This window comes from Mesorhizobium sp. M0514, assembly GCF_040321145.1.
GTDB lineage: Bacteria > Pseudomonadota > Alphaproteobacteria > Rhizobiales > Rhizobiaceae > Mesorhizobium.
The window spans coordinates 1-55,383 of record NZ_JAMYQZ010000026.1 but is presented as its reverse complement, the minus strand read 5'-3'; the positions used below and the strand labels follow the sequence as shown (position 1 = coordinate 55,383).

Below are 55,383 nucleotides of genomic sequence, written 5' to 3'. Positions count from 1 at the left end.
GTTTCCCACGGCCGAGCCTGAACCAACAGAGAATACGAGGATAGAAGAATGGCTCAGGATTTGAGTGGAAAAGTCGCGGCGATCACCGGCGCCGCGTCGGGCATAGGCCTGGAATGCGCGAGAGCGCTGATTGCCGCCGGCGTCCGCGTTGTGCTCGTCGATCGCGCCGAAGACGCGCTGAAAAGCGTCTGCACCGAACTCGGTCCCAACGCGATCCCGCTGGTGATCGATCTGATGAAGCCGGCCAGCGTCGCGACGATGATGCCGCAAATCCTGGACAAGGCCGGCCAGCTCAATATCTTCCACGCCAATGCCGGCGCCTATGTCGGCGGCCCGGTGCTCGAAGGCGACCCGGATGCCTGGGACCGCATGCTGAACCTCAACATCAATGCGGTCTTTCGTTCCATCCACGCCGTGCTGCCGCATATGGTGGAACGAAAGACCGGCGACATCATCGTCACGTCCTCGATCGCCGGACTGGTGCCGGTGGTCTGGGAGCCGATCTATACGGCATCCAAGCATGCCGTGCAGGCCTTCGTCCACACGGTGCGCCGGCAGGTCGCCCCGCACGGCCTGCGCGTCGGCGCGGTGCAGCCGGGGCCGGTGGTGACAGCGCTGATCAGCGACTGGCCGAAGGACAAGCTTGAGGATGAATTGGCCAAGGGCGGCCTGATACAACCGGTCGAGGTCGCCGAAGCCGTGCTGTTCATGCTGACTAGGCCACGCAACGTCACCATCCGGGACCTGGTGATCCTGCCGCAGAGCAATGATTTGTGAGGCAATAGGCATTAGGCAGCAGGGAATGGGGAGAGGCTCTTGCAACTGACGGTTCACTGCTGACCATCTCGCCTACTGCCTACTGCCTACTGCCTACTGCCTACTGCCTACTGCCTACTGCCTAACTTCTGAGGTTCCCCATGTCCCACTTCCTCGGCATCGACGTCGGCACTGGCAGTGCCAGGGCGGGGGTGTTCGACAGCAAGGGCACCATGCTTGCCTCGGCGAAGCGCGACATTGCTTTGTTCATCGAGCCGGGTGAAATCGCCGAACAGTCGAGCGAGGACATCTGGCGTGCGGTTTGCGCCAGCGTGCGCGAGGCGGTGACGAAGTCGGGGCTCGCTGGGCGCGACATTGCCGGCATCGGCTTCGACGCCACCTGTTCGCTGGTCGTGGTCGGCAAGGACGGCGCGCCGTTGCCGGTCGGCAGTTCCGGCGACAGCCAGCGCAACATCATCGTCTGGATGGATCACCGCGCGCTCGACCAGGCGCAGCGCATCAATGCCGGCAAGCACGCCGTGCTCGACTATGTCGGCGGCACCATCTCGCCGGAGATGGAGACGCCGAAGCTGCTGTGGCTGCGGGAAAACCTGCCCGAAAGTTTTGCCGCGGCCGAGCATTTCTTCGACCTGACCGACTATCTGACCTGGCGCTCGACCGGCAGCCTGGCCCGCTCGATCTGCACGCTGACCTGCAAATGGACCTATCTCGGCCATGAGCGGCGCTGGGACGACGCCTATTTCCGTGCCGTCGGCCTCGGCGCGCTCGCCGATGAAGGCTTTGCCCGCATCGGCACCGAAATCGTCGAAGGCGGCACGGCACTTGCCCAAGGCCTGACTGAGGCCGCCGCGGCCGATCTCGGCCTGCTGCCGGGAACGCCGGTTGCGGCCGGCCTGATCGATGCCCATGCCGGCGGCGTCGGCACGGTTGGCGGGCAGGGCTCGGTCGGCACCTTGCAGTCGCGCATGGCCTATGTGTTCGGCACTTCGGCCTGCACCATGGCCAGCACCAGCGAGCCGGCCTTCGTGCCCGGCGTCTGGGGTCCGTATTTTTCCTCGATGGTGCCGGGGCTTTGGCTCAATGAAGGCGGGCAATCGGCGGCGGGTGCTGCAATCGACCACCTCGTCGCATTCCATCCGGCCACGGCTGAGGCATCCGCAAAAGCCAAGGCGGAAGGTCTCGGCCTGACCGCTTGGCTTGGTCAGCAGGCGGCGAAACAGTCCGCCGACCTGTCCGCAGTAGCGCACCTAGCCGATGGACTGCATGTCGTGCCGGAATTCCTCGGCAACCGCTCGCCCTTCGCCGATCCCGAGTCCAAGGCCCTGATCGCCGGGCTTGGCATGGACACGTCCCTCGACAGTCTGGTCGCGCTCTATGTCGCCGGCCTGCTGGGCATCGGCTACGGCGTTCGCCAGATCCTGGCGGCGATGGCCAAAAAAGGCATTGCCATCGACACTATCGTCGTCAGCGGCGGTGCGGCGCAAAGCGAGCTGGTACGTCAGCTTTTGGCCGACACCACAGGCCTGACCGTCGCCGGTTTGACCTCGCCCGAACCGGTGCTGCTCGGCTCAGCCATATTGGCTGCGGTGGCGGCGCAAAAATTTCCCGATGTGATCGCGGCGATGACCGGCATGTCGCGCATCGGCGACATCTATCGCCCGGCCGGCGGCGATCTGGTGCCTTGGCACGACAAGCGCTTCGCCGCCTTCGAACTGTTGCAGCAGGCGGGCCGCGCGATCCGCGATTGAGCGGCTTCGCTCACGTCCAGAAATAGCGGACGATGTGGAAGAACACCGGCGCGGCGAAGACCAAGCTGTCGGCGCGGTCCATCATGCCGCCATGGCCTTCGATGAGGTGGCCCCAGTCCTTGACCCCCTGGTCGCGCTTGATCGCCGACGCCACCAGCCCGCCGAGGAACCCCATCAGGCAGGCGATGAAGGCGACGCCTGCCGCCGCCAGCGGCGAGAACGGCGTCAGGAACGACAGCAGCGCGCCGAGAAGGCTCGATGCCACCAGCCCGCCGACCAGCCCTTCCCAGGTCTTCGAGGGCGAGACGGAGGGCGACAGAAGATGCCTGCCGAACAGCTTGCCGAAAATGTATTGCAGCACGTCGCTGCCTTGCACGGTGATGATCAGGAAGGCGATGAGCAGGAGGTTGCGGCCCTCGAAACCGGGCACGTTGAGGGTCAGCAGCGCCGGCACATGGCTGACGCAGTAGACCGAGATCATGACCGCCCATTGCTGCGCGGACACGCGCTCGAGGAAGCGCTCGGTGTCGCCGTTGAGCGCGGTGACCGCCGGCATCAAGAGGAAGCAGTAGACGGGGATGAAAATGGTGAAGAGCCCGTACCAGGCGGTCCACACCAGCCAGTACTGGAAGGGAATGATGATGCCGAACATGCCGAGCAGCACCCAGTGGTCGCTGCGCCGGCTGTGCGTCAGCGTCACGAACTCGCGCAGCGCGGCAAACGAGATCAGCGCAAACAGGATGGTCATGCCGGTGCGGCCGAAGAAGAAGGCGACGGTGATCGCCAGCACCATCACCCACCAGGCGTTGATGCGCTGGTTCAAGTTGACGAGCGTCGAGGGCAGCGGCTTCGGCGCCCGCCATGAGAGGATACCGGCAACGATGCTCGCCATGGTCAGCACGCAGATCAGGCCGGCCAGCAGGATGACGGTTTCATGCATTGGCGGCAGTGTCATACGAAGTCTCTTTGCCTGGTCATGCTAGTGGTCCCGATCGGGACGCGGGTTGAGCGACAGCAGCGTCTGGCGCGCGCGCTCGAGGAAGGTGCGGCGTTCTTCGCCGGGCGCGATCGCCACCGGCGGACCGAAGACGACGCGGCACAGAAGCGGCACCGGCAGGAACTGGCCCTTGGGCAGCACGCGCGACATGTTCTCGATCCAGCACGGGATGAGCTCGACATCGGGCCGCGCCATCGACAGATTGTAGAGGCCGGAGCGGAACGGCAGCAGATCCGCCTCCGTCGTGTTGCGAGTGCCTTCGGGAAACAGGATCAGCGAGTGGCCGTCGTCGAGCACCGACAGCATGATCGAGATCGGGTGTTGCGTTTCGTCGGTCCACTGCCGGTGGATGAGCACGGACGACAGCATGTCCTGCGCGATGAAGCGGCGCAGCCGCGACTTGCCCCAATATTCGGCCGCCGCGATCGCATGGGTCCGGGCGCGCACCTTCTCACTCAGACAGGCCGACAGCAGGATGAAATCACCATGGCTGGCATGGTTGGCGAAGTAGATGCGCTGCCGCTCCGACGGCTGGCTGCCGTTCCAGATTGGTCTGACGCCGGTTACCACCCAGGCCGCCGCCGACAGGCCGACCGACGTCACCGTCTGCAGCAAGGTGAAGGTGTTGGCGCGCAGGTGAAGTTTTGTCATGGCTCAAACAAATGCTGCGAAAAGGGATGCCGCAGCAAACATGGCGAGCGCCATGCGCTGCCTTGTCAGCAGGCGGCGCGTGCCTGCCATGCGATGGTTAAGCGAGCGGCCGCCGGCACCGGTGGATTTCAGGCGCATGCGCGTCAGCACATCGTCGACTGCGGCACCGCCGGCGGCCTCGCTGGCGTGGCTTGCCATCAGCCGGAACAGCAGCGCATCGAACAAAAGCACGGCCGAAAGAGCCAGCGTGGCCACGGCGCTCGCCGCCTCGACCAGCCAGGCCGCCGCGGGCAGCGCTGTCGTCTGCGGCCCGGCCACCAGGCCGATGACCGGCGTTGCCATCACAGCCGCCACCACCAGCAGGATCGGCCACACCGCCTGCACCATCAGTCCGGCGGCGAATATTTCGGCCTTCTCGGGAAAATTCTCGCCACTCATGCCGGCCAACTCATGTCGGTTCTTCCAGCCCGATCTGAAGGTGCACGGGCCTGCCCGACGCGGCGAGTTTCTTGCGCGCCTGTGCAGTTGTGTGCGAGCGCCCCGTCACCACCAGCCAGTCGGCGACGATGGCTGCACTGCGCTGAAAGCCGAGCGCGCAGCAGACCAGGACGGTGCCGCGCCGGCGCGCCAGCTCGATCGCCGCCACCGCTCGCTCCAGCCTGTCGTGAGGCGGCGCCACGAGGTCGAGCATCGCGTAGCTGATCCAGCGGCAGGTCACGCCGCGCGGCCGTTCCATCTCGCCGGCAAGGTCGATCACTGTGCCGAAGCGGTTGGCCTCGTCGTCACTCGGAAACCGGCCGAGGAAAACACCGTCGGTGATCTCCACTTGCGGCGCCAGTTGGCGGGTCCATACCCACACATTGATCCGGGCGCCAAGCCGGTAGGGCAGGAGCAGGATACGGTTGGCCAGTGAGACGCTACCATCGGCTGCCTTCTGGAACACTTTGGCGCCGGCCCCAGCATAGCCGAAGGCGACGATGGCCAGCGCCAATGCCGGCCACAACAGGATGAGAAAATCGGCGGAGACCAACGCGCCCTCGGCAGCGCCGGCCAGGGCAAGGGCCGCCCCCAGCCCGTAATAACCCGCCAGCCGCCGCGCCCTTGGGTCGGCGGTCAACCGAAAACCCCAGAATGGCAGCTCGCCCTTGGACGGAAACAGCCACAGCGCAAACAGGCCGAGCAGGGCGCCGGTCGGAATGTCGATGAAATGATGCTGCCAGGTCGTCAGCACCGAGGCGCCGATGAGAAAACACCAGACGTGCCAGACCGGGCGGAGAATGCCGCCGAGACGGTGACGTGCCAGAACGTGACGCCAATGGTCCCAGATGATCACCAGGAGTGCGATGTGCAGGGATGGCGCTTGGTTGAACGGCTTGTCGAAACCACCGAGCACCGCAAACAGGAAACCCGGCAGGCCGGTGGTTTCCGGCCGCACGAAGGTCGCCGTCAGCGGGAACGCTATGAAGTAGGCGACGGCAATGATCTGCGCCGAGAGATAGCGGCCGGCGAGCCGGTTGACACCGCGCCTGGTCGTGTTGAGCAGCAGCGATAGGCCGTAGAACAGATTGATCGACCAATAGGGCACGATCGTCCAGGCGACGAAAGGGATGGCGTGTTCCCAGGCAAACATGATGCTGCCGACATGGTCGCGCCGCGACGCCAGCCAGTTGGCAAAGCCATAGGTCGAATAGAAGAACGGCGCCAGCAGCGCCAGCCAAAGGGCGGCCCTCAGCACGATGCCCAAATAGGGTTCCCGCGCCGGGGCAGGGTCAGTGACAGGCAGGGCCATGGTCTCAGACGCGCCGTGCGACCGAGACGGTGAAGATGCCCCATTGGTCGATGCGCTGGTCGATCTTTTCGAAACCGGCAGCCGTCACCAACTGGTCCATCTCGCCCTGCGTGCGCCGCCGCATCACCCAGGCCTGGCCGCCGCGATGCGAGGTCAGGCTGCGCGCGATCATCTCCAGCTGCGGATGCCATGGCTGGTTGGTGTAGACGAGCAGGCTGCCGGACTGCATGGCGCTGGCCAGCCCGCCGAGCGAGCGGGAAATCATCGTGTTGTCGGCGAACAATTCGTAAAGCCCGGAGACGACGGCGAGGTCCGGCGCCGGCTTTTGCCCGGCCAGCATGTCGGCATCGAAGGCGTCGGCCTGGTGGAAGCTGACGCTGGTCGGCAGACGCCGCTCGGCGATCAGCTTCGAACCCAACCCGACATTGAGCTCGGAATAATCCTGCAGCCGCACGCTTGCTGGTGGTTCAGTGCATTTGGCGACGGCATCGAGCACATAGCGGCCGTGACCGGCGGCGATGTCGAGCATGTGGACGGGACGGCCGGCTGCCATCAGGCTGGCGGCGGCGTTGCCGATCAGCTCTTCCAGATGCAGCTTGCGCTGGCGGATGCCGCGCCAGCCGATCGCGTCGAGGAAGGTGCGGTCGATCATGCGGCCGATGAAGCCGGTGCCGCGCGCGTCGTTCTCGTAGACATAGTCGAGCGTCGAGCCGGAATCGAAGCCGGTGGCGATGCCAATCTTCATGCCCGAAGACAGCCAGGCGCCCATGCGGATCGAGGCGCGACTCATCGCCCAGAAAATTCCCTTGGGCGACAACAGCGTCAGCGGCGAGGCGAGCCTCTCGGCCTCGTCGCGGGTGTAGCCGGCGCGGTCGGCCTGAAGCAAGTCGATGGTTTTCTCCGGCGTGGCAAATTGCTTTTCGAGGAACGGCCGGATCAAGTCCAGCGCCTGCTTGCGATCGCGCTCGCCCAGCGTGTCGTGGAAGAAGCCGGGCAGCACATGCCGCTCCTTGGCGCTGCTGCCGAGATTGACGAAGAATTCGTGCTGCGGTCCATGCCGCACCACCCAATCGCTGCCGGAGATCAAGAGCTGCGTCGGCACGGTGATGGCGCGCGCGTCCGAGACGATGCGGGCAGCGTGGTCGTAAAGCTCGACCAGGATGTTGGAGGCGATCGGTCGCGTGATCAGCGGATCGGCGTCGAAGGAAGCGATGCGCTCGGCATCATGCGTCAGGAACTTCGCCTTGACGTAGGAATTGACGAAGAAGCGGCCCTTGAGCTTCTGCCACAGCGCAATGCCCTCTTTGGCGAAGGGCACGTAGAGCTTGACCGAAAAGGCCGGTGAAGCCACCACCAGCGCGCGGATGTCGGGCGCATAGTCATGCACCCAGGCAGCGGCCAGCACGGCGCCGAAGGACTGCGCGATCAGCGCGATGTCGCGCTGGCCAAAACCATCCCGGCCGATCTCGCGCACCAGGCAGTCGATGTCGCGCACCAGGGCGGCGAAGGAGGGCGCATAGCCGCGTTCGCCGGCCGAGCGGCCATTGCCACGTGCGTCCCAGGCGTAGAAGGCATGGTCGGGCATGGCGAGTTCGTCGACCAGATGCGCCATGCGGCCGCCATGCTCGTGACCGCGATGGAACAGAAGGATCGCACCCTTTGGCGTCGACCCGGCGGCCGGCCAGTAGCGGTAGAAGATCTCGGTGCCGTCATGGCTCTTGAAGGTGCGCTCCTGCGCGACGCGCTCGAGGCTTGCCGGTGCTACGGCGGCGATGGTCTGGTGGATCATGGTTTCCCTCTGGCGGTCGGGTGCCTGACGCTTTGGCATCAGGTGCCGCCCGCTCTAAGGCCGCTGCGTATCCGGTTGATGGCGGTTATCCCCGACAGTGTAGCCATGATCGGAAACACAAACGGCGCGATCCCCGCCACCCACAGGCCGCAAGCGAGGAGAAAGCCGATGACGCCGAGCACCAGGGCTCGGTCGCTCTTGCCGATCGGCCCGGCATAGTTGCGCCCGCTGCCTGCGGCAACGCCAAGCACGCCGGCGAACTCGACCAGCATGGCGGTAATAGCGAAGGCGACGACACCCCAGGCCGGGAACAAGGTGGCAAAGGCCAGGATCAGCGCCAAGTCCGAGACGACGTCGCAGAGTTCGTTGAGATACATGCCGAGTTTTGATGCTTGCCGATGTTCCCTGGCCAGCATCCCGTCAATGGCGTTGAGCGCCATGCGCACGAACAGCACCACCGGCATCAAGAGGAAAACCAGGGGATGGAAGGCAAAGGCCGCGACCACCAGGCCGGTGGCGATGGAGAGCGCGGCGGCGAGAAGCGTGATCTGGTTGGCGGTGACGCCGGCATCGGCCAGCCGGTCGGCCAGCGGCCGCAGCCTGGCCTGAAAGGCCGGTTTCAGTTGATAAAGCGTTGGCATGTGCGATCCCCCAACCGCGGCTCATGACAGTGTCGGCGAGATTGGTCAATCGGCAGGCAGGGCGCAAGGGCTCGCACCAGCATCCGCACCGTTGCGGGACTCGAAACTCCCGGCATGGATGCAGAGGCGCAGCCGAAGATCTCCGCCAAGCAGGATGTTGCGCGCTACAAACCGCCTCGGAAATGAGAACTTTACAAATATTCGTATTTATGTGAAGTAAACACTGAAAGGTTCATCATGACAAACAGTCGCTTCGCCACCCGCCTGAATTCCTTCGCCTCGCGGCCGCAAGCCGAATGGCCTGATCTCACCGGCAAGCCGTCCATGCTGCAGATGGCAGCCCGCGCGGCCAAGGTCGACGGGCTGACCGATCTTGATCTTAATTTCCCCGACCATGTCAGTGAAAAGCCGGCCGAAATCGCGCGAAAGCTCGGTGATCTCGGGCTTTCCATCAATGGCTTTGCCATGCGTTATTACTCCAATCCGGCCTTCAAGCTCGGCGCCTTCACCAATCCGGACCTGGCGGTGCGCCGCGAAGCCATCGACCTGACCAAGGCCGGTATCGATGCGGTGCGTGCGGCCGGCGCCAGTCTGATGACGCTGTGGCTGGGCCAGGATGGCTTCGATTATGCATTTCAAACTGACTATGCGACGCTCTGGCAGCACGAAATCGAGGGGATTCGTGAAGTTGCCGCGCATGATCCCGGCTGCCAGATCAGCCTGGAGTACAAGCCTAACGAACCGCGCTCCTACTCGCTGATGCCGGATGCCGCGACCACCTTGCTGGCGATCCGCGATGTCGGCCTACCCAATCTCGGCGTCACGCTCGATTTTGCCCATGTGCTCTATGCCGACGAACAGCCGGCCTTCGCCGCGGCGCTGATCGCTCGCCACAGCAAGCTGCTCGGTGTCCATCTCAACGATGGCTATGCCAAGCGCGACGACGGCCTGATGGTCGGCGCGGTGCACACGCTGCAGACCATCGAACTGCTGCGCCAGATCCGCCGCGACGGCTATGCCGGCGCCATCTACTTCGACACCTTCCCCGACATGACCGGGCTCGATCCGGTGCGCGAATGCGAAGTCAACATCGCCACCGTCAAGCGCCTGCTGTGCGTTGTCGACCGGCTGGAGAAGGATAACCGCCTGTCCGCCGCCATGGACAGCCAGGACGCTGTGACGTCGCAGGCTATCGTCCAGGAAGCCATGCTCGGGCCGGAGACGAGGGGACGTGGATGACGTTGAGCAATCTCGATCTGAAAGCCGTGGGGCCGCGCATCCGCATGATGATGCCGCATCTCACCCCGCTTGAGGCCAAGGTGGTGGAAACCGTCTTCGGCCGGCGCGGTTTCGACCAGACCATTCCGCTCAAGCAGATCGCCGAGGAGGCCGGCGTGTCCGAGGCGATGGTGGTCAAGATCGCCAAGAAACTCGGCTTCTCCGGCTACCGCGACTTCCGCACCGCCGTCTATGAATACAGCCGCCTCCCGACCGCCGAGATGCACCAGGAACTGTCGGTCGACGACAGCTCGGCCGAGATCGTGCAGAAAGTGTTCCGCACCTCGATCCAGGCGCTGGAGGAGACGCTCGCGATCCTCGACATGGACGATTTCGACCGTGCTGCCGATCTGCTCTACCGCGCCAGGAACCGCGATTTTTATGGCGTCGGCGGCTCCGCCCAGATCGCTCGCGACGTCTCGCACAAATTCCTGCGCATCGGCATCCGCGCATCGGTCTATGACGACTCGCACATGATGCTGATGTCGGCCTCGCTCCTCGGCGCCGACGACATCGCCGTCGGCTTCTCGCATTCCGGCAACACGTCGGCCGTCATCGACGCCATCCATCTTGCCCGCAAGAGCGGCGCCCGCACGCTGGCCATCACCAACTACGACAACTCGCCGCTGGCCCGGATTGCCGACATCGTGCTGTGCTCGACGGCGCAGGGATCGCCGCTGATGGGCGAGAACGCGGCGGCCCGCATCGCGCAGCTCAACATCCTCGACGCGCTGTTCGTGGCGGTGGCGCAGCGCGACTACCAGGCGGCGGAGCGCAATCTCGGCCGCACCATGTCGGCGGTCACCTCGAAGCGAAAAGACCGCGGCACATGACGGTTCCGCTGGTCACCGTCTTCGGCAGCCTGCACTACGACATTATGGTCGACGCGCCCGACCGTCCGCGCAAGGGCGAGACTGTGACCGGCCATGCCTGGCAGCCGAAATGCGGCGGCAAGGGCGGCAACCAGGCGGTCTCGGCGGCACGCGCCGGCGTGCGCGCGGCGATGATCGGCGCCGTCGGCGACGACGATTTCGGCACGGCGCTGCTGGCCAATCTCGATCGCGCCGGCGTCGATCGCCGCTTCGTGCGCGTGGCGGCAGGCGCAGGCTCCGGCATGAGCGTGGCGATCTTCGACAGCGATGGCGACTATGGTGCGGTGATCGTCTCCGGCAGCAATCTCATCCTGGGCGGTGATGACATCGCGGCTGCGGGCGAGGTGGTGGTACAGACGGCAGTGCTGTTGCTGCAGAACGAAGTGCCCGATGCCGCCAACATCGCTGCCGCGCGCGCGGTGAAGGCATCCGGCGGCCGCGTCGTGCTCAACGCCGCACCGGCGCGAACACTGTCGGCCGAATTGACCGCGCTGACAGACATCGTCATCGTCAACGCCATCGAAGCGGAATTTCTCGCCGGTGTTCCGGTCGTCGATACGCTCGCCGGCGCAGCCGAAGCCGCGCGGCGGCTGATCGATACCTACCCCTCGGCGATCGTCACCGCCGGCGGCGAAGGCGTCGCCTATTGCGACCGGACCGGCGCGGCCTTCGCGCTGGCGGCCGTCCCGGTCAAGGTCGTCAGCACCCATGGCGCCGGCGACGAATTCGTCGGCGCCTTCGCGGCAGGCCTCGCGCGTGGCCATCCGATGGAAGCGGCGATTGCCACCGCCAATGCCGCCGCCGCCTCGCTGGTGGCGACACCGGAGGGAGAGCGCAGCTCGCGTTGAAAACTCAGGCCGCATGTTGCGCCTCCAAAACCCGTGCCCCCGTCGATGAGCGAAACGGCAAACCGGGCGCGGCGAGAACCTGCTTGGCTTTGCCCTGACGGAGGCGCGGGACCAAGCTGCGTGGTCGAAAGTCGGGAGCCCTCAGTCCGCTTCGCCAGATGACCCTTTGCCGCACTGCGTCAGCACCTTGCCGATGGCCGCGCTCGAGCCGGTCAGCGGAAAGCTGTTCTCGCCATATTTGTCGGCCGTAACCGTGAGGTCGCCCTTGCCGCGCAACAGGCCGAGCAGTGGATCGTCTTTGCTCAGCTCAGCCGTGAAGTAATTATACATGGCCTCGAGGTCGAGCTTTTTGGTCACGCTCTTGTCACCGCCCTTGAAGGTGAAGGAAGCGCTGATGCCGGGCTCCAGCTGCTGGCCGGCCGCGCCCAGATCGTAGCTCAGCAGCGGCTTGTCGAAACAGACCAGCATCAGATGCGCATCGGCCTTCGGTCCGCCGCACACCGAAGCCGTCAGCACGCTGCCGCCTTCGTCTTCTTCCATCTTGGCGCTCCAGTTGCAGGACGCGGCAAAAGCCGGCTGCGCGGCTTGCAGCGCGGCCAGAACGGAACTTGCCATGATGAACTTCGCCAATGCACTTTGCATGATCCCCTCCCAACCTTCCTTCAACGAGATCATACAGGACAAAAGGCCTGTTGACAGCGGCATATGCCGTCTTAGCCCCCGGCGCGCCCCATTGATCAAGCCTTTGAGACCGGCCTCGACGTCCAGGGCGGCTCCGGCGCGAAGCGCTTGCCGATCCAGTCGGCGAAGGCGCGTGTCTTGGCGGCTTGTCCCTTGGCCGAGGGCATGACGACATAGACCGCGCCTTCGTCGGCCAGCGTCCAGTCCGCCAGCACCGGCACCAGCCGTCCGTCGGCGAGTTCGCGTCCGACCAGCCAGTCGGTGCTCATCATCAGGCCGAGGCCCTGCACCGCGGCTTCGACCAGCACCTCGGCGTCGTCGCAAACCATCGGCCCCGAGACTTCGACGTTGACGCGGCGTCCCGAACTGTCGGTCATCTCCCAGGTTGGAAAGGTCTGGAAGCCGGAGAAGCCGAGGCAGGCGTGTTCTGTGAGCGCTTCCGGCGCTTCCGGCGTGCCCCGGCGGGCGAGGTAGGAGGGAGCAGCGCACAGCAACCGCCGCCGTGTCGCGATCTTGCGCGCCACCAGGCGCGAGTCCTCCAGCGCGCCGAGACGGACGGCGACATCGAAGTTCTCTGCAACGAGATCGACGAACCGGTTGGAGAACTCGGCCTCGATGCGGACATCCGGGAACGTCGCTAGAAATTGCGGCAGCAGCGGCCCGATCCACATACGCCCAAAGGTTCCCGGCAGCGCCAGCCGCAGCAAGCCGCGCGGCGTCCCGCTGGCATGCGCGGAAGCAGCAGCCTCGGCTTCGTCTACCGAGGCCAGGATGGCGCGGACGCGTATCAGGAACTCCGCTCCCGCCTCCGTCAACGATACGCTTCGGGTGGTCCGGTGCAGCAGCCGCACGCCGAGCCGCTGCTCCAGCGATTGCAGGCGGCGTGACAGAACCGTCGAGTCGCGCCCGACGCGCAACGCTGCCTTGGTGAAGGAGCGCGCTTCGGTGATGGCCGCAAAGGCGGCCATTTCGGCAAGGCTGGCGGGGTCGTGTGATTGCTGCATAAAGCACAGGACTCAAATGTAAAAATTCCGGATTATCTGCTTGTAGCGCAGCAGATAGCTTCACTCAATCCTGACGATTGACCCCTTAAACAGGAATGCGTGAGCCATGAAAGCCATCGAACTGACCGCCGCCAAACTGGACGCCTTTCGCGCCACCACCATTGCCACGCCTGAACCGCAGCGCGGCGAAGTGCTGATCCGCCAGCGCGCCGCGAGCCTGAATTTCGTCGATGTGGCGGTGGCCAGCGGCAATTATCGCGTGCCCGGCTTTCCGCTCATTCCCGTCGCCGACGGCGCCGGCGAGATCGTCGCGCTGGGGGAGGGCGTTACGGATTTCGCCGTCGGCGATCGCGTCGTTGCCCATGCCAAGCCGCGCTGGATCGGCGGTCCGCCCCGGCCTAACGAGATGACACAGATGCGCGGAATTTCGCTGCCGGGGTCGCTCGCCGAATATGTCGCGCTGCCGGCCAACTCGCTCGTGCCGGTACCGGCTCGTCTCTCCTTCGAGGCGGCGTCGACACTGCCGATCGCCGCGACCACCGCCTGGAACGCGGTCTGCGCCGCCGATGTCGGGCCGGGCTCGGTCGTCGTGCTGCTCGGCACCGGCGGCGTCTCCATCTTCACCCTGCAGCTGGCGAAAGCCGCCGGCGCCACCGTCATCATCACTTCTTCGTCGGACGAGAAGCTGGGGCGGGCGAAGGCGCTCGGCGCCGATCATCTCATCAACTACCGCGCGACGCCCGACTGGGACGGCAAGGTGCTGGAACTGACCGGCGGCCTCGGCGCCGACCTCGTCGTCGAGACCGCCGGCACCGCCACCTTCGCCCGCGCCGTCAACGCCACCGCGCCTGGCGGCACGCTGTTCACCATCGGTTTCGTCACCGGCGCCGAGGCCACGGTCGACCTGCTGCCGATCATCATCAAGGCGCTGAAGGTGGTCGGCAACAACACCGGGTCGGTATCTGACCTTCGCGCCGCCGTCCGCGCCATCGCCGCCGCCCGCATCGACCCGGTCGTCGACAAGGTGTTCTGCCAGGAGCAGGCGGCCGAAGCCTACGCGCACATGGCGGCAGGCGGGCAGCATTTCGGCAAGCTTGCGTTCAAGCTCGACTGGTAGCCGAGGCGCGCGACCTGCCAATCTCCCCCCTTGAGGGGAGATGCCCGGCAGGGCAGAGGGGGCGGTCCGACCGGGCTCGACCTACTGCGGCGGAAGGAGGTTGGCGCTCTACGAGAGGCGACCCCCTCTGTCGCCTTCGGCGACATCTCCCCCTCAAGGGGGGAGATTACGCACGCCGCTTCCTAGATCAACTTCTCCAGCGTGATCGGCAAGTCCCGCACTCTTTTTCCCGTCGCATGGAACACCGCATTGGCGATCGCCGGCGCTACGCCGACGATGGCCAGTTCGCCGACACCCTTGCCGCCGAGCACAGAGGAGTGCAGGTCGGGAATGCCGACCGAGATGACCTCGATATCGGGGATGTCGGCATTGGTCGGCACCAGATAGTCGCCGAGATTGTTGTTGACGATGCGGCCATGCCTGCGGTCGACAATGCCTTCTTCGAGCAGCGCCTGGCCGATGCCCATGATGATGCCGCCCTTCCACTGGCTCTCGGCGAGTTTCGGGTTGTAGAGCCGGCCGGAATCCAGCGCCGATACCACGCGCGACACGCGCACCGTGCCGAAATCCTCGTCGACGCGCACCTCGATGAAATGCGCGCACCAGGAGTGGCGCGAATAGTCGCCCTCGGTGTGCGGCAGTGCCGCCGCGATGGTGGTGTAGTTCTTGTAGCGATCGGCGGCCGTCGAGTTCGCCGGCATGGTGTCGCCTGTGGCCTCGATGCGGTCGCGGCCGACGCTGGCCAGCAGGTCGGCGATCGAGACATCGGGACCATCGCCGCGCGGCGACCTGATGCGGCCATTGGCGACGACCAGCGTGTTGGCCTGCAGCGCGTGGAAGGGCGAGCGCGGATCGCTGATCGCCAGCCCGACAAGCTGGTCGAGCGCCGATGTCGCCGCCTTGTAGACCGCGCCCGTCATCACGCCGGCCAGCCGCGACCCGCCGGCGACGCCGGCGCGGGGATACCGGGAATCACCGAGCTTCACCACGACATGGTCGGCCGCCACGCCTACCGTTTCGGCCGCTGTCTGCGCCAGGATCGTGTAGGTGCCCTGGCCCATGTCGATCGAGGAGCTTTCGACCTCGACCGAGCCGTTGGCAAGGATACGCACGATGGCCTCGCCGTAAGCGCGCCGTACCGGATAGGTGCCGGCGGCGACGCCCCAGCCGATCAGCTGGTTGCCGTCGCGCATCGAACGCGGTTTGGGCGTGCGCTGGGCCCAGCCGAAGCGTTCGGCGCCAGCCGCGAAACCCTCGCGCAACTGCCGCGTCGACCAAGCCTTTTTTGCGTGCGGATCCTGCTCGGCGTAATTCCTCAGCCGGATCTCCAGCGGATCGATGCCGACCTCGTAGGCGAGCTCGTCAATGGCGCTTTCGATGCCGAAGGCGCTAGGGTTTTCGCCCGGCGCGCGCATCGCGCCAGGCACCACCGAATTCACCCGCACGACATTCTGCTTCGAGGAGAAGTTGGGCGTCGCATACATGATCGAGGTGACCACGCCCAAAGGCTCGACCCACATGCCGTCGATCGACGTTTCATTGACGCCGCGATGCACGATCGACTGGATCTTTCCGTCACGGTCGGCGCCGATCGTCACCGTCTGGCGGGTCGCGGCGCGGCCGCCATAGCCGGTAAAAGTCTGCGGCCGCGTCATCACGACCCGCACCGGACGTCCCAGCATCTTGGCTGCGGCAGCAGCCACCGCGCCATGGCCGAGCGCCAGCGCCTTGGAGCCGAAGCCGCCGCCAATATAGGGCGAGACCAGGCGCACATTCTCGAACGGCACGCCGAACCATTCGGCATAGGTGCGGGCCATGCCGTCGAGCCACTGGCTCGGTTCCCACACGGTGAGCTTGTCGCCCTCCCAGCGGGCGATGAGGCCATGCGGCTCCATCGGCGCCTGGTATTCGCGCGGCGTGTTATAGGCGCCGCAGACGCGCACCGGGGCAGCGGCGAAAGCGGCCTGCGCATCGCCCCATTCCTTGGTCATGGCGGCGATCGGAATGCCGTCGCCCGCCTTGGCGTCGCTGAGGTCGACGATGGCCGGCGTCTCGTCATAGCTGACCTTGACCAGGGCTGCGGCCGCAACGGCCTGCTCGAAGGTCTCCGCGATGACCGCGGCGACATGCTGGCCCGAAAAGGTGATATCGCGCGCCAGCGGGCAGTAGGGCTTGTCCGGCGGCGGTGTGCCGAACCAGTCCGATGCAGTCTTCAGCGGCATGATGGTGTCCGGCGTCAGCACCTTGAGCACACCAGGTGCCGCCTCGGCGGCTGACGTGTCGATCGAGCGCACCTTGCCTGACGCGATCGTGCTTTCGACCAGGACGCCGTAGGTTAGCCCGTCGAGCTGCTGCTCGACGGCATATTTTGCCGCACCGGTAATCTTGGCCGGGCCGTCGACGCGCGACAGCCGCCCGCCAACCTGATCGGCAGTGCCGTCCGAAGCGTCGCCGTGCCGTGTCCTCGGGTCGTGAATGGTCATGACATGGCTCCCGTCTTGAGGATGGCGCGGGCAACGACGCGCGGCGCCAGTTCGATCTTGTAGTGGTTGGCGCCGTGGTCGATGGCACCTTCTACGGCGAGCCGGCTGGCGGCCCGCACCGTGTCTTCGCTGAGCACCTTGCCCTTCAGCGCCGCCTCCACGGCCCGCGCCCGCCACGGCTTCGTCGCGACGCCGCCCAGCGCGACGCGCAGGTCGCGAATGGTGCGGCCATCGGCTTCGAAGTCGATGCCGACTGCGGCACTTGCAGCCGCGAACTCATACGACTGCCGGTCGCGGATCTTGAGATAGGTCGAACGCCGGGCCGTGCCGGAAGCCGGTATGCTGATGGCGGTGATCATCTCGCCCGGTTGGATGGCATGTTCCCTGTCGGGCGTGGCGCCGGGCAGGAGAAAGAAGTCGTCGACGGCAACCTGGCGTTCGCCAAGATGAACCACGGCGTCGAAGGCGACCAGCGCGGTGGCGAGGTCACCGGGATACATGGCGATGCAGGCGTCGCTGGTGCCGAGCACGGCATGGCCGCGGGTGACGCCGCCGATCGCCGAGCAGCCGCTGCCGGGCGAGCGCTTGTTGCAGGCGGAAAAATTCGCGGGATCGCGGAAATAGGGGCAGCGCGTGCGCTGCATCAGATTGCCGCCGATGGTCGCCATGTTGCGCAGTTGCGCGGAAGCCGCCTGCCACAGCGCTTCGGAGACCGCGGGAAAGCGGCTCTTGATCTCGGCATGGTCGGCGACGAGGCTCATCTTGGCCAGCGCGCCGATCATGGCACTGTCAGCGTCGACCTTGATGGCGTCGAGCCCTTTGAGATGGGTGACGTCGACAAGGCTGTCGGGTTCGGCAACGCCGCATTTGGCGAGATCGACCAGCGTCGTGCCGCCGGCAAGCAGCATGGCGCCGGGCAGGGCGGCAGCTTGGCGTGCGGCATCGAGTGTATCGGCGCGAATGTACGAAAAATCCCTCATGACGCGACCTCCAGTGCCGCCTGGCGCACGGCGGCAACGATGTGCGGATAGGCGCCGCAGCGGCAGAGATTGCCTGCCATGTATTCGCGGATTTCGTCATCCGAGCCGGCATGGCCCTCGCGGATGCAGGCCACCGCCGACATGATCTGTCCGGGCGTGCAGTAACCGCACTGGAAAGCATCCTGGTCGAGGAAAGCAGCCTGAACCGCGTTAAGCGTGCCGTCGTCGCCGGCCAATCCTTCGATGGTGGTGATCTCGCGGCCTTCGGCTTGTGCTGCAAGCGTCAGGCAGGCCAGCACGCGCTGTCCCTCGACATGCACCGTGCAGGCGCCGCACTGGCCCTGGTCGCAACCCTTCTTGGTGCCGGTCAGGTCGAGGCGATCACGCAAGGCGTCAAGCAGCGTGACGCGCGGCTCGACCTGCAGTTCATGGTCGTGCCCGTTGATGGTGAGGTGGATGGTCTGGCTGGTCATGGGCGTCTGGCTCCAGTTGCTTGACGCTAGGGGATTGAAATGGCGTCCGAGTGGGAGAGGAAAAGGGAAGAGACGACGGTGCGCCTAATCTCGCCCCTTGTGGGGGAGATGCCCAGCAGGGCAGAGGGGGGCGCGAAGGAATGCGACGTTCCCGATTTACATCCATCGAAATAGACCTTTTCCAAGCGGGTGTTGGTCAGGCCTTGATAGGCTGGCGGGACAGCGCCCCCCTCTGTCCTGCCGGGCATCTCCCCCACGAGGGGGGAGATTGGCAGCTCTGCCGCCCCGACTCTCCAGCGGACAGGGGATGCTTCAGTCTTCACAATCTCAACACGTGACATACCGGCTCCCCTGATTATATGATAAGGCTGCTCCACTAAAACGGAGGCGCCTCCGTTTATCCAGTTGGGGGCTTACCCCTCCGGGTTCAAGCCCCCATATATCGACAGTGGAGAAAAAATTGACCGACCAGTCGCAAGCAATTGCCGACGAGAAGCGCGAAGCCGCAGCGCCAAGGCCGCTGCGCGCCGATGCGCAGCGCAACCGCGACCGGCTGGTCGAGGTCGCGGCAGCGGCCTTTGCCGAGCACGGCGTCGATGCCTCGCTGGAGGAGATCGCGCGCCAGGCGGGCGTCGGTATCGGCACGCTCTACCGGCATTTTCCAACCCGCGAGCATCTGGTCGAAGTGGTCTATCGGCGTGAAGTCGAGGCGCTCTGCGCGGCTGCCGATGACCTCGCCAGCCACCATTCGGCCGATGTGGCGCTGGAGCAATGGATGCAGCGCTTCGTCGACTACATCGCCACCAAGCGCGGCCTGGCGGCCAGCCTGCGCATCCTGTTCAACACGAATTCCGCCGTGTTCTCCGACATGTCGGGCCGGGTGTCGCTGGCCTTGCGGCAACTGGTCGAGGCGGCAGTGGCCGAAGGATCGATCCGCAGCGACGTCGACGCCTCGGATGTGCTGCATGCACTCGGCGGAATCTACTCGGCCCCCGACACCAAGGACTGGCGCGACCGCTCGCGCCGTCTGGTGTCGCTGCTGATGGATGGGCTGCGATTTGGGGCTGCCAAGGCGAAGTGACGGGAGTCATCTCAATTTCAGGAAACCAGCTTTTCGCTCCGGCCCATTGTCATCCCCAACCGCCGCCGCCTCCTCCGCCGCTGCCGCCGAGAGAAGGAATCACGGGCGGCTTTTGCGGGGTCTCTTCCGCCGGCTTGATCACTTTGCCGGTGGTCGCCTTCTTGAATCTGACCACCTTTGGCTGAGGTGCTACGCGAACCACCTTGTGATGTTTCACCGGCGGTGCCGGCTCAAACATCGGCGACACCGAGGTGCAGCCCATGAGCCCGGCCAGAACGCCGGATAGAATTATCCCGATGAATGCCTGCCCGAATGTCTGCTTGAATGCCTTGCCCACCATGGCCTCCTTATTGTTCAGAACAAATCCCGACGCGGATTGGCTTCTTCCCAGACCCCCCGGGCCGCATTGACCAGTTGCGTGTCCAGCGAACCGGATGGGGGGATCTTCGACTTGAGCTCCTGACGCAGGGCGTCCAAAGCTGCCGTTTTCGGCTTGGTGCCGAACTGCGCCAGGCCCTTTTTGGCGTCCGGCAGCTCCTTGCGCAGATCGAGCGCGACGGCGAATGCCAGGAAGCGCACCGCGACAGCCTGATCGGCCTTGTCGCCTTTCGCCATTTCGAGCGCCGCGCGATCATAGGCGCTCGACGGATCGCCGCGCGTGGTCGCCAGTTCGAACAGCCTTTGCGCTTCCGCCGGGTCCTGGCGCACACCGGCGCCATCCCTGTACATGCGGGCGAGGCTGCCCGGAGCGTAGGGCTGGCCAAGATCGGTGGCCTGCTGGAACAGCGCCTGCGCCGTCTTCGGATCCTTGTCGATGCCCTGGCCGGCGAGGTAATTGCGGCCGAGCAGGTTCATCGAATACATGTCTTGGCGCTGCACCCCCGCTTGCAGGAAGGCGACGGCGCGGGCCGGATCGGCAGGCACGCCATTGCGGCCCTCGGTGAAGATGGCGGCAAGATCGTTCATGGCATAGGTGTGCCCCATGGCCGCCGCCTTGAGCAGCAGGTCGAGGCCCTTGGCCGTATCGCGGTTGACGCCATAGCCATTGAACAGCGCGCGTCCCCACGAGGTCATACCATAGGGATCGCCCTTGTCGGCGGCAGCCTTGTAGAGAGCGTTGGCCTGGGTGCGGTCTATGGCCGTTCCGGTTCCAGTTGCGTTGAGATAGCCGAGTTCGAAGACGGCGCGCACATGGCCTTTCTTAGCGGCCTCCTCGATGGCTGTCCTGGCCTCTCTAACCTGGCCTGCCGCAAGCAGGGCGCGGCCGAGCTCGTAGCGGAAGCGGGCGACATCGGGATAGGTTTTCACCGCGGCCTCGCAGACCGCCACCGCACCGGCGCCGATCTCGTTCGGCAGCAGGCCGGGCACCACACCTTGCAGGTCGAGAGGCTCGCCGGCGGCGGTATCGCAAGCATCGACCGTCGGCGACAGTTTCATCGTCGCGGGCTTAGCCGAGCTGCTGTCGGCACGGATTTCGAAGCCGACCTCGACGGGCGCGCCGGCGCCGATCTGCGGCTCGTAACGGAGATGGTCGACTTCACCGGCCAGAAGGCTGGATTGCGGCGACAAGGTTCGATCAGGCAACGACAGCGTTCCCGTTGCCGGATACCCCGAGACCTTCAGGCTGACTGCCGGATCGTCGGTGGGGAAATCCAGATTGAGCGCGACCGGGCCGACGCCGACGGGAACATCAAATTTGCGGTTCTCGATCGCTTCGGCAGCGCCGGTGATGTGGATGCCGCGATCCAGCACCTGCTGCTTCTGCTCGGCCTCGAGCGAAGCCATGATCTGCTGACCCGCCGCACCTTCGCCGCTCTTGACGCGGAACACGAGTATGCCCTGGCTCCCGCCGCCCCAATTGTCATGCGTGGCATAGGCCAGCATATCCACCTCGTCCTGCGTGGCGGCCCCTTTGGGGACATCCATCTGCAGGCGCGGCAGGTCCTTGCCGGCAATCGGTTCGCCCACCGCGACGTCTTTGCCGTCCAGCACCAGACGGCCCATTGCCGGCGGACGTTCGATGCTGACGCTGATAGCGCCGCCATCGACATCGACCGGCTCCGGCAGGCCGAGAGCGACAGGACCGACCCCCGACAGCACCACCTTCTCCAGCACTGGCGGCAGCGAAGGCCGATTGTTGCGGCGCACCAGCACCACGTCGTCGATCAGCGAGGAATTTTCCCATGGCACCTGCATGCCGTTGGTGGCCTGCACGACATCGCGGCGCACCGCCGACATGACCGTTCGGATCTCCTGGTTCGGCGCCAGCGCGCGCCGCGAAAAGGCCGATGAAAACGGGCTGAGGTCGCCGCTGCCGTCATAGGCGACCGCGCCTGGTTCGGTGGCGAAGGCAATCAGCGTGTTGAGCGAGCTTCGCACCTGCGCCAGCCCGGTATTGCCGGCGGTGACAAGCTGGTCGCGCAGCCAGTAATTGTTGCGCGGGAAGGGGTTGTTGCGGCAGGCATCGAGGATGATCACCTGGATCTTCGACTTCGAGCGCAGCTGCTCCAGCACGTCGTTGAGCTTGATGGCCTGGACCTCGATATCGGCCGCCTTCTTCAACGAGGCGTCGACCGGTATCAGGAAATTCTCGCCGCCGATCTGAAAGCCGTGCCCGGAATAGTAGACGACGGCGAGATCGGCGCCGTCGGCGGCGGCCAGATAGTCCCGGAACTGGCCTTCGAACTGCTGTTTGGTGAGATTCTCGGCGACGAAAACCTCGAAGCCCGCCAGCCGGAACGTGGCCGATACGTCCTGGGCATCCTTGGCCGGGTTCTTCAGCGCCGGGATGTCGCGATAATCGGAATTGCCGATGACGAGCGCGACCCTTCGATCGGCGCAGGCCTCAAAGCTTGTGAGGCCGGCAAGGATGAAGGCCGCGATGAATCCGCAAAGTCGGAGCATGACAAAACTCCTGGTCGCGGCCTGACGCCGACGAGAACACCGCTTGCGGCATCAAGGTCCGTTGAGAGTATGCAACCTGCCACAGCATAAAGTGAAAGGCCCGTCACCGCCAGACCATGGCAGGCGATTTCTTTCGGCGTCGACCGACCGCAGGGTGCAAGTAGCACGCGCTTCACGAGCAGGTATGTGACAAGTCTCACAGTTCGAAATGCCTGGTGCCGGCGGCTGCGCGCCTATTCCTTGAAGAGCAATTCCTTGTCGTTCGAATATTTCACCAGCAACGGAATGCTGGCGCCGCCGATAACGGGGCCGAGATGGCCAAACGTCCCCTCGATGATGGAGAACGGCTCGGGGCGATCGACAAGGATCCGTGCCAGCTTTCTGCGCATGGCCTTGGCGATCTCCTTGCGCACGCCATTCGGTATGGCGCCATCGATCACCACATTGTCGATGTCGAGCAAGGCAACGGCACTGCGGGCGGCATAGGCAAGCCCGTCCGAAACCTCATCGATCCACGCGGTGAGCGGCTCTCCAAGGTCTCCCCAATCGTCGGGCGACGACCAGATGCGGCCGGCATCCTTGTCCCCATTGTCCTGGTCGTTGAGCTTGCCGGCCAGCGAATGCAGCGAAGCGACGCGCAGCAACGGGGTCATCCGGTCGCCCTTGCGCCCCGGCGCGGGCACCGGCATGTCGCCCAGCGCCCCGGCCAGCTTGTTGCGGCCGGGGAACAAGTGATGATCGAGCACCAGGCCGCCGCCGATGAAGTGCCCGACATAGGCATAGAGAAAGTCGGCGCGCGATCCGCCGGCGCCAAACATCAGTTCGGCCGCGGCCGACACCGTGGCGTCGTTGTAGAGGAACACCGGCCAGTCGAACGCCCGGTCCAGTTCGGCGCGAATGTCGATTTCCCTCCAGGCATCCAGCCTGCTCGCCGGCACCGCGCCCTCTTCGCTCAGGTTCCACTGATGGAATGGCGAGGCGATGCCAAGACCCGCGATGCGGTCTTGCTCTATCGATCTGTGCTTGCGGCACATGCGCGCGATGGCGCCCTTGGCGAATTTCATCACCTCGACGGGCGTCGGATAGTCGAACAGTGTGCGTTCGAACGCCATCACGTCGCCGACGAAATTGACCAGGGCGACATCGGCGCTGCGATGGTCGACCTTGAGGCCGAAGGCGTACGCGGCTTTCGGGTTCAACGCATAGGGAACCGAGGGTTGCCCCAGCCGTCCGCGCAAAGGCTCCAGGCGCAGCAGCAGCTTGTTGTCGGCGGCGCGGTTGACGATGGTGGTGATGGTTTGCGCGGCCAGCCCGGTCAGCCGCGTCAAATCGGTCTTGGCCAGCTGGCCGTGCCGGCGGATCAGCGAGACGATCAGGCGTTCGTTGTAGACGCGGCTCTCGGCCTGCGTGGTTCCGCCGCTGCGGCCCTCGGCGATCTTTTCGAGACTGAAGAAGCTGGTGCCGGTCACGCTTTCCCCTGCGCAAGGAGGTTGGCCGCAAGGCGAGCCGATCAAAGCGCTGACGTAGCAATGCGGGCACGGCAAGGCAACACTTAAATCCACCCGATGGAAAAATGTAGTTGACGCCGGCCGGCCTGCTGTCGTTCAAAGTATGCAAGCCTGGAGGAGCAATGCCGTGACGCAGACCCGGACCATCATGTGCTTTGGCGATTCCAATACCTATGGCGCCATTCCCACCCTGGCCCGCGTCGGACGGCGCCGCTTCACGCCCGACCGGCGCTGGCCGGGCATCATGCGCCGCCAGCTCGGCAGCGGATGGGATGTGATCGAAGAAGGGCAGGGCGGGCGCACCACCGTGCACGACGATCCGATCGAAGGTCTCCACAAGAACGGGCTCAAATCGCTCCCGGTGTGCCTGGAAACGCATATGCCGCTCGACCTCGTCATCCTGATGCTCGGCACCAACGATCTCAAGCATAGGTTCTCGGTAACGCCGAATGACGTCGCTGATTCTATTGAGATTTTGGCCAGAATTGTCCTGCGCAGCGAAGCTGGCCCCGCGGGCGTGGCGCCCGCGGTCCTGATAGTAGCGCCGCCGCCGATGCTGGAGGTCGACTGGTTCGGCCAGATGTTTCTGGGCGGCGCCGCAAAGTCGATGCACTTTGCCGGCCTGTTCCGCGATGCGGCCCGGCGCGCCGGCGCTGCGTTCTTCAACGCCGGCGACGTCGTCGAATCGAGCGCGGTAGACGGCATTCACCTCGACAGCGACGCGCATCGCGTGCTCGGCACGGAATTGGCCAAAGCCGTCCAGTCGCTGATCGGCAAGGCGTGATCGCGTGGGCGAGTCACCCGGCTATCTCTGATTAATTAATTCCACTGGAAAAAGTTTTGACTTGCAAGCAGGAAGGTGGGTATCTGGGGAGACTGGGAAGAGTAGCGACCGCGAGGCTTGCGATGCGCGGCAACAATCAACGACAGGGAGGAAGTAAAATGCGATCTGACAGGAATATGATGCTGGCGACGCTGCTCGGCGTTGCCGGTGTGCTCGCGGGCGGTACCATTCTGGCAAGCGCGCAGGACGGCCCGGCCGGGCTCACCAAGCCGGCGGTATTTGCGCCGTTCGATCCGAAGGCGCCGGCCTGCAGCCCACCGCCCGGCCTGAACAAGGTGCTGGCCTTCGCGCAGGATAACGAGCGTGAATTCATGCAGGGCGTCGACCGCGGGCTGGCCGCCGCCGCCAAGGATCGCGGCCTGGAATACCGGCGCGCGCTTGCCAACAATGACGCCGCCAAGGGCGTCGAGCAGGTGCAATTGTTTCTCGCCTCCAAGATCGGCGGTCTGGTGGCGGCGCCCGTGGACCCGGCCTCCATGAGCCGCAGCCTGCAGGAGCTTATCTGGTCAGGCGCCTATGTCGGCACCATCGTGCCGCCGCCGGCCACCTCGCTGCTCAACGCGCCGCAATATGAGACCGGCAAGGTGCTGGCCGAAGCGGCCGCGGCCTACATAAAGGACAAGCTCGGTGGCAAGGCCAATGTCGTCATCCTGTCGCATGACAGCATGGAATTCCTGGCGCCGCGCTTTGCCGCCATGCGCGACATCTTCAAGGCTATGCCAGGCGTCACCATCGTCGCCGACATCTCACCCAATCCCGTCAACAAGGAAGGCGGCTTTGCCACGATGAGCACCATTCTCCAGGCCCATCCCGACGTCGATGTCGTGCTCGGCGCCGACACCGTCGTGCTCGGCGCGCTGGCTGCCCTGGAAGCGGCGGGCAAGGCGCGGCCGGACCAGTTCCTTGGCGGCATCGACGGCGAACCGGAGGCAGTCGCCGCGATCAAGAAAGGCGGCGGTCCCTACAAGGCAAGCATCAGCCTGGCGTCGCCGGTCTTCGCTTATGCCATGGGCCAGCACGCCGCCGACTGGCTGGAGGGCAAGAGCATCCCGCAGGCGATGGATATCCTCCCGGTGGCGCTGACCAGCGACTACATGGCCCAGTACGAGGCCGACGTGGCCGATCCGGCCGCGGTCTACAAGGACCCGAAGCGCCGCGACATCTATCTCAGGATGTACGGCAACATCTGCTACGATACGCGCGACCAGTATGTGAATTTCCCCTGGTCGTCCGAGGCAAAGTAGCGCCCGTTTTTCCCGCGAAACGGGCGGGTTCAGCCTGACCTGAAACCGCCCGCTTCAGCAGAGGCAAGCATGAGCACAGACAGCCTTCGAACGGGGACGACGCCGCTGCAAACGGGCCGGTTTTCATCCTTGCTGCCGGGCGTCAAGGCGCCGGGCGAAGCGTCTGGCCGCATCGGGCTGGCGCTGGTCGCGCTGGGCTTGATCGTCGCCTTCTCGCTGTTGAACAAATCGTTCTTCAGCCTCGACAATTTCGTCGTCATCGGCGTCAACTCGACTTCGATCCTGATTGCCGTGCTCGGCACCTCCGCGCTGCTGATCGCCGGCTATGTCGACCTCTCCATCGGCAGCATGGTCGCCTTGATCGGCATCATCACTGCCAAGGTTGCAGTGGCGACGCAGAGCGCGCTGCTGGCGATCTGCGTCGGCCTGGGTCTCGGCCTTTTGCTCGGTCTGCTCAACGGTCTGCTGGTGCGCAGGCTGAGCATCTCGCCGCTGATCGTCACGTTGGCGATGCTGGCGCTCTATGGCGGCCTTGCCTTCGTCGTCTCCAGCACCGCGGTCTATGGTTTTCCCGAGGCTCTGCTCGAATTGGGGCGGGGCAAGATCTTCGGCATCCAGTACACCGTGATCATCGCCGCCTCTGTCTTTGTCGCCGGAGCCTTTGTCCTGACCAGCACGATCACCGGCTTGAGGCTTTACGCCATAGGCGGAGATCCGCGCGCGGCCGAACTCTGCGGCATTCCTGTGGGACGCACGGTGGTTAGCCTCTACGCGGCCAATGGCTTGCTGATCGGCCTGGTCTCGGTTCTGATCGCCGGTCGTCTCGGCAGCATCACGCCGACCATCGGCGTTCGCTTCGAGCTCGACGTGCTCACCGCTGCAATTCTCGGCGGCGTTGCGTTTTCCGGCGGCTCCGGCAGGCCGCTCGGCATCGCCATCGGTGTTGCCACCATCGGCATCCTAAATGCAGGATTGATCTTCGTCGGCCTGCAATCATGGTGGCAATCCATTTCGGTGGGAAGCATGCTGTTGCTGGCGTTGGTGGCCGACCAGGCTGCGATCGGTTTTCGCGGCCGGCGCGCTCGGGCCGCCGCGACCAACTTCACGGTGGCGGACAATGGTGCCGTCGCCTCGGCCGGCCCTGCCGTGACGGCGGGCAATGCAGAAGCCCCGCAAGGTCCGGCATTCTCGATTGCCGGCGCCCGCAAATCCTACGGCGCGCTGACGGCATTGGAAGAGGCGAGTTTCACGGTCGGCAAAGGCGAGATCGTCTGTCTGCTCGGCGACAATGGCGCCGGCAAGTCGACGCTGGTGAAGATTATTTCGGGCGCCATCCAGCCCGATGCCGGCGCGATGACCCTCGAGGGCCAGCCGATTTCCTTCAGGAGCCCGCAGGATGCACGCGGCGCCGGCCTGGAGACCGTCTATCAGGATTTGGCGCTCTGCCCGAACCTCAGCGTCGCCCACAACATGATCCTCGGGCGTGAGGAAACGCGGCGTTGGCTCGGTGTCTTCCCGGTTCGCGACGACCGAAAGGCCGCCGAGCAGTGTCGTGCCCGGCTTGCCGCGCTGGGCGTCACGCTTCGCGACGAAAACGTTCTGGTGCGCTCGCTGTCGGGCGGCCAGCGGCAGTCCATCGCCATTGCCCGCGCGCTTGCCGATCACGTCAAGCTGATTTGCCTCGACGAGCCCACCGCCGCGCTTGGCGTCAAGCAGACCGCGCAGGTCGTCAAACTGATCCGTTCGATCGCCGTCAGCGGCACCGGCGTCATCCTGGTCACGCACGACCTGTCGACGGTCAGGGCGCTGGCCGACAGGATCGTGGTGCTCAGCCTCGGCCGGGTGGCCTACGACGGCTCGGCCAGACAGCTGACGGCCGATCAACTCTGGGGCCTGATGGCAAGCGGGACGCTGGCGCCGGCCGCTGGGTAGGAATGCCGATCGCAGGGTCTAAAGCTCGAGGCAGATCTTGCCGAAATGCCTTTGCGCTTCGTAATGCCTGAAGGCGGCGGCGATATCCTGCAGTGGAAAGCTGCTGTCGATGACGGGCTTCAGGCGGTTGACCTCTATGGCACGGATCATGTCCTGCTGGTCGGCTTTGCTGCCGATGGAAATTCCGCTGATGCGGATCTGGTTCGAAAACAGCGCCGGGATCGAAACTTCTGCAGCAAAGCCGGTCAGGACGCCGATGAGTGCGATATGCCCGCCTGTCCGGCAGGCCGCTATCGACTGCGCCAGCGTCGCCGGTCCGCCGACCTCGATCACATGATCGACGCCGCGTCCGTCCGTCAGTTCCCTGGCCCTGCCGCCCCACTGCGGCACCGCCTTGTAGTTGATGACGCTGTCGGCCCCGAGCCGTCTGAGCTTCTCCAGCTTCTCTTCATCGGACGAGGTGGCGATGACCCTTGCGCCGGCGGCCTTGGCAAATTGCAGCGCAAACAATGACACGCTGCCGGTGCCAAGGATCAGCACCGTGTCGCCGGGCTTTACCTTGCCGCATGTCACCAGGCCGCGCCAGGCCGTGACGCCCGTGCAGGTCAGCGTTGCCGCCTCGAGATGCGTATAGCCCGCCGGCGCCCTGGTGAAGGCGTGCGCCGGCATGCACACATACTCGCTGGCGAAGCCGTCGAAACTGTCTCCGGGAATGCCGCGGCTTGTATCGGATCTCATGTCGCCGGCCAGCCACCAGGGGTAGAAAACACTGACGACGCTGTCGCCCGGCTTGAACGTGTCGACGCCGTCGCCGATGGCGATCACCTCGCCGGCGCCATCCGACAGCGGCACGCGGCCGTCGGCGAGCGGCTCCTTGCCTTGTACGGCGAAATCGTCGCGCATATTCAGCGCGCAGGCGCGAATCCTGACCAGCATTTCTCCCGGCCCAGGCCGGGGCTGATCCTCCTCGACCAGGTCGAGCTTGTCCAACCCGCCCGGCGCTCTCAGCCTGACCAGCTTCATAGTCTCTCTCCGACGTAAAGAGCGTTTCCATGGCGGCGGCGGTCCAGCCTATCGCCGGACCGGCCGGCCGGAAATCACGCGCAGCCAAGGCGCCAGATGGACGGCGCTCATCAAGAGATACATCAGCGGCATGCCGGTGAGCGGGGAGGCATCGGCCCCCAGGCACGACATGACGCCGTCGCCAGCGTGAATGCAGGTAAGCAGCGCCATCACGGCGAAAACAGGGGCCGCGGCGAGGCACAGCCAGTCGGCGGTGCGGAGAGAAACTGCATCGGAGCGTTGAGGGACCTCACTGCCGGTGCCTGTGCCGATATCGCTCATGGTCGTAATCCCTTGATGATCAATGCCCGGGTTTCCTGTCCCGTGAGGGACAGGAAACCAAGCTGGATGGGCGCCGCTCCAGGTCCTTACTTGCCGTCCTTGTTGCGGAACGCGGCTTCGCCGGCCGCCGACACTTCCTCCCACGTCTTGTCGGGTGCGGCGTCGTAATTGTCGTGCCAGTTCCACCAGCTGTAGAGCTCGGTCTGCGGATAGCCTTCGGGCGAATCCTCCCAGATTTCCTGGCGGCCGAGCGGCGTTGCGTCGAGGTAGCTCCAGACCGTGCCCATCTGCTCGTCGCCGCGGTTGTTGATGAAGTAGGTGCGATACACTTTCTTGCCGTCCTGGATGAACACGTTGTGGCCGTGCCATTCGTCGACGCCGAAATCCTTGTCGAAACTGTCGGTGATTGTGTACCAGGGCATCTCCCAACCCATCCGCCGCTTCAAGCTGACAATGTCGGCCTGCGGCGCGCGCGAGGCATAGGCAAGCGTGGTGTTGCGGGCGTTGAGATGGGCGAGATGGCCGACCTGGTCGGCGCCGAGCGAACAGCCGCGGCAGGCATGTTCGGGCCAGCCGTGGACGCCGGGTTCGTAGAAGGCGCGGTAGACGATCAACTGCCGCCGGCCCTCGAACAAATCGAGCAGGCTCGCTTTGCCGTTGGGACCTTCAAACACATAGGCCTTGTCTACTTCCATCCATGGCATGCGCCGGCGCTCGGCCGACAGCGCGTCCCTGGCGCGCATCGTTGCCTTTTCCTTCACCAGCATCTTTTCGCGCTCGGCTTCCCATTCCTGCCTTGAAACGACCGGTGGGGTCTTCATTGCCACGTGCTTGGTCATTGCTTGTTTCCTTTGCCAGTTGTTGAGCCGTTGTGGCTTGTCGTTGCCTGTTGATCGTGAGGCAGGCTAGGGCCGCGAGGCGGCGAGGGCGGAGTTACAAATGTGACGGCATTTGCAGGCGGGCCACCGCAGCAGGGGTGGCGAGGCCGCACGGTGGGCTCGAAGTCCTCGGAAGCAGGCATGGTCGGTTTTTCCTTATTGAGAAGCTTAACACGACTGTCTGAGATGCTCAGGCTAGCGAATGCGAATATTGCCGTCAACGCAGGCCTGGGCGTCTTCAGCCAGTCCAGATGGCTAGGTCGCCGTCCGCGGCTTGCTGCTTGGCGGTGGTGACTTAAGTTAGGGCCGGTAAGGGGAGCGGTGGGAGTTACAAATGTGACGGGATTTGCATGGACTCGCTGATCACCGCGGCAGGGCTGGCGCTGGCGGCGGGCAACCCGCTCGCAGCACTCGACCGCGTCGCCTTGCGCGAGGATGCCCCGGCGCTGGCGTTGCGCGGCATTGCCATGGCGCAGCTCGGCGATTTCCATCGCGCCAAAGTACTGTTGCGTAGGGCCGGCCGTGCCTTCGGTCCAAAGGAGGCGGTGGCGCGCGCCAGATGCGTTGTCGCCGAAGCCGAGATCGCGCTTGTTTCGCGTGATCTCGGCTGGCCATCCAAGGCGCTCGACGCGGCGCGGTCGACATTGGAAAAGCATGGCGACCGGCTGAACGCGGCGCATGCCGGGCATCTCAAGGTGCGCCGCCTGCTTCTGATCGGCCGCCTCGACGAGGCTGAAGACGTGCTGGTTGGGCTCGATCCGTCGCCGCTTCCGCCGGCCTCACGCGCTGCGCATGAACTCGCGGTTGCCGGCATCGCCATGCGGCGCCTGAAGACGAAGGCCGCGCGCGCAGCCCTTGAGTGGGCGCGCTATGCCGCCCGCCGGGCCGGCATTCCGGGTCTTATGGCGGAGGTCGACAGCGCCTTCCTGGCACTGGAGACGCCGGCGGCGCGGCTGATCGCAGGCGGCGAGGAGCGCCCGCTGCTGCTCAAGGAGGTCGAGGCACTGCAGGCGTCGCCGGCCTTGGTCGTCGATACGTTCCGCTATATCGTGCACAAGCAGGAAACAACGATATCCCTGGCAACGCGCCCGGTGCTGTTTGCGCTGGCGCGCGCGCTTGCCGAAGCCTGGCCGGCGGATGTGCCGAGGGCGACGCTGATTGCCCGCGCCTTTGGCGGCCGGCATGCCGATGAATCGCATCGCGCCAGGCTGCGGGTCGAGATCGGCCGCCTGCGCGCCGAATTGCGCCCGCTGGCCGGCATCGGCGCGACCAGCCAGGGCTTTGCGCTGGCGCCGCGCGAAGCAGGCTCCGTGGCGGTGCTGGCGCGGCCGATCGAGGAGCGGCACGCCGCGCTGCTGGCCTTCCTGGCCGATGGTGAATCCTGGGCCAGCTCGGCGTTGGCGCTGGCGCTGGGCGCTGGACAGCGCAGCGTACAGCGGGCGCTCGAGCAGTTGGCCGAGACCGGCAAAGTGCAGTCCTTCGGCCAGGGCCGGGCGCGGCGCTGGATGACGCCACCGGTCGCTGGTTTCACGACCACCTTGTTACTCCCGTCGCCGCTGCCGAACGGCTAGGAAAGGGTGACCATGATCGAGGACCAGGACATGAAACATTCAGCAGCGGAAATCCTGCGCGAATACGGGCCCTTTCCTGATGTCGACACCGTGCACGGCGTGAGCTTCGACGGACAGAATGTCTGGTTTGCGACGGGCGAGCGGCTGACCGCCTTCGATCCGGCAAGCGGTGAGACGCTGCGCTCGATCGATGTCGCCGCCCATGCCGGCACCGCCTATAACGGCCGGCATCTGTTTCAGCTCGCCGGGGACCGCATCCAGAAGATCGACCCGGATACCGGCAAGGTGCTCTCCACCATCCCGGCGCCCGGCGGCGGCCGCGATTCCGGCATGACCTGGGCCGAGGGCACGCTCTGGGTGGGGCAGAACCGGGAGCGCAAGATCCACCAGATCGATCCCGAGACCGGGAAAATCCTGCGGACCATCGACTCAAACCGCTTCGTCACCGGAGTGACCTGGGTCGATGGCGAGCTCTGGCACGGCACCTGGGAAGGCGACCAGAGCGATGTCCGGCGCGTCGATCCGCAAAGCGGAAAGGTGCTGGAACGGCTCGACATGCCGGCAGGGGTGGGCGTTTCCGGGCTCGAATCCGACGGCGGCGACCGCTTCTTTTGCGGCAGCGGCCCCGGCGGCATGGTGCGATCGGTGCGCCGGCCGAAGTAAGGCCGTCAAGTATTAGGCCGGCAGCGTATTTCCTACGATCATCCCGCCGAGATCATATCCCGGAGCCGTCGAGCAGCGGGACGTCTTCGCCTTGCCACGGACTTGGCATTGAAGCCCGGCTCAGATTGGCCGTCGGCAGCGGCATCCAGCATTTCAACTCCGGTTCGGGGTATTCGATCACCCGTCCTGGCGACGAATCGGAAGAGCGCCAGCCCTCCGTGCCGAACTGGTCGGCGCGCGACCAGTAAGCGAGGTCGACCTCGGCCGGCCCCTGTTCCGATGGCCTGACCGTGACCAGGATGCGGCTGCCGTCCTTGGGCGCGCTCGCCATGTGCCGCCAGCGATCGGGTTCGTCCATTCTCATGTCCTCCTGCACGTTGCAGGGATAGTCGCCGCGCTCTTGGCAGCGGTCAACCCGAACTTTGCCCAAGCACGAGATCTGTTTAGTACTCCCGCGCCGTCGGCCGAAACAGGATCTGGTTCATGTCGACCTCGTCGGGCTGGCTCACGGCGAACGGCCCACATGGCGAAAGAATCCGAGTGCCGGGCCGCAACAGGAAAATCGAAGCCGGCATGTGAACGGGCTCACATGCCGCCACTGCAAGGAACGCTATGGGACGTCCGGCCATGACAGGGGTTTCGGATGACACTTGCTGATCTGTCTTTTTATCTTTTCACTATTTTCAATGGCTTGCGCGTGGTGTCCTACCTGCCGCAGATCGTGCGGGTGGCCCGGGACAGGCACGGGGCGTCGGCGATTTCCTACGCGACCTGGCTGTTGTGGACAGGCGCCAACGCCACGACGGGACTCTACGCCCACATCAATCTGAACGATCCCGCTCTGGCGGCGATCAACTGGCTGAACGCCGTATGCTGCGTGCTGGTCATCGCGCTCACCGCCTACAAGCGCCATCGCGCACGGCTTCCAGTTGAGGAAGCCGCAAGCCGGTCGGAAGCGACCGCTCTGATGGTCGACAATGTCTGCTGAAGATCACCGCGGCAGATTGCGCTTTTCGAGGCCGCTCTCAGACATGCACGGTGCCATGCGAAAGCTCGCCATCGTCGCTTGAGATGAGGAAAGCGGCTGCGAGCAGGCCGACATAGAACAGCCCGACCATGCACGCGACATAGATGCCTGGAACCGGGCCGAGCTGCGCCATGCGCGCGGCGTCGAGAAATGACGCGCCCAAGCCTATCGGCGACCCTTCGCGCTGCAGACTGGGCGTCGTGATCTTCAGCACCCACGCCAGCATCAGGATCGTGTACATGAAAATGTAGTTGCGGCGCAGCCGGCGCACCAACGCCGCGCGTTGCGAGATCAGGAAGCGCGGCGAACGCAGGCCTTCGCCGACGATGGCCAGCCAGTTGGAGGCGTAGTCGGGCTGCGGCGAGAAGATCTGCGCGAAATAATAGCGCTCGAACTGGCGCACCCTGGCCCGGTAGACGTCGAAGAAACGATAGCGCCGCGCCTCGATCCATAGCAGCAGCGTGGTCAGCAGCATGGCAAAGAGCAGCACCCCGTGATGGGCGCTGGGCGTCGAGAGTGAGACTGAGAGCATGGCGGCGACGACAGTAATCGCCCAGTTGCTGGTACGGTCCAGCCGGTCGCGCCAGCCGGCCATGCGGGCGATTTCGGCGCGGTGGAAATGCGACATGGTGGCCACGAATTCCGATGAGGTGAGCTTCAGCGCGAACGCATCAGACGCCCGCGGCGCTGCAGCCGCTTCGTCGGTTTTCACGGTCTTGACCTGGGACATCCCTTGCCATGCGCCTCCCAACGCCATGGCCGGCCGAAACGACGCCGGTCATCCCCATCTGCGCAACGCGCAATCGGTTGAAAATGTTCCGTCGCCGGCCCGGGTCTCGGCGGTTTATCCGCAGTCAGATAGGCCTGTTATGCGATTCAGGTAATGAGTAACCTGCGGCGCGCCAAGGGAGCGTGGCGTGCAACCGATCTCGCCCGCAAACGTTATACCGGGCACGATGAGGGGGTGCATGTCCTTCGTGGTCAACCGGCGCCGGCCGGTCGCGCTTGCCGCGGCAGCTTTCGCATTCATCCCGGCCGCATCGTTGGCAGCCGAAAAGACCGGCATGTCCAGCGAGGGCATTTTCGTTCTCGAAATCCTCCTTCTGCTTCTCGTCGGCCGCGGCATCGGCGAATTGCTGGAGCGTCTCGGCCAGCCGGCGGTGATGGGTCAGCTCATCGGCGGCATCCTGCTCGGGCCATCGCTGCTCGGCTGGCTATTGCCGGAAGCAGAACGCGTGATCTTTTCAGGCGACGCCACCCAAAAGAGCATGATCAGCGCCATCGCCCAGCTCGGCGTGTTGATGCTTCTGTTGCTCACCGGGATGGAGACGGATCTGCGGCTGGTGCGCAGGGTCGGCCGTGCGTGCTTTTCCATCTCCGCCGCGGGCGTCGCCGTGCCTTTCGCGCTCGGCTTCACCGCCGCACAGTTCATGCCGGCCTCGCTGCTGGCCGACGGAACCGAGCGCATTGTCGCCGGTCTCTTCCTCGGCACGGCGCTGTCGATCTCCTCGGTCAAGATCGTCGCCATGGTGGTGCGCGAGATGAACTTCATGCGCCGCGATCTCGGTCAGATCATCGTCTCGTCGGCCATCATTGAGGACACGATCGGCTGGGTGATCATCGCCATCACCATCGGCATCGCCACCAAGGGGCGCATCGAGCTCGGCAGCCTTGCCTTCACCATTGTCGGCGTCGCCGCCTTCATGGGGTTTTCCTTCACGATTGGCCGCCGCATCGTCTTCGACGCCATCCGCTGGACCAACGATACGTTCCGCAGCGAATACGCCGTCGTCACCGTCATTCTCGCCATCATGGGCGCAATGGCGCTGATCACCGATCTGATCGGCGTCCACACCGTGCTCGGCGCCTTCGTCGCCGGCATACTGGTTGGGGAATCGCCGATCCTGTCGCGTCATATCGAAGGGCAATTGCGCGGCGTCATCATGGCGCTGTTCATGCCGGTTTTCTTCGGCGTCGCCGGCCTTTCGGCGGATCTCACCGTGCTTGTTGACCACGAGCTTGCGCTACTCACGGCCGCTTTGGTGCTGATCGCCAGCTTCGGCAAATTCGCCGGCGCCTTCATCGGCGCCGAGCTTGCCGGCTTGAGCCGCAAGGAAGGCATCGCCGTCGGTTGCGGCATGAACGCGCGCGGCTCGACCGAAGTCATCGTCGCCTCTATTGGCCTGTCGATCGGCGTTCTGTCGCACAATCTTTTCACCATGATCGTGACCATGGCCGTCATCACCACGCTCGCCATGCCGCCGACCTTGCGTTGGGCACTCGGCCGCTTGCCGATGGGCGAGACCGAGAAGAAGCGTCTGGAGCGCGAGGAGATCGACCAACGCGGCTTCATCGCCAATCTGGAACGACTGCTGGTGGTGACCGATGAGGGCGTTGTCGGCCGCTTTGCTGCTTACCTCGCAGGAGTCGTGGGCGCCGGCAGGCCGACGACGGTGCTGCATGCCCGAGGCGAGGGGGAGGAGGCCGAGCCCGGCACGGATGCGAAGCTCGAGCCGATCGAAAAGGGTGCCGAGGACAGCCGCGAGGCCGCCAGGAGTTCGGACGAGGAGCTGGCCCGCGCGGCGCCTGTCACGCGGCGCCACGAGGCCGAGCTTTCGGCCGAAACGGTTGCCAAGGAGGCGCGCAAAGGCTATGGGCTGCTGCTGATCGGGCTCGGCCGCGCGGTCACGTCGAAAGGTGGGTTTGCCCGCCGCATCAACGAGATCGCCGGCGCCTTCGAGGGCCCGCTATGCCTGGTGCTGAAGGCGACCGGCGCCGGCCGCCAGATGCCAAGGCTAGGACCTGAAGGCGGGAAGATTCTGGTTCCGGTCAACGGCACCGCGATCGCCCGCCGGGGTGCAGAAATGGCGCTGGCGATTGCAGCGGTCACGGGTGCGCGGGTCAAGATACTTTATGTCGCGCGCGTCGGCCGCGACGAACCGCGCGACACTGTCTCGCATCGCCGCAGGGAGGCGGTGCTGAAGGATACCGTCGCACTAGCCGACCGCTATGGCGTCGAGATCGAGACGGCCATCCGCAGCCGGGCCGCCGCCGCCGATGCCATTGCCCGCCAGGCCGGCAGGGGGGCGGCGCTGATCGTCATCGGCGTGGCACGGCGCCCTGGCGAGGAACTCTTCTTCGGCGAGACGACCACCGGCGTGCTGCAGCGCTGCCAATGCCCGGTGGTGCTGATCTCGGACGCCAGGCTCAGCCGCGACGACGAGGGCAGAGAAGAGCTGCGCTCGGGAACGGGGACAGGGTGATGAGTATTTCCCCTCGAGGGGAAATTTCGCTCATGCCGCCTGCAGCCTCTCTCGGCCGGGCTGCGGCGGGAAGGCGATGGCGATGCCGGCAGCACCGAGGCCGATCAGCGCCGAGCCGATGAACAGCCAGGAATAGCTGGCATAGGCGTCGAAGATCATGCCGCCGGCGAGCGGGCCGAACGACATGCCGAGGCTGGACAACAGGGTCGCGGCGCCAAGTATCGTGCCGATGATGCGTGGCCCGAAATAGTCGCGCGCCAGAACCGCATAGAGCGGCATGACGCCGCCATATGTGGCGCCGAAGATGATCGCCAGGAGATAGAACTGCTCGAGATTGCCGACGGCGAGATAGGCGGCGATCACCACCGCCTGGATGGCGAGGCCCACGATCAGCACCGGCTTGGCGCCCAACCTGTCGCCGAGCACGCCGTAGAGCACGCGCCCGCCAAGGCCGGCAAGGCCCTCGACGCTGTAGATCGACACGGCTGCCATCGGCGCCACGCCGCACGACATGGCATAGCTCACCATGTGGAAGATCGGCCCCGAATGCGCCGCGCAACAGGCGAAGAAGGTCATGCCCAGCACCAGGAATTGCGGCGAGCGCAGCGCCTGGCCGACTGACATGCCGGGGGCCGCGGCAGGCGCGGGCGCGCTGCCATCCGCTGCCGCGACCGCCGCCGACGGCTGGCGCACCAGGAAGACGGCCGGCAGCAACAGCACCCAGGCCATGATCCCGATGTCGAACATGGCGGTACGCCAGTCATAGGCCGTGATCAGCCAGCGCGCGAAGGGCGAAATGGTCATCGGCGCCACGCCCATGCCGGCCGAGACCAGCGACACGGCCAGGCTGCGATGGGTCTCGAACCAGGCGGTGGTCAGCGCGATCATCGGCGCGAAGAAGGCGCTGGCCGCCAGCCCGACGATGACGCCATAGCTCAGCTGGAAGACCAGCAGCGATTGGGCTCGGCTCGCCACCACCAGCGACAGGCCGAGCAGCACCGCGCCGGCAAAAACCACCGGGCGGGCGCCGACACGGTCATAGATGGCGCCCCAGGCGAAACCGCCTGCACCCATCACCAAGAAATTCAGCGTCATGGCGCTGGAAATGCCGGTTCGCGACCAGTTGGTGTCGAGCGCCATCGGCTCGAGAAAGATCGCCAGCGAAAACATCGCGCCGAGCGCCACACAGGTCATCAGCGCGCCGCACGCGACGATCACCCAACGGTAGGAATTGTTCATGCTCTTCTCCCGAGATCGGTTTCGATGCGGCGCCACTCGCTCCAGCTCCGTTGCGCCGCTTGCGTCCGAAGGACGTTGGCGGGATTTCGAATCCGACAATCCGGTTGCATTTTTTATCCGGTCTGCGTGGAAGTCCATCCGGATATGACAAAAGCAGGGTGTAAGGCTGCCAAGCGCGCCGACAAGATAGACTGCCGAATTGACGAGCCGCTCCGCGGCACTAGCTTTGTGGTCTCGCGACGGGAGAGATCGCTCATGGAACTGCATCGCGGCCGCCTCATCGACCACGTCCAGCTGGTGGTCAGGGACCTCGAGGCGAGCCGGCGCTTCTATGAAGCCGTCTTCAAGGTGCTCGGCATTCCGATCGGCGGCGAGGCCGAGGACTATTTCTGGGCCGACGAACTGTTCATCTCAAGCCTCGACAGCCGGGCGGCGAGAGGACAACTGACCGGGCGCCATCATCTGGCCTTCCAGGCCAGCGACAACGCCATGGTCGATGCCTTCTACAGGGCCGGCCTCAATGCCGGCGGGGCCGACAATGGCGCGCCGGGTGAGCGGCCCTACCACCCCGGCTACTACGCCGCCTTCCTGCTCGACCCCGACGGCAACAACATCGAGGCGGTGTTTCACGGGCCGGCAAAGCGAAGTGCCGCTTCGGTCGAGATCAATTTCTAGCGCAGGTTCACGAGGAGCGGGTTGCGGTGATCCGTCCGGAGTTCTCGCAAAAACAAAGAGTTGAAGCGGTCCACGGATTCAATCGCTGAACTGCTTCACATTGCCGGCGCGTAGCGGTTCACCACCATTCCGCAGGCATAGGCTTTAGAGCCGAGCAGGCGCAATTTCCGGAAGCCACCACGGTCGAAAATCCGCTCGCCGTCGCCCAGCGCGGCCGGATTGATGAACAGCTGGAACTCATCGACCAGTCCCGCTGCAATCAGCGCCGAGGCAAAGCCGGCGCCGCCGAATACCGCCATGTCGCCTTCACCTTCAGCTTTCAGCGCCTTGACCTCGCGCGGCAGGTTGCCGCTGGCAACCGTCGTGCGCTCCCACCGCGATGCCGCGAGCTTGTCGCTCAGCACCACCTTGCGCGCCTCGACGATGCGCTGCGCAAAGGCGTAGAAGGGATCGCGCGGATAGTTTTTTGCCGCATTGCCCCAATGGGTTAGATAGCCTTCTTCGGCCATCTTGCGGCTGAGCAGAATGGTGTCGATGCCGGCGAACACCGCGTTGAAATCCTGCTTCAAGTCGTCGTCCCACGGGCAGTTGGCGCCCCATTCCCAGAGCTGCCAGTGCTCATCGCCGGCCGCGCCGACAAAACCGTCGACCGATATCTGTATCTGCAGGATCAGTTTTCTCATCGTCGTTCTCCTGAGCTCTGGTGTCACCAGCGCCAGGTCAGGCGGCGTTGGTTATTGCTTTACTTTCGGAACCATTGACATGAGTGAAAAATGATGTCAATAGTAAAGTGATTTAAAAATGGAAGCATTTAAATGTCGACCAGGGAAAGATCCGGCTGTCCCATCAGCCTATCGCTCGAATTGCTCGGTGACCGCTGGACGCTGCTGATCATCCGCGACATGATTTTCGCCGGAAAAAGGCACTTCCGGGAGTTTCTGCTATCAGGCGAAGGCATCTCGTCGCGCACCCTGGCCGAGCGGCTGCAGACCTTGCAGGATGAGGGCATCGTCACCAGAAGCGACGACCCCACGCACAAGCTCAAGGCGATCTACAAGCTGACGGAGGCGGGCATCGACCTGTTGCCGGTGCTGGCGACGCTCGGCGCCTGGGGCAGCAAATACCGCAACGCCGATGACAAGCTGGCAAGGATCGCCGATGAACTGGCGAGGGGCGGCGAGGCAGCGCTCGAGCAGATAAAGAAGAAGCTGCGCGCCGAGCATGTCGGCTAGGGAGGAACGCCTCCCTTCGCGCTGGTGGCGGGCTAGATCGACACGACGTCGCGCAGCCTCACCCTTCCCATCCCGCAAATCGCTGTGGCCGGAGCCATGTCTGCTTCGGATTGCCATCGCCCGAACCACGGCCTCTTCCAGCCAGCGCGCGGTGGCGGGGGCGGCATGCATGCCGATTGGGCCATGCGCCATGCACGTAGAGCTCTTCGGTCGCGGTGCGGCCGGCGACAGGCAGCCCGTCCGACAGCATGGGGCGATTGCCGGGATAGACATTCGTCACCGGGGGTGAGCCGAGACCGGACAGGATGCGCAGCGTGCGCGCCGCGATGCGAAGGCGTCTCGGCGCTAGCGCGCCGATCCACCTTCTCCAACAAGGGGAGAAGGTGAGGCGCGCCTTGTCCCGCCTGCGCTTCTACGCGTAGCCTAAGGAGCTAGCGGGAGGAGAATCGCTTGGACACCACTGTCGTTATTGTCGGCGCCGGGCCCGCCGGCCTTGCGGTCGGTGCCTGCCTGAAGCGGGCAGGAGTGGATTTCATCCTGCTCGAAAAATCGCAGGAGATCGCGCCCGCCTGGCGGCGGCACTATCGGCGGCTGCATCTGCATACGGTCAAGTCGTTCTCGTCGCTGCCGTTCCTGCCCTTTCCCAAAAACTATCCGCGCTACGTGCCGCGCGAACTGGTGGTCCGCTATCTCGACGACTACGCGGAAAAATTCGATCTGCGCCCGCGCTTCGGCGTGACGGTGAAAGCCATTCGCCTCGGGCACGGCGGTTTTCTGGTCGAGACAGGATCGGACAACCTCAAGGCGCGCCATGTCGTTATCGCCAGCGGTAACAATGCCGAGCCGATCATCCCCCGGCTCCCTGCCATCGAGGCTTTCAAGGGCGAGGTGCTGCACAGCGCCGACTATACGCAAGCGACGCCCTTTGCCGGCCGCTCGGTGCTGATCGTCGGCATGGGCAACACCGGCGCCGAGATCGCGCTCGACTTGGTGGAAAGTGGCGCGCGTCCGACCATTTCGGTGCGCAAGGGCGTCCACATCGTGCCGCGCCAGCTGTTTGGCGTGCCGATCCAGATGGTCGGCATCGCCAGCCGGCCAATGCCGCAGGCGCTGAACGACTGGATGTTTCCGATCATCCTCGATTTCGCGCTGGGCAAGCTCGAGAAATACGGCATCGTCAGGCCGAAACAGGGCATCCTGCAACAGATCGACGAAGTCGGCCGCATCCCGGTCATCGACGTCGGCACGGTCGACGCCATCACCAAAGGCGCCATCAAGATCGCGCCCGACATAGCGGGCTTCACCGAGCGCGGCGCTGCGTTCACCGACGGCAGGCAGGAAAATTTCGACGCCGTCATCCTCGCCACCGGCTATCGCCCGGGCTACGAAAAGTTTCTGCCCGTGGAATTGCAGCCGGAGCGCAGTGGCGTCAACGCCCGCGCCTCGCAACTCGGCCTCTACCGTGAGCCGGCGCGTCACTCCTTCACCGCGCCGGTCATCGACGAGACATAGTGCTCGACGAAGAACGAATAGAGCACCACCACCGGCAGCGAGCCGATCAGCGCTCCCGCCATCAGCGCCCCCCATTCGTAGACGTCGGAGCGCACCAACTCGGTCAGCACACCCACCGGCACGGTCTTGTTTTCCGAGGACTGGATGAATGTCAGCGCGTAGATGAACTCGTTCCATGACAGGGTGAAGGCGAATATGCCGGCGGAGATCAGGCCCGGCACCGAGAGCGGCAGCACGATCTTGGTGAGGATCTGCCACCGGCTCGCTCCGTCTATCAGCGCGCATTCTTCCAGTTCGAACGGGATGGAGCGGAAGTAACCCATCAACAGCCACGTGCAGAACGGCACCAGGAAGGTTGGATAGGTAAGGATGAGCGCGAAGGGCGTGTCGTAGAGCCCGAGGTTGAACACCATTACCGACAGCGGAATGAACAGGATCGAGGGCGGCACCAGATAGGCGAGGAAGATGCCGAGGCCGACCTGCCGCGCCCCGGAAAACCGCAGCCGCTCGATCGCATAGGCGGCGAACACAGACGCCAGCAGCGACAGGAAAGTAGCGGCGGTCGAGATGATGATCGTGTTGAGCAGCCAGCCCGGATAGGAGGTCTCGAACAGGAGATAGCGGATATGCTCCAATGTCGGATGCACCACCCAGAACGGATTGAACTGCGCATAGTCGGTCATCTCGAGATTGGGCTTAACCGCCGTGATCGTCATCCAGTAAAACGGAAACAACAGCACGAAGACGAACACCAGCAGCGGCAGATAGACCGTCACCACGCGGCGCGGCAGGCTCTGCAGGTAGCCCATGCCGCCTTCGTCGATATCCCCACGTTTCGCCTTCCTTGTCGCGGCCGTCTTGACCATGTCAGTCTCCGCCGCCTTGTTGCCATTTGCGGCGTTGCAGGCCGAAATAGCTGAACAGGATCGCCGCCAGCAGGAACGGGATCATGGCCACCGCGATGGCCGCGCCCTCGCCAAGCTGGCCGCCGGAAATGCCGCGCTGGAAAGACAATGTCGCCATCAGATGCGTGGCATTCACCGGTCCGCCCCGGGTCAGCACGTAGATCAGCTGGAAATCGGTGAAAGTGAACAGCACCGAGAAGGTCATGGTGATGGCGATGATCGGCGTCAGCAGCGGCAGAGTCACATAACGAAACAACTGCCAGCGACTGGCGCCGTCGAGCGTGGCCGCCTCGTAGAGCGACTGCGGAATGGTCTGCAGGCCGGCGAGCAGCGTGATGGCGACGAAAGGAATGCCGCGCCAGACGTTGGCGGCGATAACCGAAGCGCGCGCATTCTCCGGATCGCCGAGGAAATTGATGCGGTGGTCGATCAGGCCCATTTGCTGCAGCGCCCAGGACAGGATGGAGAACTGCGAATCGTAGATCCACCAGAAGGCGATGGCCGACAGTACGGTGGGCACCACCCAGGGCAGCAGGACTATCGCGCGGAAGAACGATTTGAACGGCAGGTTTTCATTGAGGATGAGCGCCAGCCACAGGCCGAGCACGAACTTCAGGATCGAGGCGCTGACCGTGTAGAGCAAGGTGTTGAAGACGGAGAGCCAGAAGACGGCGTCACTCCACAGATACTGATAGTTCTCGGTGCCAATGAAGATGCCGGGGCGGCCGATACGGGCATCGGTGAAGCCGAGCCAGACGCCCAGCCCGAGCGGATAGGTCAGGAAGACCAGCAGCAGCGCCGCCGCCGGCAGCATGAAGCCGAAGCCCAGCGCGTTGCGGCTTTCGGAGATCCGCGAAAGCATCGACGGACGCGGCTGGGCGGCAACGGACGGCACGGCCATGAAGGGCTCCTCATCGGGGAATCAGGTCACGGCGTCAACGGCCGCCATGGGATTGTGCGACGGGCCGGGCAGCGCACTAGACGCTGCCCGGCGGTGCCGTGATCAAACGCGGTAGTAGCGGTTGGCGCGCTTCTCCGCCTCCTCCATCGCCTCCTGCGGCGTCGCCTGGCCGGTCACCGCCTTGGCGAACATGTCGACCAGGACATAGTCGGCCATGGTCGCCGCCGAGGCATAGCCGAGCGGCCCGGCATAGCCGTTGGGGCGCAGCGTCGCCGAGGCCTTGGCATAGGCGGCATTGTTCGGGTCGGCCGTCCACACTGGATTGTTGTCGAAGGCCTTCAGCGTCTGGCAGCAATAGCCCGCCGAGGAGGTGATCCAGTCGGTCATCTGCGGATCCTCGAACATGAACTGCAGATAGGCCTTGGCCGCATTGGGGTAGGGCGTGTAGTTGAAGATGACGGCGGTGGTCACCTGGAACAGTTCGACCGATTTCCCGACGGGACCGATCGGCAGGTTGGTGGTGCGGATGTCCTTGGCGATCTCAGCCAGCTTCGGATCGTTGTCCTTGTTGATCTTGGCCGTATTGTAGGCGGAAATGCCGTTGGCGATGACGCCGAGTTCGCCGGCCAGGAAGGCGCGGTTGTTATTGACGTCGAGCCAGCTTTCGGTCCCGGGAATGAAGGTCTTGTAGAGTTCCTGCGCGTATCCGATCGCCTTTAGCGTCTCGGGGCTGTTGATCGCCACCTTGCCGCTCTCGTCGACCATCTGGCCGCCATGGCTCCACAGCAGCCAGTGCGCGTAATTGTTGCCGTCGCCGACGCCGTGGCCGTGCGTGAAGCCGGCCGGATGTCCTTTCGCCTGCAACGCCTTGCAAAGCTCGAGGAAGCCTGCCGTGTCCTTCGGAAATTCGGAGAAGCCGGCCTCCTTCACCCAGCTTTCGCGATAGACGATGGCATTGCCGATCGTGGCCAGCGGCAGGCCGACGAACTTGCCGTCCCGCGTCGCATATTGCTTCGGTCCGTCGTGCCATCCGCCATATTTCGAGCCCAGATACTCGCCGAGCTCGGTCACGTCGTGCAGCTTGTCGGGATATTGATGCGGGTCGTCGAACCAGACGAACATCAGGTCCGGGCCGGAACCGACATTGGCGGCGACCGCTGCCTTGGGGCGAATGTCCTCCCAGCTTTCCTTGTCGACACGAACCTCGACACCTGTCGCCTCGGTGAAGCGCTTGGTGTTGGCCAGCCATTGATCCTCATCGCCCTTGACGAAGGGCGACCAGCGCAGCAGCCGCAGCTTTGCGCCTTCCTCGGGATTGTATTTCAAGCCCTCCTGGGCAAAAGCCGGCGAGCCGACGAAGCGGCTTCCCAGGGCTCCCGCCGCAGCACCTGCGGTCGTGCGGATTACATCGCGTCTCGTGAATTTCATGGTCGTCTCCTCCGGTTTATCTTCCTCGCTATGCGGTCCTTACCATCCGTTACGCGCTTCAAATCGTGTTCCGGTCTTGCCGTCAAAGAGATGAATCAGGCCAGGCGCGGCAGAGAGCCGTATGGATTCGCCCGGTGTGAAGGCATGGCGTTCGCGGAAATTGGCGACGATCTCGTCGCCGCCGGCGGTGCGGCCGATGATCTGCACTTCCGACCCGGTCGGCTCGACCACCGCGACGGTGACTGGAATGCCTTGGTCTGACGATAGCCGCAAATGCTCGGGCCGTATTCCCAGCACCACCGGATGACCGTTGCCAACGGCCGGCGCGCCGGCCAGCGGCACGGAAATTCCCCCGGCGCCGCGAAAGGACGGAGACCCGTCGGTGACGATCTCGCCCTTGATCAGGTTCATGGCGGGCGAGCCGATGAAACTGGCGACGAAGAGATTGTTTGGCCTGTCGTAGAGCTCCAGCGGCGGTCCGATCTGTTCGACGATGCCGTCATGCATGACGACGATCGTGTCGGCCATGGTCATGGCCTCGATCTGGTCGTGGGTGACATAGACTGTGGTCGTCTTGAGCCGCTGGTGCAGTTCCTTGATCTCGGCGCGCATCTGCACCCTGAGCTTGGCGTCGAGATTGGAGAGCGGTTCGTCGAACAGGAAAACCTGTGGATCGCGCACGATCGCCCGGCCCATGGCGACGCGCTGGCGCTGGCCGCCGGAAAGCTGGCGCGGATATCGCGTCAGCAATGGCACCAGCCCGAGGATTTCGGCGGCGCGCTGAATGCTGGTAGCGCAATCGGCCTTCGAAACACCTTTGAGCATGAGCGAGAACGCCATGTTCTCGGCGACCGTCATGTGCGGGTAGAGCGCGTAGTTCTGGAACACCATGGCAACGTCGCGCTCTTTCGGCGCAACGTTGTTGACGACCCGATCCCCGATCGCGATCTCGCCCCGAGAAATCTTTTCCAGGCCGGCGATCATCCTGAGAAGGGTCGATTTTCCGCAACCCGACGGGCCGACCAGCGTGACGAATTCGCCGTCGTCGATATCCACACTGACGCCATGCAGGACCTCGACGGTCCCGAACGATTTGTAAACATCGCCGATCGCGACAGACGCCATCGATCTCCTCCCGAATGCTTCTTGCGACGCCCCGAAGGAAACCGCTCCTCTCCCGCCTCGCGGCCGTCTCCCATTCCCCCAACAGGTCGCGTGACGATCAGACGGTAGCGCTACCAAGCCTGCCTGTAAAGCGGCCATGCGGCCGGTGCTCTTGTCGTTCGGAACACCGGCGCAATGACCGGTTCGCCGGCAAACTACCCCCCATTCACAAAAGCCAGCACCAGCTTCTGCAGGTTTCCGCCAGGGCCGAATTCGACCCGGTCGAAGTCGCGGCTCGCCTGCCGCTGAGCCAGCGAGATCTGGGCGAGTTGCCTCGTCAGCTCGGTTCTGATCTTGCTGCAGGCGGGGTCATCAGTAACGGTCAGGCCGACGCTCACCGCCTCGATCTTGCGCACCATCTCGGCGATGGCTGCGCCATGCACTCTCTCGTGGGCGGCGAGCCCGGCGATGAACACCGTCCAGTTCTTCTGGACGGAAGCCGGCAACGGTTCGGCCGGCTTCGGCAAGGTGTAGGTGATGATCAGTTTCGGGCGCGCCGATTTGAGCACGCAGGCGTCGCCTTGCGGCCTGTAGTCCCTGGTCCAGGTCAGCTTGAAATTGGTGTGCGCAATGACCCGGCCCTTGCCGAGCAAGGGGCCGGCTTCGCCGATCGCGGCATAGAGTTCCGGGCCGGTCCGCCCTGCGATGGCGTAGGTCTCGACCTTTTCGACCGGCTTCCAGTCGGCGCGTGCCGGCGACGCCAGCAGGGAGGCCGCGAACAGGAGAAAGAACATGGCTGGTTTCATGGAAACGTCAGAGACACTGGGCTGAGGCAAAGATCAACCCGGCGCAATGCACTCAGGTCCCACGGCAGGCCGCGTCATAGTCGGCCAGCACCTGATCGACAGCTTCGAGAAGGATAGCCTCGGGATTGCCCGCCGGCCCGAGTTCGGCCGGCAGCGCCGGCAGGAATTGCCGCATCAGCGTTTCGGGAATGGCAACGTCGTCCAGCGCCTTGCGCAGGCGCTCGACGGCCGCGACAGCGGTGGGGTTGCTCCAATAATAGCGGATGCGGTCGCCGTAGCTGTAATGCCGCTGCACATAGAGCTCTGCTTCCTTGCCATGATAGTGGCTGTGCCAATGGCCGGGGGCTGCCAGCATCGCGCTTTCCATGGTCCGGGCGAGCGACCGGTCGCCATAGTCCCTGGCCATTTCGGAGGCGATCAGGTCGAGCCCGTAAAGCGCCTCGCGCAAGGCGAAGGTCAGGCCGGGGCCGACCTTGAGGATAGGAAAGCCGTTTGCGACCAGCGCGGTCAAAGCCGCACGGGTCTGGTAGTCGGTCGAATGCGCCTCGTAGACGAGCGACGGCTGCTCATCGAGCAAGCCGGTCAGGCCCTTGGATTTTTCGGGCGCGTAGGCGACGACATTCTGGCTGCCGAATTCCACGCCCGGCTGCACCACCACGGCCATGACGCGGCCGAACGCCTCGGTCAGGCCTTCGCGGGCAAAGATCTCCCGGTGAACCTCGATCGTGCGCCGCGCCGCCGCCGCCTCGGTCGGCTTCAACTCGCTGATCGCATGGTCGACGCCGCCGGGGGCGGGAACTTCGGTGCCGATGATGTAGACCGGCAAGGTGCTGCCTGCGGCGTGCGCGCCCGTTTCGGCCGCCTTTGCCAGCCGCGCCGCCCGGGTGGCGATGGTCTCGTCGTCAAGCGCCGCCGGCTCGCCGGCGCAGCCCATCGATGCGTCGAGATGGATCTTGGTGAAGCCGGCCGCGATATAGGCGCCGACCATGGCCTCGGCCTTGTCCATCGCCTGCGCCGCCGGCTCTGCGCGCCACGGGTTCGGTCCCAGATGGTCGCCGCCGAAGATGATGCGCGAGGCTTCCAGCCCCTCGCGGCAGGCGATCTCCAGCACGAAGGCGACGAACAGCGCCGGGGTCATTCCGGTATAGCCGCCGAACTGGTTGACCTGATTGCAGGTTGCCTCAATCAGCAGGTTTTTCTCCCTGTCGGCTACGGCGCGCCTGATCGCCGTCTGGATCACCAGCGGATGCGCGGAGCAGATCGAGGTAATGCCGTAGGGCGAGCCGTTTTTGCGCGCGCTGGCGAGGCCTGCAAGCGGGTTGGCGCTCATGTCCGTCTCGCTGTTCCCTTGATGAATTGGTCAAGCGCATCGAAGCTGGTGACCCCCTCCATCGGGCCGCGCCGGGTGACGTTGCGGGCGCCGGCGGCATTGGCATAAAGCAGCGCCTTGCCGGGCTCCATCCCCTGGCGGCGGCAGGTCAGGTAGGTGGCGCCGAAACAATCGCCGGCGCCCGTGGGGTCGACTTCCTCGACCTGAAAACCGGCGCAGTCGATCCTGGCGCCGTCGGCGCCGAACCAGGAAGAGCCGTCAGCACCGCGCTTCAGCACGATCTCGCCGACGCTCCTGGCAAACAGCGCCGCCACCGCCCGGTGCTCGTCATCGACGCCCGCCGTAGCGAGCAATTCGTCGCCGGACGGCAGCAGCAGGTCGGCGTCGTTGATGAGTGCGGAAAACAGTGCACCGTCGGCGCCGATCAGCTCCTTGCGCACATTCGGGTCGAACGAGGTTGAGCCGCCGCGGGCACGCACCGCCCTCACTGCGTGGGTCACAATCTCCTTCAGCCCTGCCACCGACAGCGTCGATCCCATGATATGCAGATGGCCGGCTCTGTCCGCCAGCAGGCGCGCAGCAGTGGTCAGGTGAATCTGCCCGGCAGCGGATTCGGCGATGTTGTAGACGAAGTCCCTGATACCATCGGGCCGGTAGCGCACGAAGGCGCATCCCGTCGGGAAGCGGTCGCTGATATCGACGGCGGAGACGTCGACGCCGTCGCGCTCCAGCCGGTTCAGGTTGAGCGTGCCGAAATCGTCGCGGCCGACGCAGCCGATAATGCCGGCGCCGCCCCCCAGCCGCGCAACCTGGTCGATGAAGATCGCCGGCGCACCGCTGGGGAATGGCCCGACGAGCGTTTGCGGCTCGAGGAAGCCGAAACCCAGTTCCGTCGCCATGATCTCGACCAGGATCTCGCCGGCGGCAATAGTTGGCCCCGCGGCCTCGGCGGCGATTTCGCTGCGGCGCGAAAGGCTCATGCTTGCGATTCCTCCTTGTCACAGACTGATTGCTTGCTCGCGCAGTTGTTCGGCACAAATGTTTATCGGGTAAATCGCACATAGGGCGAAGTCAATAAAACTTTACATGCGTATAGTTTACTTATTCTGCGCGTACACATTGCAGGATTCGGGTGGCTGGGATCGTGGCACCGTGCAAATCAGGCGTCGACCGCAGCGAAAGGACAGCCATGCTCACGCTTCATGATTATTTGCCGTCGCAAAACGGTTGGAAGGCGAGGGTCGTGCTCGGCCTGCTCAACATTCCCTATGAAAGCCGCCTGGTGTCGATTTTCGAGGGCGAGAGCCACACCGACGCTTTCCTGAAGCTCAACCCGGCCGGCGCCGTTCCTGTGCTCGAACTCGAGGATGGCCGTGCGATCGCCGAATCGAATGCGATCCTCATTTATCTCGCCGAAGGCACGCCCTTGCTGCCGGCGGATCGCTATGTCAACGCGAAAATTATGCAATGGCTGTTCTTCGAACAGTACCATGTCGAGCCGGTCATCGGCTCCCTGCGCTTCTGGACGCTGGCCGGAAGGCTGGAGCGCAACCAGGCGATGGTTCCGGCCAAGCGCGAAGCCGGCGCCCGCACGCTGGCAGCGCTGGAGCGCAGCCTGAACGATACGCCGTTCCTTGTCGGCGACACGCTCACCATCGCCGACATTGCTGTCTATGCCTACGGCCACCGTGCCGAAGATTGCGGCTTTGCGCTGGCGGCTTATCCGGCGGTCCTCGCCTGGACGGACCGGGTGCGCGACGCCATCGGTCCCGGCTATCCCGTGCATCTCTACAGCATCGATCCGCACTCGGCTGCTTGACGGCAAAAGGCGCGCGTTCACCTTGCTTAGTCGAAAAGAAGACCCAGATTCTGCATTGTCGGCGGCTTTCGCTCGCAATCCGTTGACTGGATGGCCGGATCCCGGCGTCAACTCGACGACCTGCCGGCACTTAGCATGGAGGTGACCATGACACGCGACGACATCATTTCGGTGTTGGGGCCGGTAGACGAGGCGGTCATAGCCGACATCGCGCTGACCGGCGCCACCCTTCAAGAACTGCGCGAGGCGTTCGCCTGGCTCGGTGCCGACGAGGCGCTGGTCAACGAGGGTCGCCCCTTGCCGGGAACGAAGGTGGCGCGACTGATCGAACTCCTCGATATGCCGGACGACGAGGACGGCCCACAAGCGGTGGCGGCGCAGGGGTTAGGGCAGTAGGGTCCGGACTACCGCGGTTTCCCCATTCACTTCATGCTCTCGACAGCAGCCGGCGCATGATCAGCGAGGCGTGGCCGCCAACGCCGTGCGCGGCCGTGCGGCGCTCGACCACTTCGAAACCGTGCTTGCGATAGAAGGCGATCGCCCGGTCGTTGCCCTCGATCACTTCCAGCGCAATGCTGGGGATGCCGGCATGCGCGACAAGCACCGCGTGCAGCAGGTCGGTGGCGAGCCCGCTGCCGAACTCTGTCTTGTCGATGTGCAGCCGGTCGAGCAGGACATCGCCACGATCGTCCATCGCCGCCATCGCGTAGCCGGCGATCGAACCGTCCGGCCGTTCGGCCACGAACGACATCTTGTTGTCGTCCCCAAGTTCCTCTGCCAGCCGCTCGGGCGCATGCTTGTCGTCCGAGAGCCGCGCAGTGGTCTCTGGCCCCATAATTGCCGAATAGGTGCGCCGCCAGGATTCCCCCAACAGCCGCGACACCGCCGCTATATCTTTCTCGGTCATCGCCCTGATCTGAACCATGGCCTAAATCCTCACCGCCTCACCCGCGACTTCAGCCAACGATCGAAGGCCACGGCCAGGATCAGGATTAGGCCGATGACGATGCTTTGTGTGTAGGACGAGACATTGTTGAACTGCAGCCCGTTCTGCAGCACGCCGATGAGTGCTGCGCCCACCACCGTGCCGCCGACCGAGCCGATGCCACCGAATAGCGAGGTGCCGCCGATGACGACGGCGGAAATCACCGTAAGTTCGTAACCGATGCCGGCTACGGCTTCGGAGGAGTTGAGCCGTGCTGACAAAACGAAGGCCGCCAGCCCGGCGAAGAAGCCGACGATGACATAGACCGAGATCAGAATGCGGTCGACGCGCAGGCCCGACAGGCGTGCGGCCTCGGCATTGCCGCCGACGGCATAGACGGCGCGGCCATAGCGCGTATAGCGCAGCACGATGTGGCACAGGATGGCCGCCGCCGCGAAGATGATCGCCGGCACCGGCACCGGTCCGATGAGCCCGGTGCCGAACCAGCGCATCGAGGCGTCGAAACCGGAGATCGGTCCGCCATTGGAGATGGTCAGCGTCAGGCCGCGAAACACGGTGAGCCCACCCAGCGTGACGACGAAGGGCGGCACTTTCAGCCTGGTGATGGCAAAGCCCTGGACGCCGCCGGCCAGCGCCCCGACGATGACGGCGGCAAGCAAGGCGGCGAACCAGCCATATCCTTGCGTGCCCGTGGTCGACAGCGACAGCGTGTTGGCGGTGCCGCCCTTGGCCACCACCGCGGCCACCATGCCGCAGAAGGCGAGCAGTGAGCCGACCGACAGGTCGATGCCGGCAGTGAGGATGACGAAGGTCATGCCGAGCGCGATCAGCCCGGTGATCGAGATCTGCCTCAAAATGTTGAACAGGTTGATTGGATCGATGAAGCTCGGCTTCAGCACGGTGAAGATGACGATCAACACCGCCAGGAACATCAGCGGCCCAAAACTCATCAGAAGCCGCGCGATGTTGATGCCGCTGCGCTGGGTCTGTTCGGTGGTGCTGGTCATTGCGTTGCGTCCTGCTTGCGGTCGAGCGCCATCAGTTCCATCAGTTTTTCCTCGGTCGCTTCGATGCCCGGCATTTCGCCGGTGATACGGCCGCGCCGCATCGTAACGATGCGATCCGACACTGCCAGCACCTCCGGCAGTTCCGACGAGATCATCATGATGGCGATGCCGCGCGCAGCCAACTGGACCAGGATCTGGTGCACTTCGGCCTTGGCGCCGACATCGACGCCGCGCGTCGGCTCGTCGACGATCAGTACTTTCGGGTCGCGCGCCAGCCAGCGGGCCAGGATCACCTTTTGCTGATTGCCGCCGGACAGGCCCTCGATCGCCTGCTCGGGCGAGGCCATGCGGATCGACAGTGCCTTGCGATAGCCGGCCAGCGCCTCGCGCTCGCGCCGTTCGGCCATGAAGCCGGCCCCATTGCTGTAGCGGCCGAGCGAGGCGATGGAGAAATTGTTGAGAATGCCAAGTGCTGCAAAAATCGCCTGGTGCTTGCGGTCTTCCGGCACCAGGCCGATGCCGAGTTTGATGGCGTCGGCGGGCGAAGCCGGGGCGATCGGCTTGCCGTCGAGCGCAATCGTGCCGGCCGCGATGCGGTCGGCGCCGAAAATGGCGCGGGCAAGCTCGGTGCGGCCGGAACCGACGAGCCCGGCAACGCCGAGGATTTCGCCGGCCTTCAGATCGAGGTTGACGCCTTCGAGCACGATGGCGTGCGGCGCCAATGGGTCGCGTACCGTCCGCAGCCCGCGCACCGAGAGCCTGACCTCGCCGGCGACATCGCGCTGCGTCGGCCGCGCGTAGAGCTCGGAGGCGGCGCGGCCGACCATCTTCTCGATGATTTTTGGAATCTGGATCGGCTGGCCGTCACGGTCGAGATGGCCGGCCAGCCTGCCGTCGCGCAACACCGTCATCCGGTCGCAGATCGCCGACGCTTCTTCCAGCCGATGGGTGACGAACATGATCGCCACGCCGTCCTTGCGCAGCCTGTCCATGATCGACATAAGCTTCTGCACCTCAGTCTCGGTCAGCGCCGAGGTCGGCTCGTCCATGATGATCAGGCGGCTTTCCAGCGACAGAGCGCGGGCGATTTCGACTAGCTGCTGTTCGGCGACCGAGAGCGACGACACCGGCGTCGCCGGATCGATGTCGAGGCCGACGCGGGCGATGATCGCGCGCGACGCGTCCTCCATCCTGCGCCAGCTGACCAGCCCGAGCGGCCCGAGCGGCGCGCGGCCGATGAAAATGTTTTCCGCAACCGTCAGCATCGGGATCAGGCTCAGTTCCTGATAGATGGTGACGATGCCATGCCGCTTGGCGTCCTGCGGGCTGGACGGCGCGTAGTCGGCGCCGTCGAAGACGATGCGGCCGCTTGACGGCGGCATCACGCCGGACAGGATTTTCAACAGCGTCGACTTGCCGGCGCCGTTCTCGCCGAGCAGGCCAAGGATCTCACTGGGCCGCACCTCGAGCGAAACGTCGATGAGCGCGGTGACGCCGGAAAAATGCTTGGTCACGCCTTCGACGGAAAGGAGCGGGGGCGATGATGCGGTGGGTTCAACGGCGGACAAGCATTGCTCCCGGATTGCGATAGACAGCGGGACAGCGCCCCCCTCTGTCCTGCCGGACATCTCCCCCACACGGGGGGAGATCAGCAGTTTTGCCGGCAGCACTATTTCTATAACGTTGGCGATTGGCGAAAGCAGACGTCACGGCCAATCTCCCCCCAAGTGGGGGCGATGTCCGGCAGGACAGAGGGGGGCGCGACAGAGCGCGACCTCCACCCGTCATGGGCCCTACTCTCACTTCGTCTCGTTCAACCTCTCCGCCTTGTCGAGATTGTCCTTGCCGATGACGATCGGCGTCAACAGCACCAGCTTCTCCTTCGGCTCGGTCTTGTCCCTGGCGAAGGCGACCGCGATCTGCACCGCCTTGCGCGACTGTTCGCCGGGGAACTGCTCGACCGTGCCGGCGAGCTTGCCGTCGCGCACGGCGACCAGCGCTTCCGGCAGCGCGTCGAAGCCGTAGATCTTGACGTCGGTGAAGTTGCGCGCGGCACAGGCTTCGAGCGCGCCGAGCGCCATGTCGTCATTGGCGCAGATGATGGCGTCCGGCTTGCCGTTGGCGGCAAGCCCGGCCTCGGTCACCGACAGCGCTTCGGCGCGGGCGAAATTAGCGGTCTGCTCGAAGATGATCTGGTACTTGTCCTTGAGCGGATCGAGCACATTGTGGACGCCTTTGTTGCGGTCGATCGCGGGCCCGGCACCCGGCTGGCCCTGCAAATGGAACAGCTTGGCGCCGTTGGGGAACGCCGCCACCATGGCCTGCGCCTCGGCCTCGCCGCCCTTGACATTGTCGGCGCCGACATGGGCCAGAATGCCCTCGACGCCGTCAACGCGGCGGTCGATAGTGACCACGGGAACCCCGGCCTTGACCGCTTCCTCGATCGCCGGCGCCAGCGCGTTGACGTCAAGCGGCGAAATCACGATGGCGTTGACCTTCTGCACAAGTGCGGCCTCGATGTCGGCGGTCTGCTTCGGCGCCGAGTTCTGGCCGTCGCTCTCGGTCAGATTGACGCCTTGCGCCTGCGCCTCCGCCTTGATCTCGTTCAGCATGTGCACAAAGAACGGAAAGCCGAGATTGGGCACCGAGCCCAATATGGTCAATTTGTCGGCGGCAAAGGCCATGGGCGCGGCCAGCGCCATGGCGCCGGTCGCCACGGTCGACAACAGGAATTCGCGTCTGTTCATCAGATATCCTCCACATGAACGCAGGAGCCCGAAACCGGGAGCGGCTCGGGACGGTCCTTGCGTCGATTCAAAAATGGAGTGTCCTGTGAACGCCCCGAGGGGACGCGAGGCGCTCCAGCCGGTCCGCCGCAACGTTCTCCTCCGCACGGCGCCGACCGGAGGATGCTAGCCAAGGAAAATCGATTACGCAAGGTGAGGCGAGGGGCTGAAACTGCTAATCTCCCCCCTTGTGGGGGAGATGTCCGGCAGGACAGAGGGGGGCGCTGTCCCGCCGACATTGGCCAATTTCACTTACATCTTTGAGCTAACCTCTACGCAGAATACTTGATCGGGCGATCCTTCGCGCCCCCCTCTGCCTTGCCAGGCATCTCCCCACGAGGGGGGAGATTGGCAGCTTAGACGCCTCTACCTGTCGATGGTCGTCATCACCCGCTCATTGTAGCGCGGCCCTGAGACCTTGCCCGGCGCAAGGGCTGCGTCGAGCGCAGCAGTCTCGGCCGGGTCGAGCTGGATCGCGGCCGCAGCAACATTTTCTTCGAGATACTTGCGCCGCTTTGTCCCCGGGATCGGCACGATGTCGATGCCGAAGCCGTCGCCCTTGCCGAGCACCCAGGCCAGCGCGATCTGTGCGGGCTTTACCCCTTTGGCCGCGGCCACCTCTTGCACCGCAGCCGCTGCCGCGACATTGGCGTCGTAGTTGGCGCCCTGGTAGCGGGGGTCGCCGCGCCGAAAATCGCCTTCCGGATAATCCTCGGCGCGCTTGACATCGCCGGCGAGGAAACCGCGGCCGAGCGGCGCGAACGGCACCAGGCCGATGCCGAGCTTTTTGAGCAGCGGGATGATTTCCGGCTCCAGATTGCGCTCCCACAGCGAATACTCGCTCTGCAGCGCCGAGACCGGATGCACGGCATGTGCGCGGCCGATGTTGGCCGCACCAGCCTCCGACAGGCCGAAGAAGCGCACCTTGCCCTCGGCGACGAGCCGGCCGACCGTGCCGGCGACGTCTTCCATCGGCACGGCCGGATCGACGCGGTGTTGGTAGTAGAGGTCGATATGGTCGATACCGAGCCGCTTCAGCGAGCCCTCCAGCGCCTCGCGGATATGGTCGGGCCGGCTGTCACGCTCCGTGCCGACCTGTCTGCCGTTTTCGATGCGGAAGCCGAATTTGGTGGCAAGGGTCACCTCATCGCGCCGGCCCTTCAGCGCCCGCCCGAGCAGCTCTTCCTTGGCATAGGCGCCGTAGACTTCCGCCGTGTCGAGGAAGGTACAGCCGAGTTCGATGGCGCGGTGCAGGGTGGCGATCGATTCCGCCTCGTCGGCAGGGCCGTAGGACTGGCTCATGCCC

General features: G+C 64.8%; 53 protein-coding genes (1 of these 53 only partly in view). 20 read left to right on the top strand and 33 right to left on the bottom strand.

Annotation, left to right across the window (positions count from 1 at the left end; all coding sequences use genetic code 11):
* From NKI61_RS13430 to NKI61_RS13420, 3 genes are all read left to right on the top strand, one after another.
* On the top strand, positions 1-21 hold the 3' portion of the coding sequence (locus NKI61_RS13430) for a sugar ABC transporter permease (protein WP_023693834.1). 1,239 nt of this gene lie to the left of the window's left edge; 21 of the gene's 1,260 nt are visible here — the last part of the coding sequence; its start codon lies off the left edge, out of view; it ends in the stop codon at positions 19-21.
* Positions 22-48: 27 nt separating this feature from the next.
* Positions 49-777, top strand: a complete 729-nt coding sequence (locus NKI61_RS13425; RefSeq protein ID WP_352839759.1) for an SDR family oxidoreductase — start codon at positions 49-51, stop codon at positions 775-777.
* 140 nt (positions 778-917) lie between these two features.
* Positions 918-2,525 (top strand): FGGY-family carbohydrate kinase, encoded by a 1,608-nt coding sequence (locus NKI61_RS13420; RefSeq protein WP_352839758.1) that lies wholly within the window; start codon positions 918-920, stop codon positions 2,523-2,525.
* Between the two features lie 10 nt (positions 2,526-2,535).
* On the opposite strand, the gene NKI61_RS13415 is transcribed toward NKI61_RS13420, so the two are convergent.
* From NKI61_RS13415 to NKI61_RS13390, 6 genes are read right to left on the bottom strand one after another with little or no spacing between them, the layout of a single operon-like run.
* On the bottom strand, positions 2,536-3,465 hold the full coding sequence (locus NKI61_RS13415; RefSeq protein WP_027048767.1) for a phosphatidate cytidylyltransferase: 930 nt from the start codon (positions 3,463-3,465) through the stop codon (positions 2,536-2,538).
* A 39-nt stretch (positions 3,466-3,504) separates the two neighbouring features.
* Entirely contained in the window at positions 3,505-4,173 is a 669-nt protein-coding gene (locus NKI61_RS13410) for a lysophospholipid acyltransferase family protein (RefSeq protein ID WP_023672504.1), read from the bottom strand.
* A gap of 3 nt (positions 4,174-4,176) precedes the next feature.
* Positions 4,177-4,611: a hypothetical protein gene (locus tag NKI61_RS13405; protein ID WP_023828786.1), complete on the bottom strand. Its 435-nt coding sequence runs from the start codon at positions 4,609-4,611 to the stop codon at positions 4,177-4,179.
* A gap of 10 nt (positions 4,612-4,621) precedes the next feature.
* A complete protein-coding gene (locus tag NKI61_RS13400) occupies positions 4,622-5,962 on the bottom strand; it encodes a phosphatase PAP2/dual specificity phosphatase family protein (RefSeq protein WP_023828785.1) in 1,341 nt (446 codons plus the stop codon).
* A gap of 4 nt (positions 5,963-5,966) precedes the next feature.
* Entirely contained in the window at positions 5,967-7,748 is a 1,782-nt protein-coding gene (locus NKI61_RS13395; protein ID WP_502899895.1) for a bifunctional alpha/beta hydrolase/class I SAM-dependent methyltransferase, read from the bottom strand.
* Between the two features lie 41 nt (positions 7,749-7,789).
* Positions 7,790-8,392 (bottom strand): CDP-alcohol phosphatidyltransferase family protein, encoded by a 603-nt coding sequence (locus tag NKI61_RS13390; RefSeq protein ID WP_352839756.1) that lies wholly within the window; start codon positions 8,390-8,392, stop codon positions 7,790-7,792.
* 237 nt (positions 8,393-8,629) lie between these two features.
* On the opposite strand from NKI61_RS13390, the gene NKI61_RS13385 reads away from it, so the two are divergent.
* From NKI61_RS13385 to NKI61_RS13375, 3 genes are read left to right on the top strand one after another with little or no spacing between them, the layout of a single operon-like run.
* A complete protein-coding gene (locus NKI61_RS13385; protein WP_352839755.1) occupies positions 8,630-9,631 on the top strand; it encodes a TIM barrel protein in 1,002 nt (333 codons plus the stop codon).
* A complete protein-coding gene (locus tag NKI61_RS13380; RefSeq protein ID WP_023727034.1) occupies positions 9,628-10,503 on the top strand; it encodes a MurR/RpiR family transcriptional regulator in 876 nt (291 codons plus the stop codon). The genes NKI61_RS13385 and NKI61_RS13380 overlap by 4 nt, the downstream gene beginning before the upstream one ends.
* Positions 10,500-11,390, top strand: a complete 891-nt coding sequence (locus NKI61_RS13375) for a ribokinase (protein ID WP_023742400.1) — start codon at positions 10,500-10,502, stop codon at positions 11,388-11,390. The genes NKI61_RS13380 and NKI61_RS13375 overlap by 4 nt, the downstream gene beginning before the upstream one ends.
* Positions 11,391-11,531: 141 nt before the next feature.
* Here the strand turns inward: NKI61_RS13375 and NKI61_RS13370 are convergent, their stop codons facing one another.
* Both NKI61_RS13370 and NKI61_RS13365 read right to left on the bottom strand, forming a co-directional pair.
* Entirely contained in the window at positions 11,532-12,032 is a 501-nt protein-coding gene (locus NKI61_RS13370; protein ID WP_245270983.1) for a hypothetical protein, read from the bottom strand.
* A gap of 95 nt (positions 12,033-12,127) precedes the next feature.
* Complete coding sequence (locus NKI61_RS13365) at positions 12,128-13,075, bottom strand: LysR family transcriptional regulator (protein WP_352839752.1); 948 nt, start codon at positions 13,073-13,075, stop codon at positions 12,128-12,130.
* A 106-nt stretch (positions 13,076-13,181) separates the two neighbouring features.
* On the opposite strand from NKI61_RS13365, the gene NKI61_RS13360 reads away from it, so the two are divergent.
* Positions 13,182-14,192, top strand: coding sequence for a zinc-dependent alcohol dehydrogenase family protein (locus NKI61_RS13360; protein ID WP_352839750.1), 1,011 nt, complete (start codon positions 13,182-13,184; stop codon positions 14,190-14,192).
* 182 nt (positions 14,193-14,374) lie between these two features.
* Here NKI61_RS13360 and NKI61_RS13355 read toward each other — a convergent pair whose 3' ends face one another.
* From NKI61_RS13355 to NKI61_RS13345, 3 genes are read right to left on the bottom strand one after another with little or no spacing between them, the layout of a single operon-like run.
* Positions 14,375-16,675, bottom strand: a complete 2,301-nt coding sequence (locus tag NKI61_RS13355; RefSeq protein WP_352839749.1) for a xanthine dehydrogenase family protein molybdopterin-binding subunit — start codon at positions 16,673-16,675, stop codon at positions 14,375-14,377.
* On the bottom strand, positions 16,672-17,655 hold the full coding sequence (locus tag NKI61_RS13350; protein ID WP_352839748.1) for an FAD binding domain-containing protein: 984 nt from the start codon (positions 17,653-17,655) through the stop codon (positions 16,672-16,674). The genes NKI61_RS13355 and NKI61_RS13350 overlap by 4 nt, the downstream gene beginning before the upstream one ends.
* Positions 17,652-18,128: a (2Fe-2S)-binding protein gene (locus NKI61_RS13345; RefSeq protein WP_023742406.1), complete on the bottom strand. Its 477-nt coding sequence runs from the start codon at positions 18,126-18,128 to the stop codon at positions 17,652-17,654. The genes NKI61_RS13350 and NKI61_RS13345 overlap by 4 nt, the downstream gene beginning before the upstream one ends.
* A gap of 460 nt (positions 18,129-18,588) precedes the next feature.
* Between NKI61_RS13345 and NKI61_RS13340 the strand changes: the two genes are divergently transcribed.
* Positions 18,589-19,209 carry a TetR/AcrR family transcriptional regulator gene (locus NKI61_RS13340; protein WP_352839747.1) on the top strand — a complete coding sequence of 207 codons (621 nt, stop codon included), beginning with the start codon at positions 18,589-18,591 and terminating at the stop codon, positions 19,207-19,209.
* A gap of 49 nt (positions 19,210-19,258) precedes the next feature.
* Here NKI61_RS13340 and NKI61_RS13335 read toward each other — a convergent pair whose 3' ends face one another.
* The 3 genes from NKI61_RS13335 to NKI61_RS13325 all read right to left on the bottom strand — a co-directional run bounded on the left by NKI61_RS13335 (position 19,259) and on the right by NKI61_RS13325 (position 23,582).
* Entirely contained in the window at positions 19,259-19,549 is a 291-nt protein-coding gene (locus tag NKI61_RS13335) for a hypothetical protein (RefSeq protein WP_352839745.1), read from the bottom strand.
* Between the two features lie 14 nt (positions 19,550-19,563).
* A complete protein-coding gene (locus tag NKI61_RS13330) occupies positions 19,564-22,113 on the bottom strand; it encodes a caspase family protein (RefSeq protein WP_352839744.1) in 2,550 nt (849 codons plus the stop codon).
* A 233-nt stretch (positions 22,114-22,346) separates the two neighbouring features.
* Positions 22,347-23,582, bottom strand: coding sequence for an ROK family protein (locus NKI61_RS13325; RefSeq protein WP_352839742.1), 1,236 nt, complete (start codon positions 23,580-23,582; stop codon positions 22,347-22,349).
* Positions 23,583-23,748: 166 nt separating this feature from the next.
* On the opposite strand from NKI61_RS13325, the gene NKI61_RS13320 reads away from it, so the two are divergent.
* From NKI61_RS13320 to NKI61_RS13310, 3 genes are all read left to right on the top strand, one after another.
* Positions 23,749-24,405, top strand: coding sequence for an SGNH/GDSL hydrolase family protein (locus tag NKI61_RS13320; RefSeq protein ID WP_352839740.1), 657 nt, complete (start codon positions 23,749-23,751; stop codon positions 24,403-24,405).
* A gap of 158 nt (positions 24,406-24,563) precedes the next feature.
* Positions 24,564-25,709, top strand: a complete 1,146-nt coding sequence (locus NKI61_RS13315) for a sugar ABC transporter substrate-binding protein (RefSeq protein ID WP_032923983.1) — start codon at positions 24,564-24,566, stop codon at positions 25,707-25,709.
* A gap of 69 nt (positions 25,710-25,778) precedes the next feature.
* A complete protein-coding gene (locus tag NKI61_RS13310) occupies positions 25,779-27,641 on the top strand; it encodes an ATP-binding cassette domain-containing protein (RefSeq protein WP_352839739.1) in 1,863 nt (620 codons plus the stop codon).
* A gap of 18 nt (positions 27,642-27,659) precedes the next feature.
* On the opposite strand, the gene NKI61_RS13305 is transcribed toward NKI61_RS13310, so the two are convergent.
* From NKI61_RS13305 to NKI61_RS13295, 3 genes are all read right to left on the bottom strand, one after another.
* Complete coding sequence (locus NKI61_RS13305; RefSeq protein WP_352839738.1) at positions 27,660-28,664, bottom strand: zinc-dependent alcohol dehydrogenase family protein; 1,005 nt, start codon at positions 28,662-28,664, stop codon at positions 27,660-27,662.
* A gap of 48 nt (positions 28,665-28,712) precedes the next feature.
* Positions 28,713-28,985, bottom strand: a complete 273-nt coding sequence (locus NKI61_RS13300) for a hypothetical protein (protein ID WP_023685488.1) — start codon at positions 28,983-28,985, stop codon at positions 28,713-28,715.
* 86 nt (positions 28,986-29,071) lie between these two features.
* Entirely contained in the window at positions 29,072-29,824 is a 753-nt protein-coding gene (locus NKI61_RS13295; RefSeq protein ID WP_352460496.1) for a DUF899 domain-containing protein, read from the bottom strand.
* A 389-nt stretch (positions 29,825-30,213) separates the two neighbouring features.
* On the opposite strand from NKI61_RS13295, the gene NKI61_RS13290 reads away from it, so the two are divergent.
* Complete coding sequence (locus NKI61_RS13290; protein ID WP_352839737.1) at positions 30,214-31,434, top strand: helix-turn-helix domain-containing protein; 1,221 nt, start codon at positions 30,214-30,216, stop codon at positions 31,432-31,434.
* Between the two features lie 30 nt (positions 31,435-31,464).
* The gene (locus NKI61_RS13285) at positions 31,465-32,097 is read left to right on the top strand and encodes a Vgb family protein (RefSeq protein WP_023747825.1); all 633 of its coding nucleotides are present in this window, start codon (positions 31,465-31,467) and stop codon (positions 32,095-32,097) included.
* A 52-nt stretch (positions 32,098-32,149) separates the two neighbouring features.
* Here the strand turns inward: NKI61_RS13285 and NKI61_RS13280 are convergent, their stop codons facing one another.
* Positions 32,150-32,455 (bottom strand): hypothetical protein, encoded by a 306-nt coding sequence (locus NKI61_RS13280; protein ID WP_023689804.1) that lies wholly within the window; start codon positions 32,453-32,455, stop codon positions 32,150-32,152.
* Positions 32,456-32,740: 285 nt separating this feature from the next.
* Between NKI61_RS13280 and NKI61_RS13275 the strand changes: the two genes are divergently transcribed.
* Positions 32,741-33,085, top strand: a complete 345-nt coding sequence (locus NKI61_RS13275) for a PQ-loop domain-containing transporter (RefSeq protein ID WP_023673886.1) — start codon at positions 32,741-32,743, stop codon at positions 33,083-33,085.
* A gap of 37 nt (positions 33,086-33,122) precedes the next feature.
* Here the strand turns inward: NKI61_RS13275 and NKI61_RS13270 are convergent, their stop codons facing one another.
* Positions 33,123-33,854, bottom strand: a complete 732-nt coding sequence (locus NKI61_RS13270) for a DUF2270 domain-containing protein (RefSeq protein ID WP_352839736.1) — start codon at positions 33,852-33,854, stop codon at positions 33,123-33,125.
* A gap of 238 nt (positions 33,855-34,092) precedes the next feature.
* Here NKI61_RS13270 and NKI61_RS13265 point away from each other — a divergent pair, with 238 nt between their 5' ends.
* Entirely contained in the window at positions 34,093-36,387 is a 2,295-nt protein-coding gene (locus NKI61_RS13265) for a cation:proton antiporter domain-containing protein (protein ID WP_352595819.1), read from the top strand.
* A 30-nt stretch (positions 36,388-36,417) separates the two neighbouring features.
* On the opposite strand, the gene NKI61_RS13260 is transcribed toward NKI61_RS13265, so the two are convergent.
* On the bottom strand, positions 36,418-37,626 hold the full coding sequence (locus NKI61_RS13260) for an MFS transporter (protein ID WP_023693802.1): 1,209 nt from the start codon (positions 37,624-37,626) through the stop codon (positions 36,418-36,420).
* Positions 37,627-37,881: 255 nt separating this feature from the next.
* Between NKI61_RS13260 and NKI61_RS13255 the strand changes: the two genes are divergently transcribed.
* Entirely contained in the window at positions 37,882-38,301 is a 420-nt protein-coding gene (locus NKI61_RS13255; RefSeq protein WP_023747821.1) for a VOC family protein, read from the top strand.
* A gap of 95 nt (positions 38,302-38,396) precedes the next feature.
* Here NKI61_RS13255 and NKI61_RS13250 read toward each other — a convergent pair whose 3' ends face one another.
* On the bottom strand, positions 38,397-38,984 hold the full coding sequence (locus NKI61_RS13250; protein WP_023703096.1) for a dihydrofolate reductase family protein: 588 nt from the start codon (positions 38,982-38,984) through the stop codon (positions 38,397-38,399).
* A 132-nt stretch (positions 38,985-39,116) separates the two neighbouring features.
* Here NKI61_RS13250 and NKI61_RS13245 point away from each other — a divergent pair, with 132 nt between their 5' ends.
* Positions 39,117-39,533: a winged helix-turn-helix transcriptional regulator gene (locus tag NKI61_RS13245; protein ID WP_023703095.1), complete on the top strand. Its 417-nt coding sequence runs from the start codon at positions 39,117-39,119 to the stop codon at positions 39,531-39,533.
* Between the two features lie 450 nt (positions 39,534-39,983).
* Complete coding sequence (locus NKI61_RS13240) at positions 39,984-41,045, top strand: flavin-containing monooxygenase (protein ID WP_352839734.1); 1,062 nt, start codon at positions 39,984-39,986, stop codon at positions 41,043-41,045.
* Here NKI61_RS13240 and NKI61_RS13235 read toward each other — a convergent pair.
* The 7 genes from NKI61_RS13235 to NKI61_RS13205 form a co-directional block, all read right to left on the bottom strand.
* Positions 41,009-41,911: a carbohydrate ABC transporter permease gene (locus NKI61_RS13235; RefSeq protein ID WP_023673469.1), complete on the bottom strand. Its 903-nt coding sequence runs from the start codon at positions 41,909-41,911 to the stop codon at positions 41,009-41,011. The two genes, NKI61_RS13240 and NKI61_RS13235, sit on opposite strands and share 37 nt — an antisense overlap.
* Position 41,912: 1 nt before the next feature.
* On the bottom strand, positions 41,913-42,812 hold the full coding sequence (locus NKI61_RS13230; protein WP_444849008.1) for a carbohydrate ABC transporter permease: 900 nt from the start codon (positions 42,810-42,812) through the stop codon (positions 41,913-41,915).
* Positions 42,813-42,953: 141 nt separating this feature from the next.
* Positions 42,954-44,279, bottom strand: a complete 1,326-nt coding sequence (locus tag NKI61_RS13225) for an ABC transporter substrate-binding protein (RefSeq protein ID WP_352839733.1) — start codon at positions 44,277-44,279, stop codon at positions 42,954-42,956.
* A gap of 39 nt (positions 44,280-44,318) precedes the next feature.
* Positions 44,319-45,404: an ABC transporter ATP-binding protein gene (locus NKI61_RS13220; protein ID WP_352839732.1), complete on the bottom strand. Its 1,086-nt coding sequence runs from the start codon at positions 45,402-45,404 to the stop codon at positions 44,319-44,321.
* 194 nt (positions 45,405-45,598) lie between these two features.
* The gene (locus tag NKI61_RS13215; RefSeq protein ID WP_023673473.1) at positions 45,599-46,189 is read right to left on the bottom strand and encodes a DUF922 domain-containing Zn-dependent protease; all 591 of its coding nucleotides are present in this window, start codon (positions 46,187-46,189) and stop codon (positions 45,599-45,601) included.
* Between the two features lie 52 nt (positions 46,190-46,241).
* Positions 46,242-47,519: a D-tagatose-bisphosphate aldolase, class II, non-catalytic subunit gene (locus NKI61_RS13210; protein WP_352839730.1), complete on the bottom strand. Its 1,278-nt coding sequence runs from the start codon at positions 47,517-47,519 to the stop codon at positions 46,242-46,244.
* Complete coding sequence (locus NKI61_RS13205; RefSeq protein WP_352839728.1) at positions 47,516-48,499, bottom strand: tagatose kinase; 984 nt, start codon at positions 48,497-48,499, stop codon at positions 47,516-47,518. The genes NKI61_RS13210 and NKI61_RS13205 overlap by 4 nt, the downstream gene beginning before the upstream one ends.
* Before the next feature lie 209 nt (positions 48,500-48,708).
* Here NKI61_RS13205 and NKI61_RS13200 point away from each other — a divergent pair, with 209 nt between their 5' ends.
* Both NKI61_RS13200 and NKI61_RS13195 read left to right on the top strand, forming a co-directional pair.
* Positions 48,709-49,338, top strand: a complete 630-nt coding sequence (locus NKI61_RS13200; protein ID WP_023749539.1) for a glutathione S-transferase family protein — start codon at positions 48,709-48,711, stop codon at positions 49,336-49,338.
* A 147-nt stretch (positions 49,339-49,485) separates the two neighbouring features.
* A complete protein-coding gene (locus tag NKI61_RS13195) occupies positions 49,486-49,734 on the top strand; it encodes a hypothetical protein (protein ID WP_031201948.1) in 249 nt (82 codons plus the stop codon).
* A 31-nt stretch (positions 49,735-49,765) separates the two neighbouring features.
* Here the strand turns inward: NKI61_RS13195 and NKI61_RS13190 are convergent, their stop codons facing one another.
* From NKI61_RS13190 to NKI61_RS13170, 5 genes are all read right to left on the bottom strand, one after another.
* Complete coding sequence (locus NKI61_RS13190) at positions 49,766-50,263, bottom strand: GNAT family N-acetyltransferase (RefSeq protein WP_352839727.1); 498 nt, start codon at positions 50,261-50,263, stop codon at positions 49,766-49,768.
* A gap of 11 nt (positions 50,264-50,274) precedes the next feature.
* Positions 50,275-51,291, bottom strand: a complete 1,017-nt coding sequence (locus NKI61_RS13185; RefSeq protein WP_023685887.1) for an ABC transporter permease — start codon at positions 51,289-51,291, stop codon at positions 50,275-50,277.
* Complete coding sequence (locus NKI61_RS13180; protein ID WP_352839725.1) at positions 51,288-52,859, bottom strand: sugar ABC transporter ATP-binding protein; 1,572 nt, start codon at positions 52,857-52,859, stop codon at positions 51,288-51,290. The genes NKI61_RS13185 and NKI61_RS13180 overlap by 4 nt, the downstream gene beginning before the upstream one ends.
* Positions 52,860-53,090: 231 nt before the next feature.
* The gene (locus NKI61_RS13175) at positions 53,091-54,038 is read right to left on the bottom strand and encodes a substrate-binding domain-containing protein (RefSeq protein ID WP_023673481.1); all 948 of its coding nucleotides are present in this window, start codon (positions 54,036-54,038) and stop codon (positions 53,091-53,093) included.
* 405 nt (positions 54,039-54,443) lie between these two features.
* Positions 54,444-55,383: aldo/keto reductase (locus NKI61_RS13170; RefSeq protein ID WP_352839724.1), on the bottom strand; the 940-nt coding region annotated here is incomplete at its 5' end.

What these genes read in the sequence shown, in the direction of transcription:
- NKI61_RS13360 (WP_352839750.1), top strand. Translation starts at nt 13,182, where the DNA reads ATGAAAGCCATCGAACTGACCGCCGCCAAACTGGACGCCTTTCGCGCC.
- NKI61_RS13265 (WP_352595819.1), top strand. Translation starts at nt 34,093, where the DNA reads ATGTCCTTCGTGGTCAACCGGCGCCGGCCGGTCGCGCTTGCCGCGGCA.
- NKI61_RS13245 (WP_023703095.1), top strand. Translation starts at nt 39,117, where the DNA reads ATGTCGACCAGGGAAAGATCCGGCTGTCCCATCAGCCTATCGCTCGAA.
- NKI61_RS13235 (WP_023673469.1), bottom strand. Translation starts at nt 41,911, where the DNA reads ATGGTCAAGACGGCCGCGACAAGGAAGGCGAAACGTGGGGATATCGAC.
- NKI61_RS13220 (WP_352839732.1), bottom strand. Translation starts at nt 45,404, where the DNA reads ATGGCGTCTGTCGCGATCGGCGATGTTTACAAATCGTTCGGGACCGTC.
- NKI61_RS13400 (WP_023828785.1), bottom strand. Translation starts at nt 5,962, where the DNA reads ATGGCCCTGCCTGTCACTGACCCTGCCCCGGCGCGGGAACCCTATTTG.
- NKI61_RS13190 (WP_352839727.1), bottom strand. Translation starts at nt 50,263, where the DNA reads ATGGTTCAGATCAGGGCGATGACCGAGAAAGATATAGCGGCGGTGTCG.
- NKI61_RS13385 (WP_352839755.1), top strand. Translation starts at nt 8,630, where the DNA reads ATGACAAACAGTCGCTTCGCCACCCGCCTGAATTCCTTCGCCTCGCGG.
- NKI61_RS13370 (WP_245270983.1), bottom strand. Translation starts at nt 12,032, where the DNA reads ATGCAAAGTGCATTGGCGAAGTTCATCATGGCAAGTTCCGTTCTGGCC.
- NKI61_RS13285 (WP_023747825.1), top strand. Translation starts at nt 31,465, where the DNA reads ATGAAACATTCAGCAGCGGAAATCCTGCGCGAATACGGGCCCTTTCCT.
- NKI61_RS13270 (WP_352839736.1), bottom strand. Translation starts at nt 33,854, where the DNA reads ATGTCCCAGGTCAAGACCGTGAAAACCGACGAAGCGGCTGCAGCGCCG.
- NKI61_RS13410 (WP_023672504.1), bottom strand. Translation starts at nt 4,173, where the DNA reads ATGACAAAACTTCACCTGCGCGCCAACACCTTCACCTTGCTGCAGACG.
- NKI61_RS13280 (WP_023689804.1), bottom strand. Translation starts at nt 32,455, where the DNA reads ATGGACGAACCCGATCGCTGGCGGCACATGGCGAGCGCGCCCAAGGAC.
- NKI61_RS13230 (WP_444849008.1), bottom strand. Translation starts at nt 42,812, where the DNA reads ATGCTTTCGCGGATCTCCGAAAGCCGCAACGCGCTGGGCTTCGGCTTC.
- NKI61_RS13420 (WP_352839758.1), top strand. Translation starts at nt 918, where the DNA reads ATGTCCCACTTCCTCGGCATCGACGTCGGCACTGGCAGTGCCAGGGCG.
- NKI61_RS13255 (WP_023747821.1), top strand. Translation starts at nt 37,882, where the DNA reads ATGGAACTGCATCGCGGCCGCCTCATCGACCACGTCCAGCTGGTGGTC.
- NKI61_RS13345 (WP_023742406.1), bottom strand. Translation starts at nt 18,128, where the DNA reads ATGACCAGCCAGACCATCCACCTCACCATCAACGGGCACGACCATGAA.
- NKI61_RS13365 (WP_352839752.1), bottom strand. Translation starts at nt 13,075, where the DNA reads ATGCAGCAATCACACGACCCCGCCAGCCTTGCCGAAATGGCCGCCTTT.
- NKI61_RS13200 (WP_023749539.1), top strand. Translation starts at nt 48,709, where the DNA reads ATGCTCACGCTTCATGATTATTTGCCGTCGCAAAACGGTTGGAAGGCG.
- NKI61_RS13250 (WP_023703096.1), bottom strand. Translation starts at nt 38,984, where the DNA reads ATGAGAAAACTGATCCTGCAGATACAGATATCGGTCGACGGTTTTGTC.
- NKI61_RS13425 (WP_352839759.1), top strand. Translation starts at nt 49, where the DNA reads ATGGCTCAGGATTTGAGTGGAAAAGTCGCGGCGATCACCGGCGCCGCG.
- NKI61_RS13405 (WP_023828786.1), bottom strand. Translation starts at nt 4,611, where the DNA reads ATGAGTGGCGAGAATTTTCCCGAGAAGGCCGAAATATTCGCCGCCGGA.
- NKI61_RS13215 (WP_023673473.1), bottom strand. Translation starts at nt 46,189, where the DNA reads ATGAAACCAGCCATGTTCTTTCTCCTGTTCGCGGCCTCCCTGCTGGCG.
- NKI61_RS13350 (WP_352839748.1), bottom strand. Translation starts at nt 17,655, where the DNA reads ATGAGGGATTTTTCGTACATTCGCGCCGATACACTCGATGCCGCACGC.
- NKI61_RS13390 (WP_352839756.1), bottom strand. Translation starts at nt 8,392, where the DNA reads ATGCCAACGCTTTATCAACTGAAACCGGCCTTTCAGGCCAGGCTGCGG.
- NKI61_RS13300 (WP_023685488.1), bottom strand. Translation starts at nt 28,985, where the DNA reads ATGAGCGATATCGGCACAGGCACCGGCAGTGAGGTCCCTCAACGCTCC.
- NKI61_RS13275 (WP_023673886.1), top strand. Translation starts at nt 32,741, where the DNA reads ATGACACTTGCTGATCTGTCTTTTTATCTTTTCACTATTTTCAATGGC.
- NKI61_RS13310 (WP_352839739.1), top strand. Translation starts at nt 25,779, where the DNA reads ATGAGCACAGACAGCCTTCGAACGGGGACGACGCCGCTGCAAACGGGC.
- NKI61_RS13335 (WP_352839745.1), bottom strand. Translation starts at nt 19,549, where the DNA reads ATGGTGGGCAAGGCATTCAAGCAGACATTCGGGCAGGCATTCATCGGG.
- NKI61_RS13210 (WP_352839730.1), bottom strand. Translation starts at nt 47,519, where the DNA reads ATGAGCGCCAACCCGCTTGCAGGCCTCGCCAGCGCGCGCAAAAACGGC.
- NKI61_RS13415 (WP_027048767.1), bottom strand. Translation starts at nt 3,465, where the DNA reads ATGCATGAAACCGTCATCCTGCTGGCCGGCCTGATCTGCGTGCTGACC.
- NKI61_RS13195 (WP_031201948.1), top strand. Translation starts at nt 49,486, where the DNA reads ATGACACGCGACGACATCATTTCGGTGTTGGGGCCGGTAGACGAGGCG.
- NKI61_RS13315 (WP_032923983.1), top strand. Translation starts at nt 24,564, where the DNA reads ATGCGATCTGACAGGAATATGATGCTGGCGACGCTGCTCGGCGTTGCC.
- NKI61_RS13355 (WP_352839749.1), bottom strand. Translation starts at nt 16,675, where the DNA reads ATGACCATTCACGACCCGAGGACACGGCACGGCGACGCTTCGGACGGC.
- NKI61_RS13290 (WP_352839737.1), top strand. Translation starts at nt 30,214, where the DNA reads ATGGACTCGCTGATCACCGCGGCAGGGCTGGCGCTGGCGGCGGGCAAC.
- NKI61_RS13330 (WP_352839744.1), bottom strand. Translation starts at nt 22,113, where the DNA reads ATGCTCCGACTTTGCGGATTCATCGCGGCCTTCATCCTTGCCGGCCTC.
- NKI61_RS13260 (WP_023693802.1), bottom strand. Translation starts at nt 37,626, where the DNA reads ATGAACAATTCCTACCGTTGGGTGATCGTCGCGTGCGGCGCGCTGATG.
- NKI61_RS13175 (WP_023673481.1), bottom strand. Translation starts at nt 54,038, where the DNA reads ATGAACAGACGCGAATTCCTGTTGTCGACCGTGGCGACCGGCGCCATG.
- NKI61_RS13305 (WP_352839738.1), bottom strand. Translation starts at nt 28,664, where the DNA reads ATGAAGCTGGTCAGGCTGAGAGCGCCGGGCGGGTTGGACAAGCTCGAC.
- NKI61_RS13375 (WP_023742400.1), top strand. Translation starts at nt 10,500, where the DNA reads ATGACGGTTCCGCTGGTCACCGTCTTCGGCAGCCTGCACTACGACATT.
- NKI61_RS13205 (WP_352839728.1), bottom strand. Translation starts at nt 48,499, where the DNA reads ATGAGCCTTTCGCGCCGCAGCGAAATCGCCGCCGAGGCCGCGGGGCCA.
- NKI61_RS13295 (WP_352460496.1), bottom strand. Translation starts at nt 29,824, where the DNA reads ATGACCAAGCACGTGGCAATGAAGACCCCACCGGTCGTTTCAAGGCAG.
- NKI61_RS13225 (WP_352839733.1), bottom strand. Translation starts at nt 44,279, where the DNA reads ATGAAATTCACGAGACGCGATGTAATCCGCACGACCGCAGGTGCTGCG.
- NKI61_RS13185 (WP_023685887.1), bottom strand. Translation starts at nt 51,291, where the DNA reads ATGACCAGCACCACCGAACAGACCCAGCGCAGCGGCATCAACATCGCG.
- NKI61_RS13380 (WP_023727034.1), top strand. Translation starts at nt 9,628, where the DNA reads ATGACGTTGAGCAATCTCGATCTGAAAGCCGTGGGGCCGCGCATCCGC.